General features: G+C 70.0%; 67 protein-coding genes and 4 tRNA genes (2 of these 71 cut by a window edge). 6 read left to right on the forward strand and 65 right to left on the reverse strand.

Annotation, left to right across the window (positions count from 1 at the left end; translation table 11 throughout):
- On the forward strand, positions 1-841 hold the 3' portion of the coding sequence (locus tag TPA0908_RS14190) for a DUF559 domain-containing protein (protein ID WP_281938074.1). 56 nt of this gene lie to the left of the window's left edge; the window shows 841 of its 897 coding nt (coding positions 57-897); its start codon lies beyond the left edge, outside the window; its stop codon occupies positions 839-841.
- 89 nt (positions 842-930) lie between these two features.
- Here the strand turns inward: TPA0908_RS14190 and TPA0908_RS14195 are convergent, their stop codons facing one another.
- The 4 genes from TPA0908_RS14195 to TPA0908_RS14210 all read right to left on the reverse strand — a co-directional run bounded on the left by TPA0908_RS14195 (position 931) and on the right by TPA0908_RS14210 (position 5,091).
- Complete coding sequence (locus TPA0908_RS14195; RefSeq protein WP_281938076.1) at positions 931-1,893, reverse strand: aldo/keto reductase; 963 nt, start codon at positions 1,891-1,893, stop codon at positions 931-933.
- Positions 1,894-1,970: 77 nt separating this feature from the next.
- Positions 1,971-2,768 carry a nucleotidyltransferase family protein gene (locus tag TPA0908_RS14200; RefSeq protein ID WP_281938078.1) on the reverse strand — a complete coding sequence of 266 codons (798 nt, stop codon included), beginning with the start codon at positions 2,766-2,768 and terminating at the stop codon, positions 1,971-1,973.
- Positions 2,765-4,444 carry an ABC-F family ATP-binding cassette domain-containing protein gene (locus TPA0908_RS14205; protein WP_281938080.1) on the reverse strand — a complete coding sequence of 560 codons (1,680 nt, stop codon included), beginning with the start codon at positions 4,442-4,444 and terminating at the stop codon, positions 2,765-2,767. Before TPA0908_RS14205 ends, TPA0908_RS14200 begins: the two co-directional genes overlap by 4 nt.
- A gap of 41 nt (positions 4,445-4,485) precedes the next feature.
- Positions 4,486-5,091 carry a class I SAM-dependent methyltransferase gene (locus TPA0908_RS14210; protein WP_281938082.1) on the reverse strand — a complete coding sequence of 202 codons (606 nt, stop codon included), beginning with the start codon at positions 5,089-5,091 and terminating at the stop codon, positions 4,486-4,488.
- A 125-nt stretch (positions 5,092-5,216) separates the two neighbouring features.
- On the opposite strand from TPA0908_RS14210, the gene TPA0908_RS14215 reads away from it, so the two are divergent.
- The gene (locus TPA0908_RS14215) at positions 5,217-6,365 is read left to right on the forward strand and encodes a hypothetical protein (protein WP_281938084.1); all 1,149 of its coding nucleotides are present in this window, start codon (positions 5,217-5,219) and stop codon (positions 6,363-6,365) included.
- A gap of 94 nt (positions 6,366-6,459) precedes the next feature.
- Here TPA0908_RS14215 and truA read toward each other — a convergent pair whose 3' ends face one another.
- The 60 genes from truA to TPA0908_RS14515 form a co-directional block, all read right to left on the reverse strand.
- On the reverse strand, positions 6,460-7,293 hold the full coding sequence (truA, locus tag TPA0908_RS14220) for a tRNA pseudouridine(38-40) synthase TruA (protein WP_281938086.1): 834 nt from the start codon (positions 7,291-7,293) through the stop codon (positions 6,460-6,462).
- Between the two features lie 70 nt (positions 7,294-7,363).
- The gene (gene rplQ / locus TPA0908_RS14225) at positions 7,364-7,924 is read right to left on the reverse strand and encodes a 50S ribosomal protein L17 (protein WP_281938087.1); all 561 of its coding nucleotides are present in this window, start codon (positions 7,922-7,924) and stop codon (positions 7,364-7,366) included.
- A gap of 34 nt (positions 7,925-7,958) precedes the next feature.
- Positions 7,959-8,981: a DNA-directed RNA polymerase subunit alpha gene (locus tag TPA0908_RS14230; RefSeq protein ID WP_007073009.1), complete on the reverse strand. Its 1,023-nt coding sequence runs from the start codon at positions 8,979-8,981 to the stop codon at positions 7,959-7,961.
- Positions 8,982-9,076: 95 nt separating this feature from the next.
- The gene (gene rpsD / locus TPA0908_RS14235) at positions 9,077-9,703 is read right to left on the reverse strand and encodes a 30S ribosomal protein S4 (protein WP_089155247.1); all 627 of its coding nucleotides are present in this window, start codon (positions 9,701-9,703) and stop codon (positions 9,077-9,079) included.
- Positions 9,704-9,717: 14 nt separating this feature from the next.
- Entirely contained in the window at positions 9,718-10,125 is a 408-nt protein-coding gene (gene rpsK, locus TPA0908_RS14240; RefSeq protein WP_014440747.1) for a 30S ribosomal protein S11, read from the reverse strand.
- Between the two features lie 18 nt (positions 10,126-10,143).
- Complete coding sequence (gene rpsM / locus TPA0908_RS14245; RefSeq protein WP_013288614.1) at positions 10,144-10,524, reverse strand: 30S ribosomal protein S13; 381 nt, start codon at positions 10,522-10,524, stop codon at positions 10,144-10,146.
- A gap of 154 nt (positions 10,525-10,678) precedes the next feature.
- Positions 10,679-10,792, reverse strand: coding sequence for a 50S ribosomal protein L36 (rpmJ, locus tag TPA0908_RS14250; RefSeq protein ID WP_043965539.1), 114 nt, complete (start codon positions 10,790-10,792; stop codon positions 10,679-10,681).
- Positions 10,793-10,883: 91 nt separating this feature from the next.
- A complete protein-coding gene (infA, locus tag TPA0908_RS14255; RefSeq protein WP_007073013.1) occupies positions 10,884-11,105 on the reverse strand; it encodes a translation initiation factor IF-1 in 222 nt (73 codons plus the stop codon).
- Between the two features lie 249 nt (positions 11,106-11,354).
- Positions 11,355-11,852, reverse strand: a complete 498-nt coding sequence (locus tag TPA0908_RS14260; protein WP_281938094.1) for a DUF1707 SHOCT-like domain-containing protein — start codon at positions 11,850-11,852, stop codon at positions 11,355-11,357.
- A 119-nt stretch (positions 11,853-11,971) separates the two neighbouring features.
- Positions 11,972-12,823 carry a type I methionyl aminopeptidase gene (gene map / locus TPA0908_RS14265; RefSeq protein ID WP_281938095.1) on the reverse strand — a complete coding sequence of 284 codons (852 nt, stop codon included), beginning with the start codon at positions 12,821-12,823 and terminating at the stop codon, positions 11,972-11,974.
- A 90-nt stretch (positions 12,824-12,913) separates the two neighbouring features.
- Positions 12,914-13,567: an adenylate kinase gene (locus TPA0908_RS14270; RefSeq protein WP_281938097.1), complete on the reverse strand. Its 654-nt coding sequence runs from the start codon at positions 13,565-13,567 to the stop codon at positions 12,914-12,916.
- Positions 13,568-14,893: a preprotein translocase subunit SecY gene (gene secY / locus TPA0908_RS14275; RefSeq protein ID WP_281938099.1), complete on the reverse strand. Its 1,326-nt coding sequence runs from the start codon at positions 14,891-14,893 to the stop codon at positions 13,568-13,570. It abuts the gene before it with no gap.
- Positions 14,894-15,129: 236 nt separating this feature from the next.
- Positions 15,130-15,573, reverse strand: coding sequence for a 50S ribosomal protein L15 (rplO, locus tag TPA0908_RS14280; protein WP_018784561.1), 444 nt, complete (start codon positions 15,571-15,573; stop codon positions 15,130-15,132).
- Positions 15,573-15,755, reverse strand: a complete 183-nt coding sequence (gene rpmD / locus TPA0908_RS14285) for a 50S ribosomal protein L30 (RefSeq protein WP_091065818.1) — start codon at positions 15,753-15,755, stop codon at positions 15,573-15,575. The genes rplO and rpmD overlap by 1 nt, the downstream gene beginning before the upstream one ends.
- Entirely contained in the window at positions 15,755-16,369 is a 615-nt protein-coding gene (gene rpsE / locus TPA0908_RS14290) for a 30S ribosomal protein S5 (RefSeq protein WP_013288621.1), read from the reverse strand. Before rpsE ends, rpmD begins: the two co-directional genes overlap by 1 nt.
- Positions 16,370-16,402: 33 nt before the next feature.
- On the reverse strand, positions 16,403-16,792 hold the full coding sequence (gene rplR / locus TPA0908_RS14295) for a 50S ribosomal protein L18 (RefSeq protein ID WP_107157446.1): 390 nt from the start codon (positions 16,790-16,792) through the stop codon (positions 16,403-16,405).
- Positions 16,789-17,331, reverse strand: coding sequence for a 50S ribosomal protein L6 (gene rplF, locus TPA0908_RS14300; protein ID WP_281938103.1), 543 nt, complete (start codon positions 17,329-17,331; stop codon positions 16,789-16,791). The genes rplR and rplF overlap by 4 nt, the downstream gene beginning before the upstream one ends.
- Positions 17,332-17,347: 16 nt before the next feature.
- Positions 17,348-17,755, reverse strand: a complete 408-nt coding sequence (rpsH, locus tag TPA0908_RS14305; RefSeq protein WP_107157444.1) for a 30S ribosomal protein S8 — start codon at positions 17,753-17,755, stop codon at positions 17,348-17,350.
- 98 nt (positions 17,756-17,853) lie between these two features.
- On the reverse strand, positions 17,854-18,039 hold the full coding sequence (locus tag TPA0908_RS14310; RefSeq protein ID WP_007073023.1) for a type Z 30S ribosomal protein S14: 186 nt from the start codon (positions 18,037-18,039) through the stop codon (positions 17,854-17,856).
- Position 18,040: 1 nt separating this feature from the next.
- On the reverse strand, positions 18,041-18,610 hold the full coding sequence (rplE, locus tag TPA0908_RS14315) for a 50S ribosomal protein L5 (protein WP_107157443.1): 570 nt from the start codon (positions 18,608-18,610) through the stop codon (positions 18,041-18,043).
- Positions 18,610-18,930 carry a 50S ribosomal protein L24 gene (gene rplX / locus TPA0908_RS14320; protein ID WP_018217055.1) on the reverse strand — a complete coding sequence of 107 codons (321 nt, stop codon included), beginning with the start codon at positions 18,928-18,930 and terminating at the stop codon, positions 18,610-18,612. The genes rplE and rplX overlap by 1 nt, the downstream gene beginning before the upstream one ends.
- Positions 18,927-19,295: a 50S ribosomal protein L14 gene (gene rplN, locus TPA0908_RS14325; protein ID WP_007465279.1), complete on the reverse strand. Its 369-nt coding sequence runs from the start codon at positions 19,293-19,295 to the stop codon at positions 18,927-18,929. The genes rplX and rplN overlap by 4 nt, the downstream gene beginning before the upstream one ends.
- A 97-nt stretch (positions 19,296-19,392) precedes the next feature.
- Positions 19,393-19,674, reverse strand: coding sequence for a 30S ribosomal protein S17 (gene rpsQ / locus TPA0908_RS14330; protein ID WP_091570077.1), 282 nt, complete (start codon positions 19,672-19,674; stop codon positions 19,393-19,395).
- Entirely contained in the window at positions 19,671-19,907 is a 237-nt protein-coding gene (gene rpmC, locus TPA0908_RS14335; protein WP_107157442.1) for a 50S ribosomal protein L29, read from the reverse strand. Before rpmC ends, rpsQ begins: the two co-directional genes overlap by 4 nt.
- Positions 19,907-20,332, reverse strand: coding sequence for a 50S ribosomal protein L16 (gene rplP, locus TPA0908_RS14340; RefSeq protein WP_007465292.1), 426 nt, complete (start codon positions 20,330-20,332; stop codon positions 19,907-19,909). The genes rpmC and rplP overlap by 1 nt, the downstream gene beginning before the upstream one ends.
- 3 nt (positions 20,333-20,335) lie before the next feature.
- Positions 20,336-21,217 (reverse strand): 30S ribosomal protein S3, encoded by an 882-nt coding sequence (rpsC, locus tag TPA0908_RS14345; RefSeq protein ID WP_107157441.1) that lies wholly within the window; start codon positions 21,215-21,217, stop codon positions 20,336-20,338.
- Entirely contained in the window at positions 21,217-21,672 is a 456-nt protein-coding gene (rplV, locus tag TPA0908_RS14350) for a 50S ribosomal protein L22 (protein ID WP_107157440.1), read from the reverse strand. The genes rpsC and rplV overlap by 1 nt, the downstream gene beginning before the upstream one ends.
- Before the next feature lie 40 nt (positions 21,673-21,712).
- Positions 21,713-21,994 (reverse strand): 30S ribosomal protein S19, encoded by a 282-nt coding sequence (gene rpsS / locus TPA0908_RS14355; protein WP_007073032.1) that lies wholly within the window; start codon positions 21,992-21,994, stop codon positions 21,713-21,715.
- Positions 21,995-22,006: 12 nt separating this feature from the next.
- Entirely contained in the window at positions 22,007-22,846 is an 840-nt protein-coding gene (gene rplB, locus TPA0908_RS14360) for a 50S ribosomal protein L2 (protein ID WP_091065788.1), read from the reverse strand.
- Positions 22,847-22,858: 12 nt separating this feature from the next.
- Positions 22,859-23,161: a 50S ribosomal protein L23 gene (gene rplW, locus TPA0908_RS14365; protein WP_107157439.1), complete on the reverse strand. Its 303-nt coding sequence runs from the start codon at positions 23,159-23,161 to the stop codon at positions 22,859-22,861.
- Positions 23,158-23,823 carry a 50S ribosomal protein L4 gene (gene rplD, locus TPA0908_RS14370; RefSeq protein ID WP_107157438.1) on the reverse strand — a complete coding sequence of 222 codons (666 nt, stop codon included), beginning with the start codon at positions 23,821-23,823 and terminating at the stop codon, positions 23,158-23,160. The genes rplW and rplD overlap by 4 nt, the downstream gene beginning before the upstream one ends.
- Positions 23,820-24,485: a 50S ribosomal protein L3 gene (gene rplC, locus TPA0908_RS14375; RefSeq protein ID WP_281938111.1), complete on the reverse strand. Its 666-nt coding sequence runs from the start codon at positions 24,483-24,485 to the stop codon at positions 23,820-23,822. Before rplC ends, rplD begins: the two co-directional genes overlap by 4 nt.
- A gap of 11 nt (positions 24,486-24,496) precedes the next feature.
- Positions 24,497-24,805, reverse strand: coding sequence for a 30S ribosomal protein S10 (rpsJ, locus tag TPA0908_RS14380; protein WP_007073037.1), 309 nt, complete (start codon positions 24,803-24,805; stop codon positions 24,497-24,499).
- Between the two features lie 355 nt (positions 24,806-25,160).
- Positions 25,161-26,354: an elongation factor Tu gene (gene tuf, locus TPA0908_RS14385; RefSeq protein ID WP_089155259.1), complete on the reverse strand. Its 1,194-nt coding sequence runs from the start codon at positions 26,352-26,354 to the stop codon at positions 25,161-25,163.
- A gap of 224 nt (positions 26,355-26,578) precedes the next feature.
- The gene (gene fusA, locus TPA0908_RS14390) at positions 26,579-28,675 is read right to left on the reverse strand and encodes an elongation factor G (protein ID WP_107157436.1); all 2,097 of its coding nucleotides are present in this window, start codon (positions 28,673-28,675) and stop codon (positions 26,579-26,581) included.
- A gap of 78 nt (positions 28,676-28,753) precedes the next feature.
- Positions 28,754-29,224, reverse strand: coding sequence for a 30S ribosomal protein S7 (gene rpsG / locus TPA0908_RS14395; protein ID WP_091065767.1), 471 nt, complete (start codon positions 29,222-29,224; stop codon positions 28,754-28,756).
- 1 nt (position 29,225) lies between these two features.
- Positions 29,226-29,600 carry a 30S ribosomal protein S12 gene (gene rpsL / locus TPA0908_RS14400; protein WP_007465318.1) on the reverse strand — a complete coding sequence of 125 codons (375 nt, stop codon included), beginning with the start codon at positions 29,598-29,600 and terminating at the stop codon, positions 29,226-29,228.
- A 488-nt stretch (positions 29,601-30,088) separates the two neighbouring features.
- Positions 30,089-30,460, reverse strand: coding sequence for a hypothetical protein (locus tag TPA0908_RS14405; protein WP_107157495.1), 372 nt, complete (start codon positions 30,458-30,460; stop codon positions 30,089-30,091).
- Positions 30,461-31,098: 638 nt separating this feature from the next.
- Positions 31,099-31,467 carry a hypothetical protein gene (locus tag TPA0908_RS14410; protein WP_281938117.1) on the reverse strand — a complete coding sequence of 123 codons (369 nt, stop codon included), beginning with the start codon at positions 31,465-31,467 and terminating at the stop codon, positions 31,099-31,101.
- Between the two features lie 90 nt (positions 31,468-31,557).
- Positions 31,558-35,445 (reverse strand): DNA-directed RNA polymerase subunit beta', encoded by a 3,888-nt coding sequence (locus TPA0908_RS14415; protein WP_281938119.1) that lies wholly within the window; start codon positions 35,443-35,445, stop codon positions 31,558-31,560.
- Between the two features lie 80 nt (positions 35,446-35,525).
- Complete coding sequence (gene rpoB / locus TPA0908_RS14420; protein ID WP_281938121.1) at positions 35,526-38,957, reverse strand: DNA-directed RNA polymerase subunit beta; 3,432 nt, start codon at positions 38,955-38,957, stop codon at positions 35,526-35,528.
- A gap of 574 nt (positions 38,958-39,531) precedes the next feature.
- A complete protein-coding gene (rplL, locus tag TPA0908_RS14425) occupies positions 39,532-39,921 on the reverse strand; it encodes a 50S ribosomal protein L7/L12 (RefSeq protein ID WP_281938122.1) in 390 nt (129 codons plus the stop codon).
- A gap of 53 nt (positions 39,922-39,974) precedes the next feature.
- Positions 39,975-40,523, reverse strand: coding sequence for a 50S ribosomal protein L10 (gene rplJ, locus TPA0908_RS14430; protein WP_281938123.1), 549 nt, complete (start codon positions 40,521-40,523; stop codon positions 39,975-39,977).
- Between the two features lie 314 nt (positions 40,524-40,837).
- Entirely contained in the window at positions 40,838-41,530 is a 693-nt protein-coding gene (locus tag TPA0908_RS14435; RefSeq protein WP_281938124.1) for a hypothetical protein, read from the reverse strand.
- Positions 41,527-42,642: an ATP-binding cassette domain-containing protein gene (locus TPA0908_RS14440; protein WP_281938125.1), complete on the reverse strand. Its 1,116-nt coding sequence runs from the start codon at positions 42,640-42,642 to the stop codon at positions 41,527-41,529. The genes TPA0908_RS14435 and TPA0908_RS14440 overlap by 4 nt, the downstream gene beginning before the upstream one ends.
- A 79-nt stretch (positions 42,643-42,721) precedes the next feature.
- On the reverse strand, positions 42,722-43,438 hold the full coding sequence (rplA, locus tag TPA0908_RS14445) for a 50S ribosomal protein L1 (protein ID WP_281938127.1): 717 nt from the start codon (positions 43,436-43,438) through the stop codon (positions 42,722-42,724).
- An 85-nt stretch (positions 43,439-43,523) separates the two neighbouring features.
- Positions 43,524-43,955, reverse strand: coding sequence for a 50S ribosomal protein L11 (rplK, locus tag TPA0908_RS14450; RefSeq protein WP_107157429.1), 432 nt, complete (start codon positions 43,953-43,955; stop codon positions 43,524-43,526).
- Positions 43,956-44,141: 186 nt separating this feature from the next.
- The gene (nusG, locus tag TPA0908_RS14455) at positions 44,142-44,864 is read right to left on the reverse strand and encodes a transcription termination/antitermination protein NusG (RefSeq protein ID WP_281938128.1); all 723 of its coding nucleotides are present in this window, start codon (positions 44,862-44,864) and stop codon (positions 44,142-44,144) included.
- A 35-nt stretch (positions 44,865-44,899) separates the two neighbouring features.
- Positions 44,900-45,304 carry a preprotein translocase subunit SecE gene (secE, locus tag TPA0908_RS14460; RefSeq protein WP_107157494.1) on the reverse strand — a complete coding sequence of 135 codons (405 nt, stop codon included), beginning with the start codon at positions 45,302-45,304 and terminating at the stop codon, positions 44,900-44,902.
- 215 nt (positions 45,305-45,519) lie between these two features.
- A tRNA-Trp gene (locus TPA0908_RS14465) sits at positions 45,520-45,592 on the reverse strand.
- Positions 45,593-45,719: 127 nt separating this feature from the next.
- Positions 45,720-46,112, reverse strand: coding sequence for a MaoC family dehydratase (locus TPA0908_RS14470; RefSeq protein ID WP_281938131.1), 393 nt, complete (start codon positions 46,110-46,112; stop codon positions 45,720-45,722).
- A gap of 2 nt (positions 46,113-46,114) precedes the next feature.
- Entirely contained in the window at positions 46,115-46,564 is a 450-nt protein-coding gene (locus TPA0908_RS14475; protein WP_281938133.1) for a MaoC family dehydratase N-terminal domain-containing protein, read from the reverse strand.
- A gap of 123 nt (positions 46,565-46,687) precedes the next feature.
- Complete coding sequence (gene rpmG, locus TPA0908_RS14480) at positions 46,688-46,855, reverse strand: 50S ribosomal protein L33 (protein ID WP_013288652.1); 168 nt, start codon at positions 46,853-46,855, stop codon at positions 46,688-46,690.
- Between the two features lie 132 nt (positions 46,856-46,987).
- Positions 46,988-47,060 (reverse strand) — tRNA-Met (locus TPA0908_RS14485).
- Positions 47,061-47,085: 25 nt separating this feature from the next.
- Positions 47,086-47,158, reverse strand: a tRNA-Thr gene (locus tag TPA0908_RS14490).
- Between the two features lie 95 nt (positions 47,159-47,253).
- Positions 47,254-49,782 carry a putative bifunctional diguanylate cyclase/phosphodiesterase gene (locus TPA0908_RS14495; RefSeq protein WP_281938135.1) on the reverse strand — a complete coding sequence of 843 codons (2,529 nt, stop codon included), beginning with the start codon at positions 49,780-49,782 and terminating at the stop codon, positions 47,254-47,256.
- 591 nt (positions 49,783-50,373) lie between these two features.
- The gene (locus tag TPA0908_RS14500) at positions 50,374-50,610 is read right to left on the reverse strand and encodes a hypothetical protein (protein ID WP_281938137.1); all 237 of its coding nucleotides are present in this window, start codon (positions 50,608-50,610) and stop codon (positions 50,374-50,376) included.
- A gap of 306 nt (positions 50,611-50,916) precedes the next feature.
- Complete coding sequence (locus TPA0908_RS14505) at positions 50,917-51,090, reverse strand: hypothetical protein (protein WP_281938139.1); 174 nt, start codon at positions 51,088-51,090, stop codon at positions 50,917-50,919.
- A 242-nt stretch (positions 51,091-51,332) separates the two neighbouring features.
- Positions 51,333-51,659 (reverse strand): hypothetical protein, encoded by a 327-nt coding sequence (locus TPA0908_RS14510; RefSeq protein WP_281938607.1) that lies wholly within the window; start codon positions 51,657-51,659, stop codon positions 51,333-51,335.
- Between the two features lie 5 nt (positions 51,660-51,664).
- Entirely contained in the window at positions 51,665-51,793 is a 129-nt protein-coding gene (locus tag TPA0908_RS14515) for a hypothetical protein (RefSeq protein WP_281938141.1), read from the reverse strand.
- Positions 51,794-52,207: 414 nt separating this feature from the next.
- Here TPA0908_RS14515 and TPA0908_RS14520 point away from each other — a divergent pair, with 414 nt between their 5' ends.
- Positions 52,208-53,086, forward strand: a complete 879-nt coding sequence (locus TPA0908_RS14520) for a helix-turn-helix domain-containing protein (RefSeq protein WP_281938143.1) — start codon at positions 52,208-52,210, stop codon at positions 53,084-53,086.
- A complete protein-coding gene (locus TPA0908_RS14525) occupies positions 53,079-53,276 on the forward strand; it encodes a DUF397 domain-containing protein (protein WP_281938145.1) in 198 nt (65 codons plus the stop codon). Before TPA0908_RS14520 ends, TPA0908_RS14525 begins: the two co-directional genes overlap by 8 nt.
- Positions 53,277-53,359: 83 nt before the next feature.
- Here TPA0908_RS14525 and TPA0908_RS14530 read toward each other — a convergent pair.
- Positions 53,360-53,443: transfer RNA gene (locus TPA0908_RS14530), tRNA-Tyr, on the reverse strand.
- 146 nt (positions 53,444-53,589) lie between these two features.
- Here TPA0908_RS14530 and TPA0908_RS14535 point away from each other — a divergent pair.
- A complete protein-coding gene (locus TPA0908_RS14535) occupies positions 53,590-54,084 on the forward strand; it encodes a YajQ family cyclic di-GMP-binding protein (protein ID WP_281938146.1) in 495 nt (164 codons plus the stop codon).
- A gap of 49 nt (positions 54,085-54,133) precedes the next feature.
- Positions 54,134-54,199 carry the beginning of a hypothetical protein gene (locus TPA0908_RS14540; RefSeq protein WP_281938148.1) on the forward strand. 321 nt of this gene lie beyond the right edge of the window, so only the first 66 of its 387 coding nucleotides appear in the window; its start codon is at positions 54,134-54,136; its stop codon lies off the right edge, out of view.

Below are 54,199 nucleotides of genomic sequence, written 5' to 3' on the forward strand. Positions count from 1 at the left end.
CCGAGCGGTTGCCGACGGACGTTTCACCCGGCCGATGCTGCGCGGGCCGACGTGGGTCCGCCTGCTGCCCGACGTGTACGTGCACCGCGACGCATACCGCGCCGACGACCACCGGATGTGGTGCGACGCGGTCGGGTTGCGGCTGCCGCCGGACGCCGCGCTGGCCGGCCGCAGCGCCGCCCACCTGTTCGGCGCGGACCTGCTCGCCCGGAACGCCCCGGTGACCGCGCTGCTGCCGACGGCCGTTCGGCTGCGCCCGCATCCGCGGTTACGCGTGATCCGGTCGCCGTTACCGGAGCGGGACCGCATCCGGTTCGCCGGACTGCCGGTCACCACACCGCTGCGTACCGCATTCGACCTGGGCCGCGCCGGTCCCCGGGCGGAGGCGCTGGTCGCCGTGGACGCGCTGCTGCATCGGCGGGTGGTGGAACTGACCGCGTTGCGCGCCTACGCCGCGGAACACCCGGGCTGGCCGGGTGCACCGCTGCTACGCGAGGTGTTGGCGCTGGCCGAGCCGTTGAGCGAGTCCCCGATGGAGACGCGGCTGCGGCTGCTCCTCCTCGACGCCGGCCTCGGCCCGCTGACCGCCCAGCATGAGGTGCGCGCCGGCGGGCACTTCCTGGCCCGGGTGGACCTGGCCTGGCCGGCGCTGCGCCTCGCGGTCGAGTACGACGGCGACCACCACCGGCAACGGGCCCAGTTCCGGCGGGACGTGGCACGCCTCAACGCGCTCCGCGCGGCCGGCTGGATCGTGCTGAGGTTCACCGCCGACGACGTGCTGCGCCGCCCAACCGCCACCGTCGCCCTAGTCCGCCAGGCCCTCGCGGAACGCCGCCCGTGAGTGGAACGCCATGAACGTCAAATCCCCCCGGAGACAGCCATAGCGTTCCACTCACCGAGTTGCCCACCCAACGGGCGACGCGGGAGCCGTCAGAGGAGGGCGTCCAGGGCGTCGAGGTCCTCGTCGGTGGGCTGCCAGGTGCCCGCGTCGGCGTTGGCGCGTACCTGGTCCGGAGTGGTCGCGCCGGCGATCACCGAGGTCACCGCCGGCCGGGCGGCCAGCCCGCCGATGGCCACCTGGAGCATGCTGATCCCACGCTCGGCGGCGTACGCCTCGATGGCCTCGATGGTGTCCCAGCGCGCCGCCGCCAGCCGCTCGGCGTACCGGCCGCCGCCGGCCAGCCGGCTGCCCGTCGGGGGCGCCTCGCCCCGCTTGTACTTGCCGGTGAGCAGCCCGTTGGCGAGCGGGAAGAACGGCAGCATGCCGAGGCCGAACCGCTCGCAGGCCGGGATCACCTCGTCCTCCACCCCCCGCTCCAGCAGCGAGTAGTGGTTCTGCGCGGAGATGAACCGGGTACGCCCCGCCGACGACGCGGTCCAGTCGGCGTCGGCGATCTGCCAGCCGGCGAAGTTGGAGTTGCCGAGGTAACGCACCTTGCCGGCGGTCACCAGGTCGTCCAGCGCGGCGAGCGTCTCGTCGATCGGCGTGCCCGGGTCGGGCTCGTGCATCTGGTAGAGGTCGATGTGGTCGGTGCCGAGCCGGCGCAGCGACGCCTCGACCGCGCGGGCGATGTAGCGGCGGGCGCCCCGGGCGCCGTGGTCCGGCCCGTTCGCGCCGTGCATGTCCATGCCGAACTTGGTGGCGACCACCACGTCGTCGCGGCGCCCCTTGAGCGCCTGACCGAGCAGCTCCTCGGAGCCGCCCTGCGGTTCGCCGTAGATGTCGGCGGTGTCGAAGAAGGTGATCCCGGCGTCGAGCGCGGCGTCGACCACCGCCCGGGTGCCGTCGCTGTCGAGTTTGCGGCCGAAGTTGTTGCAGCCGATGCCGACCACGGACACCACGAGTCCGGAGTCGCCCAGCCGACGGTAGGTCATCTCACTCACGAGTCCCACCCTATGCCCGCCGCCGCCCGAGCACCGGGACGAGCCCGACCGGCTGCCACCGGGCCGGGCCCGCCGGCCCGGGCGTCTCAGCCCAGCGCGTCGGCGACGAGCGCCCGGGCGGCACCGACCGTCGCCGCCAGCTCGACCGGGGTACGCCCGAGCGCGCCGAGCAGCGCCTGCGCCCGGGCGGTGAAGTCCGGTGGCGTGCCCGGCAGCCGCCCGGCCGAGGCGAGCATGCCCTTCTCGTTGACCAGCCATCGCCCGGCCCGGCCGTGCAGCGCCTGCGCGAGCACGCCGACCACCCGGAACAGGCACCCGGCCACGTACCCGGCATCGCCGCCGGCCGCGCCCTTGGCCGCGCCGTCGAGCAGCAGGCCGGCCTCCCAGCCGCCGGCCACGAGTGCCGCGCCGAGCGCGGGCGGGTAGTGGACGGTCTCGGCCCGCAGCGCGGTCAGCTCGCCGGTCGGGTCGCCCAGCACCCGGCCGAGCGCGACCTCCCCGGCGTACGCGGGCGAGTAGAACCCGAGCGGGTGCCCGGCCTGCACCTCGACCGTGTAGCGGCCGGCGCGGCAGTCCGCCCAGACCCGGTGCACCCGGTCCAGGTCCCGGTAGATCCAGTCCACCGCCACCCCGCCGACGCGCAGCCAGCCGCCGCCGTCGACCCAGGGGCCCCAGCCGCCGGGTGCGGTGAGGTCCACCGGGCTGTCGGCGACCGAGTCGGCGACCGCGCGCAGCCCGGCCACGTCCGGCGTACCCCGGTAGTAGAGGCCGACGTCCCAGTCGGAGTCGGGCCGGTGTTCGCCGCGGGCCCGGCTGCCGCCGAGCGCCACCGCGACCACGCCGTCGACCGCGCAGAGCCGGTCGACCAGCTCCTGGTCGATCATCCGACGTCCCAGACCGGCTCCGGCGTCTCCACCACGTCCCCGTCGCCGCGGAACAGCACGAACCGGTCGAAGGTCCGGGTGAACCACCTGTCGTGCGTCACCGCGACCACCGTGCCGTCGAACGCGGTCAGCCCGGCCTCCAGCGCCTCGGCGGAGGCCAGGTCGAGGTTGTCGGTCGGCTCGTCGAGCAGCAGCAGCGTGGCCCCGGACAGCTCCAGCAGCAGCACCAGGAAGCGGGCCTGCTGGCCGCCGGAGAGCGTGCCGAAGCGCTGGTCGCCCTGGCCGGCCAGCTCGTAGCGGGACAGCGCCGCCATGGCCGCGTGCCGGTCCATGCCGGCCCGGTGCTCGTCACCCCGCCACAGCACCTCGACAAGCGTCTTCGCCATCAGCTCCGGGCGGTCGTGGGTCTGCGAGAAGTGCCCCGGCCGGACCCGGGCACCGAGCCGCACCACACCGCCGTGCGCGACCGGCGCGAGCGCGGCGGCGCCGTCGACAGGCGTGTTGCCCGGCTCGGGGTCGGTGCCACCGCGGGCCAGCAGGCGCAGGAAGTGGGACTTGCCGGTCCCGTTCGCGCCGAGCACCGCGACCCGGTCGCCGTACCAGAGTTCCAGGTCGAACGGGTAGGTCAGGCCGTCCAGCTCAAGTTGCTCGGCGATCACCGCGCGCTTGCCGGTCCGCCCGCCGGTCAGCCGCATCCGGATGTCCTGGTCCTTCGGGGGTACGGGCGGCGGCCCGGCCTCCTCGAACTTGCGCAGCCGGGTCTGCGCGGCCTGGTAGCGGGAGGCGAGCCCGTCGTTGTACGCGGCCTTCTGCTTGTACATCAGCATCAGTTCGCGCAGCTTCTGGTGTTCCTCGTCCCAGCGCCGACGCAGCTCGTCGAGGCGGGCGTGCCGGGCCACCCGCGCGTCGTGCCAGCTCGCGAAGCCGCCCGGGTGCACCCAGGCGCTGCCGCCCTCCACGGCGACCACCCGGTCGGCGGTCTGCGCCAGCAGCTCCCGGTCGTGCGAGACGTAGAGCACGGACTTGGCGGACTCCCGCAGCCGCGCCTCCAGCCACCGCTTGCCGGGCACGTCGAGGAAGTTGTCCGGCTCGTCGAGCAGCAGCACCTCGTCCGGGCCGCGCAGCAGCAGCTCCAGCGCGAAGCGTTTCTGCTGGCCACCGGAGAGCGTCCGGACCGGTCGGTCCCGGGCGGCGTCCCACGGCAGGTCCAGCACGATGGTGGTGACGGTGTCGAAGAGCACCTCGGCGTCGTACCCGCCGGCTTCGCCCCAGGCGGCCAGCGCGTCGGCGTACGCGAGCTGGGCCTTGCCGGCGGCGGAGCTGAACTTGCCCCGGACCTCGGCCGTCCGCATGGCCGCCTCGGTCTCGACCAGCCGGCGCCCGGCGTCGCGCAGCGCCGGCGGCGCGAGTGACAGGGCCAGGTCGGCGAGCGTCGACTCGTCACCGATCATGCCGATGAACTGCCGCATCACGCCCAGCCCGCCGGCGCGGGCGATCGCGCCGGTGGGCACCGGCAGGTCACCGGCGACCATCCGGAGCAACGTCGTCTTGCCGGCGCCGTTGGGGCCGACGAGCGCCACCTTGGCGCCCTCACCGACCCGGAACGACACGTCGCGGAACAGCTCCCGCCCGTCCGGGAGGATGTGCCCGACCCCTGCCACGTCCACGTATCCCACGCGGGCATCCTGCCCGAGCCGGCGGCCCGGCCGACACCGGATTACCGGGTGACGCGGAGCACCCGGTAGCCCTTCTGGCTGGCGTGCCGCTGCACCTGCCAGCCCTGCTCGACAAGCCAGCGGTGCAGCGAGTCGCCGCCGAGGTGCCGGGCGACGACCAGCCAGGCCACGCCGTCCGGGGTGAGCCGGGGCAGCCAGCGCAGCAGCAGGTCGTGCAGTTCGGCCTTGCCGACGTGGATCGGTGGGTTCGACCAGATCTGCGCGAACGTGACGTCCGGCGGCAGGTCGTCCGGGGCGACGGCGTGGACCCGGTCGGCCGCGTCGAGGCGGGCGGCGTTGGCGGTGGTGAGCGCGCGGGCCCGTTCGTTGACGTCCACCGCCCAGACCGTGGCGGCCGGCGCGAGCGTGGCCAGGACGCAGGTGATCGGGCCGAATCCGCAGCCGATGTCGAGCAGCGGGCCGGCGGCGTCGGCGGCCGGCAGGTCGGCCTTGCGCAGCAGCACGGCGGTGCCGGGGTCGAGCCGGTCGGCGGAGAAGACGCCGCCGGCCGAGGTGAGCGTGTAGTCGCGCCCGGCGACGGAGAACTCGACCTCGCGCGGGCGGGCCGGGGTCGTGGGCTCAGCGGTGAAGTAGTGGTCGCCGGTCACGCGGGCATTCTCGCACCGGCAGGTGGCGGCCCGGGCGACGGTACGGCAGGCAGGGAGCGACGCCACCCCGCCGGAATTTCCCGATATTCCCCCTGAAAGGGATAATCGGCCCTACTCTATCCCACATGGTGTACCGGTACGAGTCCGATGAGGACGCCTTCCTCGAATATCCGGAGCCCGGGCCGGCCCCGGTCGGGCCCGTGGTCGCGACGCCGCCACCGGCCGGCCCGTCGCCGTCCCGCTTCCCCACGCCGTCGCTGCCACCGGCCCGGGCCACCCGCCCGGCCCCCGACGACGCCCGGGCGCCCGCCCCCGCGCCACCCGCGCCGGCGCCCACACCGCCCCGGGAGCCCGCCCCGGTGCCCCAGCCCGCGCCACCGGTGCCACAGCCGGTGCCCGCCGCGACCGCGGGCCCGACCGTGCCGGTCCCGGCCGGCCCGGCGTTCCGCGCCACGAGCCTGCCCGACCAGGCACGGAACCGGCGGGCGGGCCGCCGCGACGGCGGCCGGTTCTGGCAGGCGCTGGTCGGCGGCGCCGCCGTGCTGCTCCTGCTCTCCCTCACCGGCCTGGCCGTCGCGGCGCTGCTCGACGAGCGGGCCGACACGCCGCCGACGAGTGAGCAGACCCCCCGGCCGACGGTGTCCGAGTCGAGCGTGCCCGGCCGGTCCGACCTGGACTCGCGGGACACCGACCAGGCGACGCTCACCGCCAAGGAGCTGTTCCCGGGCAAGCAACTCGTGGTCACCGACGGCAAGCCGGCGTACCGGGTGCTCAAGACGCAGGCCAGCACCGACTGCGCCGTCTCGGCCACCGGCGAGATCGCCGACCTGCTGGTCCGGCTCGGGTGCAACCAGGTCGTCCGGGGCACGCTCCGCTCCCCCGACGGCGACCACCTGCTCACCGCCGGGCTGTTCAACCTGACCGACCTGGCCAGCGCCCAGCGGGTACGGGACCGGATCCGGCCGTTGCTGGACGACCGCCAGGGACGGTTCCGGGGCCTGCCGGCGGGGGCGGGCACCGAGGCGGTGGAGAAGGCCGCCGCCCGGGTCGGCTGGCAGGTACGCGGCCACTATCTCGCCTTCTGCCTGGTCACCCGCGCGGACGGGGAACGGATCCCGACCGACGACGCGGTCGCCCGCGAGATCATGTTCGACCTGATCGAGCTGCACCTGAACCGGAACGTGCTGGACCACCGGGCCGCGGGCGGCACGGCCGGCCAGCCCACCGACGGTCCGACCGAGGACAGCGCCGGCCAGCGCGGCACCGGCGACTGAAGCGGCGCTCCCCCGGCCCGCCATCCAACTCCGGTGGCGGGCCGTTCGCCGTCTCCGGGCCGCTTGGCCGCGCCTGCGTCGTCCTCCGCCCGGCTCAGCCCTCGGCGACCGGGACCCGCAGCCGGCGGGTGAGGTCGGCGCGGCGGGCGTACTGCGCCGGGTCGGCCGGGTAGCCGACCTCGACCAGCGCGAGGCCGTGCGCGGGCGCCACGGTGACCTCGCTGGACCGTTCCCGGCGGGTCAGCAGCCCGGCCGGCCACTCGACCGGCCGCCGGCCGTCACCGGCGACCAGCATGGCGCCGACCAGACTGCGCACCATGTTCTGGCAGAACGCGTCGGCCCGCACGGTGGCGACCAGGATCCCGTCCGGGTCGCGCCGCCAGTCCAGCCGGGTCACCTCGCGCAGCGTGGTGGCGTTCTCCTTGCGCCGGCAGTACGCGGCGAAGTCGTGCTCGCCCACCAGACCGGCCGCGGCCTCGTTCAACGCGGCCAGGTCCAGCGGCTTCGACCAGGCCAGCGTGTCCCGCCGACGCAGCGGCTCGGCGCCCCACGGCGCGTCGGTGACCCGGTACTCGTAGCGCCGGAAGGTGGCCGAGAACCGGGCGTCGAAGTCGGCCGGCACCTCGGTCATCGCGCGTACCCGGGCGTCCGGCGGGAGCAGCCGGGCCAGCCGGCGCAGCAGCCGCCCCTCGTGCGCCCGCCACACCTCGGTCGGCAGGTCCAGGTGGCAGACCTGTCCGGTGGCGTGCACCCCGGCGTCGGTCCGCCCGGCCACGGTGAGCCCGGTGACCGTGCCGGCGCCGAGCACCAGGTCCAGCGTCGCCATGAGCACGCCGGCCACCGTGCGCCGGGTGGGCTGCGGGGCCCATCCGGAGAAGTCGGTGCCGTCGTACGAGACGTCCAGCCGCAGCCGGGTCCGCTCGTCCACCTCGTACCTCCCGTTGACGGCGACGGGCCCGGCACCCCCGTGGGGATGCCGGGCCCGGTCGAGCCTGAACTCAGGCCTTGTCGTTCTCGGTGGCCTCGTCGCTGTCCTCGCGGGCGGCGGCGGTGTCACCGGAGGCGGAGACCGGAGCCTCGGCGTCCTGGTCGCCGGTGCTGGCCTTGGGGGTCTCCTCGGCCGGGGCCAGGGCCTCGACCTTGTCCTGCTGGGCGGCCTTGCGGGCGGCGGTCTTCTTGTTCGCCTTCGGCTCGGCGACCTGAAGCTCCTCGACCAGCTCGATGATCGCCATCGGAGCGGCGTCACCCTTGCGCGGACCGGTCTTCACGATCCGGGTGTAGCCACCGTTGCGGTTGGCGTACCGGGGCGCGATCTGGTCGAACAGGGAGTAGACCACGTCCTTGTCCTTGACGACGCCCGCCACCCGCCGACGCGAGGCGAGGTCGCCGCGCTTGGCCTTGGTGATGAGCTGCTCGGCCAGCGGACGGAGCCGCCGGGCCTTCGTCTCGGTGGTCTGGATCTTGCCGTGCTGGAACAGCGCGGTGGCCAGGTTGGCCAGCATCAGCCGCTCGTGCGCGGGGCTGCCGCCGAGGCGGGGGCCCTTGGTGGGCGTGGGCATGCTTGGTGCTCCTCAGGTGTGGCGGCAGCGCGGACTAGAGCTGCTCGGTCTCGCGGTAGTCGTCGGTGTCGTAGTCGGCCTCGCCGAAGGCGTCCACGACGTGCGCCGGGTCGAAGTTCGGAGCCGAGTCCTTCAGCCCCAGGCCCATCCCGGCGAGCTTCATCTTGACCTCGTCGATCGACTTCTGACCGAAGTTGCGGATGTCGAGGAGGTCGGCCTCGGTACGCCCGATCAGCTCACCAACGGAGTTGATGCCCTCGCGCTTGAGGCAGTTGTAGGAACGGACGGTGAGGTCCAGCTCCTCGATCGGCAGAGCCAGGTCCGCCGCCAGCTGGGCGTCCTGCGGGGACGGCCCGATGTCGATGCCCTCGGCGGTCTCGTCCAGCTCGCGGGCGAGCCCGAACAGCTCCACCAGCGTCGAGCCGGCCGAGGCCAGCGCGGTACGCGGGCCCATCGACGGCTTGGTCTCGACGTCGATGATCAGCCGGTCGAAGTCGGTCCGCTGCTCGACGCGGGTCGCCTCGACGCGGTACGTCACCTTCAGCACCGGCGAGTAGATCGAGTCGACCGGGATCCGGCCGATCTCGGCGCCCGCCTGCTTGTTCTGCGCGGCGGTGACGTAGCCCCGGCCCCGCTCGACGGTCAGCTCCATGTCGAGCCGGCCCTTGCCGTTGAGGGTGGCGAGCTTCAGGTCCGGGTTGTGCACGGAGACACCGGCCGGGGGCTGGATGTCACCGGCGGTCACGTCGCCCGGGCCCTGCTTGCGCAGGTACATGCTGACCGGCTCGTCGTGCTCGGAGCTGACGCACAGCTCCTTGATGTTCATGACGAGCTCGACCACGTCCTCCTTGACACCGGGGATGGTGGTGAACTCGTGCAGGACACCGTCGATCTTGATCGAGGTGACCGCCGCGCCCGGGATGGACGACAGCAGCGTACGGCGCAGCGAGTTGCCGAGCGTGTAGCCGAAGCCGGGCTCCAGCGGCTCGATGGTGAACCGGGACCGGGTCTCGTTGATCGACTCTTCGGAGAGAGACGGTCGCTGGCTGATGAGCATCTTTTCTCTTCTCTTCCGGGGCGCCCGCTATTTGACGCCCACGACACAACTGTTCCGGTGGCCCGCCCCGCAGGACGGGCCACCGCAACGAGCCCTTACTTGGAGTAGAGCTCGACGATCAGCTGCTCCTGGACCTGGGTGTCGATCACCTGACGGGCCGGGAGCGAGTGCACGAGGACCTTCATCTGGCTGGGGATGGCCTCGAGCCACGCCGGAACGGTCTTGGAGCCGGCCTCGGCCTGCGCGACGATGAACGGGGTGAGCTCCTTGCTCTTGCCCCGAACCTCGATGATGTCGTGCTCCTTGACGCGGAACGACGGGATGTCGACCTTCTTGCCGTTCACCGTGAAGTGACCGTGCTTGACCAGCTGACGGGCCATGTCCCGGGACTTGGCGTAGCCGGCCCGGTAGACCACGTTGTCCAGCCGCGACTCGAGGATCTGGAGCAGAACCTCACCGGTCTTGGCCTTCTTGCCCACGGCCTCTTCGTAGTAGCCGCGGAACTGCTTCTCCAGCACGCCGTAGACACGACGGGCCTTCTGCTTCTCACGGAGCTGGAGCAGGTACTCCGTCTCCTTCGTGCGGCCGCGGCCGTGCTGCCCGGGCGGGAACGGCCGGGACTCGAACGGGCACTTCGGACCATCGCACTTGCTGCCCTTGAGGAACAGCTTCATCTTCTCCCGCCGGCAACGGCGGCAGTCAGCACCGGTGTAACGAGCCATCTCTCTCTAACCTCTCAGACCCGGCGACGCTTCGGCGGACGGCACCCGTTGTGCGGCTGCGGCGTGACGTCGGAAATCTGCCCGACCTCGAGACCGGCGGCCTGCAGCGAACGGATGGCGGTCTCCCGGCCGGAGCCGGGGCCCTTGACGAACACGTCGACCTTGCGCATGCCGTGCTCCATGGCCCGACGCGCGGCGGCCTCGGCGGCCAGCTGCGCGGCGAACGGGGTCGACTTGCGGGAGCCCTTGAAGCCCACCTGGCCGGAGGAGGCCCAGGAGATGACCGCACCGGTCGGGTCCGTGATGGACACGATGGTGTTGTTGAAGGTGCTCTTGATGTGCGCCTGCCCGTGGGCGACGTTCTTGCGTTCCTTGCGCCGGACCTTCTTGACGGCGGCTCCGGCACGAGCCTTCGGTGGCATAAGTCTGTGCGCTCCTAGTTACTTCTTGCCGGGCTTCTTCTTGCCGGCCACGGTCCGCTTCGGGCCCTTCCGGGTCCGCGCGTTGGTCTTGGTGCGCTGACCGCGCACGGGCAGACCGCGACGGTGCCGGATGCCGGCGTAGCAGCCGATCTCGACCTTGCGGCGGATGTCAGCGGCGACCTCGCGGCGCAGGTCGCCTTCAACTTTGTAGTTGCCCTCGATGTGGTTCCGGAGCTCGACGAGCTCCTCGTCCGTGAGGTCCCGAACGCGCTTGTCCGGCGAAATGCCGGTCGCGGCGAGCGTCTCCAGGGCGCGGGTACGGCCGACCCCGAAGATGTAGGTGAGCGCGATCTCCATCCGCTTCTCGCGGGGGAGATCCACGCCGACTAGACGTGCCATGTGCGGGCGTACTCCTCATGGTTTGTGGCGGAGGTCTGGACCCGTCCCACCCCGCTGCCCGAGCGGGCCCCGGCCTCCGACCGGGGGTCAACCACGAGGGGTACGCGCGAGGCGCACCGTCCGCGGCTGGGACGAGCTGGTGATGTGTGGGGCGTCAGCCCTGGCGCTGCTTGTGACGCGGGTCGCTGCAGATGACCATGACCCGGCCGTGCCGACGGATCACCCGGCACTTGTTGCAGATCCTCTTGACGCTCGGCTTGACCTTCACGGTTGCCTTACTTCCCATCTGGCCCGGAGCGCGACGGATCGCGACCCGGACGTCGAAGACGGATACGGGGACGTCCCGGCCGTCGTCAGGCTTACTTGTAGCGGTAGACGATGCGCCCGCGGGTCAGGTCGTACGGCGACAGTTCGACGACGACCCGGTCCTCCGGCAGGATGCGGATGTAGTGCTGCCGCATCTTGCCGCTGATGTGAGCCAGCACCTTGTGGCCGTTCGCGAGCTCCACCCGGAACATGGCGTTCGGCAGGGGCTCGATGACCCGACCCTCGATCTCGATGGCTCCGTCTTTTTTCGGCATGTACTCCGCTGTCCTGACGTCGGTTGCTCCGGACGGCCCACAACGTCTTACACGGGTGAACTGACCAAGATCAGTGAACCCGCGCCAGCCGCGGCTCCGACTCCCACCGAAGCGCAGGGTGGGCATGGCGGAGTGGACGCTGTGCGCCGATCTGAAAGTGTACGCCCGCCCGCGCGCCGTCGCCAAACCGGCCGGCCGGCAGATCCCTCGAACGGCGGATTTCCGGCCCGGTTGTGACAAGCGGCACAGCTATCGGCGGCGGTCGCGCCGCTTCCGGCCGTGATCCGCGCCGATCAGCCCGACCGACTGCATCAGCACCAGGCCGCCCCACGGCCCCAGCACCCAGAGCGGCCAGACGCCGGCGGCATGCCCGGACGCCACGGCGCCGATCAGCCAGATCGGCACCAGGATCGCGGCCACCCGCAGCCAGGGCAGCCAGAGCCCGAGCAGCCGGGACCGGTTCTCCGGCACCTCGTGGGCACCGGCCACCGGGTCGGACGGCGCGACCGGCGCAGGAGGTGGATTCGGCGCGGCGGGCGCCAGCGCGGACCGCTCGACGGGCGCCGGGCCGGGCAGGTCGGCCACCACCTCGTCCAGCTCGCCGTAGGTCCGGGCGCCGTACGCGCGGGCCAGCCGCTCGTCGTACTCGTGCAGGCCGAGCCGCCCCTCCTCCAGCGCCACCCGGAGCCGCTCCGCGACGGCCTCCCGGTCGCGGTCGGCCGCCCGCATCTCCCGGTGCCCGTCCATGTCGGCAAGGATGCCACCGGACCGCCACCCCGCCACCCCGCCCCGCGCCCGGTTTCACGGAATGAGTTGCCGTCCGGGCCCGAATACCCCCTCTTTCCGTGAAACAGGGGGCGGGTGGGTCAGCGGGCCGGGGAGTTCGCCGGCTGGCGGGAGGTCACCAGATCGCCGAGGCGGGCCCGGCCGCCATCCTCGGCGGTGAGCACCCACACCCCGTCCGCCAGCAGCGCCATCGAGTGCTCCACGTGCACCGCCATCGAGCGGTCCCGCGTCACCACCGTCCAGCCGTCGGCCAACTCGACGGTACGCGGGGAGCCCGCCGTGATCATCGGCTCGATGGCGAGCGCCAGACCGGGCACCAGCCGGGGGCCCTTGCCGGGGCGACCGTGGTTGAGCACGTGCGGGTCCTGGTGCATCTCCGTGCCGATGCCGTGGCCGCCGTAGCCGTCGACGATGCCGTACCGGCCGCCCTTGCGGACCGCGGTCTCCACCGCGTGCGAGATGTCGGTCAGCCGGCCCTTGCCGGAGGCCGCGCCCCGGGCCGCGGCGGCGATCCCGGCCCACATGGCGTCCTCGGCCACCTCGGCCATCCGCAGCAGCGCCGGGTCGACCTCCCCCACCGCCACCGTGATCGCCGCGTCGCCGTGCCAACCGTCGAGCACCGCCCCGCAGTCGATCGAGATCAGGTCGCCCTCGCGCAGCACCTGCTCGGGCGACGGGATGGCGTGCACCACCTGCTCGTTGACCGAGGAACAGATCGAGGCCGGGAAGCCGTGGTAGCCCTTGAACGACGGGACCGCGCCGGCCTCCCGGATGGTCGTCTCGGCGATCGCGTCGAGGTCGGCGGTCGACACACCGGGCGCGACCGCCTCCCGCATCCGGGCCAGAGCGCGGGCGACCACCAGACCGGCGGCCCGCATCAGCTCGATCTGCTCGGGGGTCTTCAGCTGGATGTCCAGCTGGGGACGGCGCATGACGGCGTTCACCTTTCGTTACACGGAACAGCGGGGCACGTCGCGCGTACCCCGCTGTTCACAGTCTATCCGCCGGGCGGCGGTGGGAGGTCAGCCGCCGTACGACCGCAGGGCGTCGATGGCGCGGACCGTGACGTCCTCCACCGGCCCGGTCGCGTCGATGCCCACCAGCTTGCCCTGGGCGCCGTAGTAGTCGACAAGCGGCGCGGTCTTCTCGGAGTATTCCCGCAGCCGCGCGGCGATCGTCTCCGGCTTGTCGTCGTCGCGCTGGAACAGCTCCGCGCCGCACCGGTCGCAGATGCCGTCCCGGGTGGTCGCGTCGAACTCGACGTGCCAGATCTTGCCGCAGCCCCGGCAGGTGCGCCGGCCGGAGAGCCGCCGGATCACCTCGTCGTCGTCGACCACCAGCTCGAGCACCAGGTCCAGCATGGTGCCCAGGTCGGCGAGGAGCTTGTCCAGCTCGGCCGCCTGCGGCGTGGTGCGCGGGAAGCCGTCGAGCAGGAAACCCTCGCCGGCGTCCGGCTCGGCGAGCCGGTCCCGGACCATGTTGATGGTGACGTCGTCCGGGACCAGCTTGCCGGCGTCCATGTACCGCTTCGCCTCGACGCCCAGCGGGGTGCCCTGGGTGACGTTGGCCCGGAAGATGTCACCGGTCGAGATCTTCGGCACCGAGAGGTGCGCGGCGATGAACTCCGCCTGTGTGCCCTTGCCCGCGCCCGGCGGGCCAACCAGAACGAGTCGCATCTACCGCAGGAACCCTTCGTAGTTCCGCTGCATGAGTTGGCTCTCGATCTGCTTCACGGTCTCCAGACCGACGCCGACCATGATGAGCACAGCGGTGCCGCCGAACGGGAAGTTCTGGAACTGCTGGTTGTCCAGCCAGATGAAGAAGAAGTTCGGCAGGATCGCGATGATGCCGAGGTAGAGCGCACCCGGCAGGGTGATCCGGCTGAGGATGAAGTCGAGGTACTCGGCGGTCGGCTTGCCGGGGCGGATGCCCGGCACGAAGCCGCCGTACTTCTTCATGTTGTCCGCGACCTCGGTCGGGTTGAACGTGATCGACACGTAGAAGTACGTGAAGAAGATGATCAGCAGGAAGTAGATCGCGATGTGCTCCGGCGCGCTCGCCTTCACGATGTGGTTCTGGATCCAGGCCTGGACCTTGCCCGGGTCGTTCTGGTCGAAGAACTGGAGCGCGAGCGTCGGCAGGTAGAGCAGCGACGAGGCGAAGATGACCGGGATGACGCCGGCCTGGTTCACCTTGAGCGGGATGTAGGTGGAGGTGCCGCCGTACATCCGCCGGCCGATCATGCGCTTCGCGTACTGCACCGGGATTCGGCGCTGCGCCTGCTCGATGAACGTGACCGCGGTGATGACCAGCAGCACCAGGGCGATGACGAGGAGGAACATCCCCCAGCCCTTGGTGGTCTTGATCTTCCAGCCCTCGCTGGGGAGCCGGGCCGCGATCGAGGTGAAGATCAGCACCGACATGCCGTTGCCGACGCCCCGGTCGGTGATCAGCTCGCCGAGCCACATCACCACGCCGGTGCCGGCGGTCATCGTCATCACCAGGACGGTGAGCGTCAGCCAGTCCGGGATGCCGGTGCCCTTGGGCACGATCGGGAACTGGTCGCACTGGTTGTTGAACAGCTGCCCGGAGCGGGCCAGCGCCACGAACGCGGAGGACTGGAGGATGCCCAGCCCCAGCGTCAGGTAGCGGGTGTACTGGGTGATCTTCGCCTGGCCGGCCTGGCCCTCCTTGCGGAGCTGCTCCAGGCGCGGGATCACCACCGTCAGCAGCTGCAGGATGATCGACGCGGTGATGTAGGGCATGATGCCCAGCGCGAAGACCGAGAGCTGGAGCAGCGCGCCGCCGGAGAACAGATCCAGCAGGTTGAGCACGCCGGTGCTGCCCTGGATGGTGTCGAGGCACTTCTGCACGTTGCCGTACGAGACGCCCGGGCTGGGCAGCGTGGCGCCCAGCCGGTAGACCGCGATGATGCCTACTGTGAACAGCAGCTTCTTGCGCAGGTCAGGCGTACGGAACGCACTGAGAAAGGCGGACAGCAACTTCTTCCTCCTGCGCGACGCGGGCCGCCGGTGACGATCCCTGGCGGGGCGGGGTGGGTGCCGGGCGGAGTGCCCGGTATCCATGGCTGGCAACGGACTCTAACAGCCCGATCCCGGTCCGGGCAGATGTGCCCGGCTACATAAAACGAATCCGATGTTACCCGGCGCACACGCGACCGGTAGACCATGACGCCCGCCCAGTCGCGAACAACTGAGCGGGCGCCACGAAAATGCCCTTAGAGCTCGGTGACCGAGCCGCCGGCCGCGGTGATCTTCTCCTTGGCCGACGCGCTGAACGCGTGCGCCGACACCTGGAGGGACACACCGCCGAGGTCGCCGGTGCCGAGCACCTTGACCGGGTGGCCCTTGCGGACCGCGCCGGCCTCGACCAGCTCGACCGGGCCGACCTGGCCGCCGTTCGGGAAGAGCTCCGCCAGCCGGTCCAGGTTGACCACCTGGAACACGACCTTGAACTTGTTCTTGAAGCCCTTCATCTTCGGCAGGCGCATGTGGATGGGCATCTGCCCACCCTCGAACGCCGGCGAGATGTTCTTCCGGGCCTTCGAACCCTTGGTACCGCGTCCAGCGGTCTTGCCCTTCGAACCCTCACCGCGACCCACCCGGGTCTTGTCGGTCTTGGCTCCCGGGGCGGGACGCAGGTGGTGCACCTTGATCGTCATTACTCGACCTCCTCGACCTTCACGAGGTGGTTGACCGTGAAGATCATGCCGCGGATCTCCGGCCGGTCCTCCTTGACCACCACGTCGTTGATCCGCTTGAGCCCGAGCGAACGCAGCGAGTCACGCTGGTTCTGCTTGCGCCCGATCCCGGACCGGACCTGGGTGACCTTCAGACGTGCCATCAGGACGCCACCCCCGCACGCGACGCCAGCATGGCGGCCGGCGCGACGTCCTCCACCGGCAGGCCACGACGCGCCGCGACCTGCTCGGGGGACTCAAGCCCCTTCAGGGCCGCCACGGTGGCGTGCACGATGTTGATCGGGTTGGACGAGCCGAGGCTCTTGGAGAGCACGTCGTGGATGCCCGCGCACTCCAGCACGGCACGCACCGGACCACCGGCGATGACACCCGTACCGGCGGAGGCCGGCTTGAGCAGCACCACACCGGCGGCGTCCTCGCCCGTGACCGGGTGCGGGATCGACTGACCGATCCGCGGCACCTTGAAGAAGTGCTTCTTGGCCTCCTCGACGCCCTTGGCGATCGCCGCGGGCACCTCCTTGGCCTTTCCGTAGCCCACGCCGACGGTGCCGTCGCCGTCGCCCACGATCACGAGGGCGGTGAAGCTGAAGCGACGACCGCCCTTCACGACCTTGGCGACGCGGTTGATCGCGACGACCCGCTCGAGGTGCGGGGTCTTCTCGACGGGCGCGTTTCCGCGGCCGCCCTCACGGCGGTTGTCGCGGCGACCACCCTCGTTGCCACCGGACCCGCCGCCACGGCGCTGTTGACCTGGCATCAGCAGCCTTCCTTCTCTCTCGTGACGGGGTTTCTAGAACTCGAGCCCGGCTTCGCGGGCGGCCTTGGCAAGCGCGGCGACCCGCCCCGCGTACCGGTTGCCACCGCGGTCGAAGACGACCTTCGAGACGCCGGCGGCCTTGGCCCGCTCGGCGAGCAGGGCGCCGACCTTGCCGGCCAGGGCGCTCTTGTCGCCCTCGGCGCCGCGCAGCGAGGCGTCCATGGTCGACGCGGACGCCAGGGTGTGACCCTTGGTGTCGTCGACGACCTGGGCGACCATGTGCCGCAGGGAACGGGTGACGACGAGGCGAGGACGCTCGGCGGTGCCGCTGACGTTCTTGCGGACCCGGAAGTGCCGACGCGCACGCCCGACGGCACGCTTGGCGGCAACGCCGCGGCGGCGCTTGAGCAGCGTGGCGCTCACTTCTTACCTGCCTTTCCAGCCTTACGGCGGATGACCTCGCCCTGGTACTTCACGCCCTTGCCCTTGTAGGGCTCCGGCGGGCGGATCTTCCGGATGTTGGCGGCGACCTCGCCGACCTGCTGCTTGTCGATGCCGGCCACGTGGAACAGCGTCGGCCGCTCGACCGTGAAGGTGATGCCGTCCGGTGCCGGCACCACGACCGGGTGCGAGAACCCGAGCGCGAACTCCAGGTCCTTGCCCTTGGCGGTCACGCGGTAACCGGTGCCGGCGATCTCCAGGCTCTTGCGGTAGCCCTCGGTCACCCCGACGATCATGTTGGCCACCAGCGTACGGCTCAGGCCGTGCAACTCCTTGGCCTTGCGCTCGTCGTTGGGCCGGTTGACGAGCAGCTCGCCGTTCTCGCTGCGCTCCGCCGTGATCGGCTCGGCCAGCACGTGGCTCAGCTCGCCCTTGGGGCCCTTGACCTTGACGGTCTGGCCGTCGATCGTGATGTCGACGCCGGATGGCACCGGGATCGACTTACGTCCAATACGCGACATTTCTACCTGTCTCCCGTTACCAGACGAAGGCGAGGACTTCCCCGCCAACGCTCCGCTTGCGGGCCTGCCGGTCGGTGAGCAGCCCCTGGGACGTCGAAATGATCGCCACACCAAGCCCGCCGAGCACCCGCGGGAGCCCCTCCGACTTGGCGTACACCCGGAGACCGGGCTTGGACACGCGCTTGATGCCGGCCAGGCTCCGCTCGCGGTTCTGGCCGTACTTCAGCTCGACGACCAGTCGCTTGCCGACGGCACCCTCCTCGGGGTCCTCGACCGACCAGGTGGCGATGTAACCCTCGGCCTTGAGGACCTCGGCGATGTTCGCCTTGATCTTCGAGTAGGGCATCGTCACCCGGTCGTGGTACGCCTGGTTGGCGTTACGCAGACGCGTGAGCATGTCTGCGATCGGGTCGGTCATCGTCATGAAAACTCGTCAACCTTTCTCGCCGGGGTTCCCCGGGCCGGGCCCGGGGCCTACGGCGAAGAGACAGTTCAGCTGACGCGCCGGAGCGCGCCGGGCTATTACCAGGAAGCCTTGGACACGCCGGGCAGCTCACCGCGGTGGGCCATCTCCCGGATGCACACCCGGCAGAGACCGAACTTGCGGTAGACCGCCTTCGGACGCCCGCACCGCTGGCAGCGGGTGTACGCGCGAACCGAGAACTTCGGCTTCGCGGCCGCCTTGAGGATCAGCGCCTTCTTGGCCATCTCAGTTCTCCTTGAACGGGAAGCCCAGGAGCTTGAGCAGCGCCCGGCCCTCGTCGTCGGTCGTGGCGGTCGTGACCACCGTGATGTCCATGCCCCGCTGGCGATCGATCTTGTCCTGGTCGATCTCGTGGAACACCGACTGCTCGGTCAGACCGAACGTGTAGTTGCCGTGCCCGTCGAGCTTGCGCCCGTCCAGACCGCGGAAGTCACGGATACGCGGCAGCGCGATGGAGAGCAGCCGGTCCAGGAACTCCCACATCCGGTCGCCCCGGAGGGTGACCTTCGCGCCGATCGGCATGCCCTCGCGAAGCTTGAACTGCGCGATGGACTTGGTGGCCCGCCGGACCAGCGGCTTCTGGCCGGTGATGGTGGCCAGGTCGCGGACGGCGCCGTCGATCAGCTTGGCGTCGCGAGCGGCCTCGCCGACACCCATGTTGACGACGATCTTGACCATCCGCGGCACCTGCATCGGGTTGCCGTAGCTGTACTGCTTCTGCAGCTCGGCCACGATCTCGTTGCGGTACCGCTCCTTGAGGCGCGGCTGGGTCTTGGTTTCGGTAGCCGTGGTCATCACAGGTCCTTACCGGTGCTACGCGCGATGCGGACCTTCTGGCCGTTGTCGTCGATCCGGTAGCCGACGCGGGTCGGCTTGCCGTCGGAGTCCACGACCATCACGTTCGAGACGTGGATCGGGGCTTCCTGGGTGACGATGCCGCCGGTCTTGGCGCCACGCTGGGTGGTGCTGATGCGAGTGTGCTTCTTGACCCGGTTCACGCCCTCGACCAGGACCTTGTCCTGCCGCGGGTAGGCCGCGATGACCTTGCCCTTGGCACCCTTGTCCTTGCCGGCGATGACGACGACCGTGTCGCCCTTCTTGACCTTCACGGTCACAACACCTCCGGCGCGAGAGAGATGATCTTCATGAACCGCTTGTCCCGCAGCTCACGACCCACCGGGCCGAAGATACGGGTACCGCGCGGGTCCCCACCGTCCTTGATGATGACGGCGGCGTTCTCGTCGAAGCGGATGTACGACCCGTCCGGCCGCCGCCTCTCCTTGGCGGTCCGAACGACGACGGCCTTGACGACGTCGCCCTTCTTCACACCGGCACCGGGGATCGCGTCCTTGACCGTGGCCACGATGACGTCGCCGATGCTCGCGTAGCGCCGACCGGAGCCACCGAGAACCCGGATGCACAGGATCTCCCGGGCACCCGTGTTGTCGGCGACGCGCAGTCGCGACTCCTGCTGAATCACGTCTATCTCCTATGTCTGCCGGTTCTCCGGCCGCCGGGGGCGGCCGGAGCCTGGCGGAACCTGCGCCCGACCGATCCCGGCCGAGCTCGAGCCTTCGCTACTTGGCCTTCTCGAGGATTTCCACGAGCCGCCACCGCTTGGTGGCGGAGAGCGGCCGGGTCTCCATGATCAGGACCCGGTCGCCGATACCGGCCGAGTTCTGCTCGTCGTGCACCTTCAGCTTGCTGGTACGACGCATGATCTTGCCGTACAGCGCGTGCTTGACCCGGTCCTCGACCTCGACCACGACGGTCTTGTCCATCTTGTCGCTGACCACGAGGCCCTCGCGCACCTTACGGCGGGACCGCGCGGCGGCGGTGGTAGTGGTGTTCTCACTCATGATGCAGTCACCTCAGTCGGCGCGGCCGAGAGACCCAGCTCACGCTCACGCATGATCGTGTAGATCCGGGCGATCTCCCGACGGATGACCTGCAGCCGCCGGTTGTTGTCCAGCTGCCCGGTCGCGCCCTGCACGCGGAGGTTGAACAGCTCCGCCTTAGCCTCGCGCAGCTTCGTGACCAGCTCCTCGTCGGAGAGCTCACGCAGCTCGGAGGGCTTGACGCCGGCTGCCATCAGGATTCACCCACTTCGCGCGTAACAATGCGGCACTTCATCGGGAGCTTGTGGATCGCGCGACGCATCGCCTCTCGCGCGATCTGCTCGTTGGGGAAGGACATCTCGAAGAGGACCCGCCCCGGCTTGACGTTGGCGACCCACCACTCGGGAGAACCCTTACCGGAACCCATCCGGGTCTCGGCCGGCTTCTTGGTGAGGGCCTGGTCCGGGAAGATCGTGATCCAGACCTTGCCACCACGCTTGATGTGGCGGGTCATCGCGATACGTGCCGACTCGATCTGACGGTTGGTCACGTACGCCGGCTCGAGAGCCTGGATCCCGAACTCGCCGAACACCACCCGGTTACCACCCTTGGACGCGCCACTGCGGTCCGGGTGGTGCGGCTTGCGGAAGCCCTTCGGGGGCTTGCGCGGCATCAGCATCTGTCAGCCCTCCTGCTGCTGTTCTGCCGGCTGGTTCGGAGCCGAGGCGGCGGCGGCGACAGCGCTGCTGTCGACCGGCTCGCCGGCCGGCGTCTCCGCCTGCTGCGCGATGGTGGTCGCGGCAGCACGCCCGGCCTCGGTACCGCCGGCGGTCGTACCCGACGAGCCCGACCGGCCACGACGCGGCCGGTCCGGCCGGTCGCCACGGTCACGGCGCGGGCCGCGCGACGGGGCGGCCTCGGCCGGGGCCTCACGGCCCGGCACGGCGTCGCCCTTGTAGATCCAGACCTTCACGCCGATCCGGCCGAAGGTGGTACGGGCCTCGAAGAAGCCGTACTCGATGTTGGCCCGCAGCGTGTGCAGCGGGACACGACCCTCGCGGTAGAACTCGGTCCGGCTCATCTCGGCGCCGCCGAGACGGCCCGAGACCTGAACCCGGATGCCCTTGCAGGCCGGGTTCTTCATCGCGGACTGCATCGCCTTGCGCATGGCCCGACGGAAGCTGACCCGGCTGGACAGCTGCTCGGCGACGCCCTGGGCGACCAGCTGCGCGTCCGACTCGGGGTTCTTCACCTCGATGATGTTCAGCTGGACCTGCTTGCCGGTGAGCTTCTCCAGCTCGCCGCGGATCCGGTCGGCCTCCGCACCCTTACGGCCGATGACGATGCCCGGCCGGGCGGTGTGGATGTCCACGCGGACCCGGTCGCGGGTGCGCTCGATGTCGACCTTGGAGATGCCGGCACGCTCGAGGCCCTTGGACATCATCCGGCGGATCTTGACATCCTCGCCGATGTAGTCCTTGTAGAGCTTGTCCGCGAACCAGCGGGACTTCCAGTCGGTCGAGATGCCGAGCCGGAACCCAGTGGGGTGAACCTTCTGACCCATTACTCGGCACCCTCCGTCGTGCTCTGCGCCTGCGCCGGCTCGGCCTGCTTGGCCGGAGCGGCCTTCTTCGCCGACTTCTTCGGCGCGGCCGGCGCCACGGCCTCGACCGCCACCGTGATGTGGCAGGTCCGCTTGCGGATCCGGTACGCCCGGCCCTGCGCCCGCGGCCGGAACCGCTTCATCGTCGGGCCCTCGTCGACGAACGCCTCGCTGACGAGCAGCGCGTCGGGGTCCAGCCGCTCGTTGTTCTCCGCGTTGGCGATCGCGCTCGCGAGCACCTTGTACACCTGCTCGCTCGCAGCCTGCGGCGCGAACTGCAGCACCGTGAGAGCCTCCTTCGCGGGCAGGCCGCGGACGAGGTTGACCACCCGGCGCGCCTTCATCGGCGAGATGCGCACGTGCCGCGCAACCGCCCGCGCGCCCGGAAGCACCGGAGCGTCGCCCTTTCCTGGCATCGCTGTAACCCCTTGTTCCTCTATCCGTATGCCCGCGGCGTCAGCGCCGGCGGCTCTTCCGGTCGTCCTTCTCGTGACCCTTGAACGTGCGGGTCAGCGCGAACTCGCCGAGCTTGTGCCCGACCATGGCCTCGGTCACGAAGACCGGGACGTGCTTGCGTCCGTCGTGCACGGCGATCGTGTGTCCCAGCATCTCCGGGATGATCGTCGAGCGGCGCGACCAGGTCTTGATCACGTTCTTCGAGCCCTTGTCGTTCTGCGTCTCCACCTTCTTGAGCAGGTGGTCGTCGACGAACGGGCCCTTCTTCAGGCTGCGAGGCATGTCTTATCTCCCTCAGCCGCGCTTACGCGTGGCGTAGCGGCGGCGGACGATCAGCCGGTCGCTCGGCTGGCCCTTACGACGGGTACGGCCCTCGGGCTTACCCTGCGGGTTGACCGGGTGGCGACCACCGGAGGTCTTACCCTCACCACCACCGTGCGGGTGGTCGACCGGGTTCATGGCGACACCACGGACGGTCGGGCGCTTGCCCTTCCACCGCATCCGGCCGGCCTTGCCCCAGTTGATGTTCGACTGGTCGGCGTTGCCGATCTCGCCGACGCTGGCGCGGCAGCGCACGTCGACCCGCCGGATCTCGCCGGACGGCATACGCAGGGTCGCGTACGCGCCCTCGCGGCCGAGCAGCTGGATGCCGACGCCGGCCGAGCGGGCCAGCTTGGCGCCGCCGCCCGGACGCAGCTCCACGTTGTGGATGGTGGTACCCACCGGGATGTTGCGCAGCGGCAGGTTGTTGCCCGGCTTGATGTCGGCGCCCGGGCCGGACTCGACGCGGTCGCCCTGCTTCAGGTCCTTCGGCGCGAGGATGTAGCGCTTCTCGCCGTCGGCGTAGTGCAGCAGCGCGATGCGCGCGGTGCGGTTCGGGTCGTACTCGATGTGGGCGACCTTCGCCGGCACGCCGTCCTTGTCGACCCGCTTGAAGTCGATCAGACGGTACTGGCGCTTGTGGCCGCCACCGTGGTGCCGCGTGGTGATCCGGCCGTGGGCGTTACGCCCGCCCTTCTTCGGCAGCGGAGCCAGCAGCGACTTCTCCGGCGTGGACCGGGTGATCTCGGCGAAGTCGGCGACGCTGGAGCCTCGCCGGCCCGGCGTCGTCGGCTTGTACTTACGGATAGCCATTGTCTACACCCCTCAGCTGACCGGGCCGCCGAAGGCCTCGATACGGTCACCGTCAGCCAGCTTCACGATCGCCCGCTTGGTGTCCTTGCGCTTGCCGAAACCGGTCTTGGTCCGCTTGCGCTTGCCCTGGCGGTTGAGCGTGTTGACCGTCAGGACGCGGACGTTGAAGATCTGCTGGATAGCAATCTTGATCTCGGTCTTGTTCGCGTCCGGGTGCACCAGGAAGGTGTACCAGTTCCGGTTCAGCTCGCTGTAGCTCTTCTCCGAGACGACCGGCGCGACGATGACGTCACGCGGATCGGCGATCGTGCTCACTTGCCATCCTCCTCGGTGGTCTCGGCGGGCACGCCCAGGAACTCGTCCAGGGCCTCCTTGGTGAAGACCACGTCGTCGGCCACCAGCACGTCGTACGTGTTGAGCTGGCCGGCCTCGATCAGGTGCACCCGGCTGTCCCGCGTGTTGCGCAGGTTCCGCAGCGACACCCAGTTCAGCTCGTCGGTGCTGCTCAGCACGACCAGGACCCGGCGGGCGGCGGTCAGCTTGGTCAGCGTGGCCAGGGCCGCCTTGGTCGACGGCTTCTCGCCCGAGACGAACGCCTCGACGACGTGCACCTGGCCGGCGCGGGCCCGGTCGGAGAGGGCGCCACGCAGGGCGGCGGCCTTCATCTTCTTCGGGGTGCGCTGGCTGTAGTCGCGCGGCGTCGGGCCGTGGACCACGCCACCGCCGGCGAACTGCGGCGCGCGGGTCGAACCCTGACGGGCCCGACCGGTGCCCTTCTGCTTGTAAGGCTTCCGGCCACCGCCGGAGACCTCACCGCGGGTCTTGGTCTTGTGCGTGCCCTGCCGGGCCGCGGCGAGCTGAGCCACCACGACCTGGTGCATCAGCGCGACGTTCGCCTGGACGTCGAAGATGTCGGCCGGCAGCTCGACGGAGCCGCTCTTGCCGCCTTCGACGTTGAGGACGTCAACGGTGGTCACTTGGCCACACCGCCCTTCTTCACCTTCGCCTTGGCCGCGGTGCGGACCAGGACGAGCGCGCCCTTCGGGCCCGGGATGGCGCCACGGACGAGCAGGAGGTTGTTCTCGGTGTCGACCGCCTGGACGGTCAGGTTCTGGACGGTGTAGCGCACGCCACCCATCCGGCCCGCCATCCGGGTGCCCTTGAAGACGCGACCCGGGGTGGCGCAGGCGCCGATCGAGCCGGGCGAGCGGTGCTTGCGCTCGACACCGTGGCTGGCGCGCAGACCGTGGAAGCCGTGCCGCTTCATCGGGCCGGCGTAGCCCTTGCCCTTGGTCTTGCCGGTCACGTCGATCACGGCGCCGACCGGGAACGCGTCGACCGTGACCTCCTGGCCCGGCGCGTAGTCCGCGGCGTCGGCGGTGCGCAGCTCGACGATGTGCCGACGCGGCGCGACGTCCGCCTTGGCGTAGTGCCCGGCGACCGGCTTCTTGACCTTGCGCGGGTCGATGGCCCCGTAGGCGAGCTGAACGGCGGCGTAGCCGTCCTTGTCGGCGCTACGAACCTGGCTCACGACGCACGGGCCGGCCTCGACCACGGTCACGGGGACGACCTTGTTGTTGTCCCAGACCTGGGTCATGCCGAGCTTGGCGCCCAGGATCCCCTTGACTTGCCTGTCCATTTGATCGATCCCTACAGCTTGATCTCGATGTCGACGCCAGCCGGCAGGTCGAGGCGCATGAGCGAGTCGACCGTCTTCGGGGTCGGGTCGATGATGTCGATCAGACGCTTGTGCGTGCGCATCTCGAAGTGCTCGCGCGAGTCCTTGTACTTGTGCGGCGAGCGGATGACGCAGAAACGGTTGATCTCCGTGGGCAGCGGCACCGGGCCAGCGACCTGCGCCCCGGTACGCGTCACCGTCTCGACGATCTTCCGAGCCGAGGAGTCGACGACCTCATGGTCATAGGCCTTGAGCCGGATGCGGATCTTCTGTCCCGCCATGGTGGCTTCTGTTCCTTCTCTCGATGCCGCTGTGTCGCGGGCACCTGTACCGGCTGGTACAGGCCCACTTCCGCCGACCCCCGCGGTCGGGCGTGTCGCGCCCGTGGACCAGGCTCCGCCCCGAGGCTCCGGAGCGATTCTCTGACCGCGCGGTGGGTCATGGCGCCGATCGCGGTGACCGCGACCTGGACGCCGCGCGAGGGTGGTTGACCGCCGATGGCGATCAACCACCCCACGCGAAACGATCTGACTCCCGGAGGTCCAGCCTCAACCGGACGCAGGTGACCGACCGTCGTTACGCAACCTGACTAGTATGCCGCACGACCGGCGGCGACGCTAATCGGGGTTACCCAGCTCACTTGACGATCTTGGTGACGCGACCCGCGCCGACCGTACGACCACCCTCGCGGATCGCGAACTTCAGGTTGTCCTCCATGGCGATGGGCTGGATCAGCTTCACCGACATGGTGGTGTTGTCGCCCGGCATGACCATCTCGGTGCCCTCGGGCAGCGTGACGACGCCGGTGACGTCCGTGGTCCGGAAGTAGAACTGCGGGCGGTAGTTCTGGAAGAACGGGGTGTGGCGGCCACCCTCCTCCTTGGAGAGGATGTAGACCGTCGCCTCGAACTCCGTGTGCGGGGTGTTGCTGCCCGGCTTGATGACGACCATGCCGCGCTCGACGTCCTCGCGCTTGGTGCCACGCAGCAGCAGGCCGACGTTCTCGCCTGCGCGGGCGTCGTCCAGGGTCTTCCGGAACATCTCGATCGCGGTGACCTTGGTCTTGAAGCCCTTCTCGCGGATGCCGACGACCTCGACGTCCTCGTTCGGGAGCAGCACGCCACGCTCGACACGACCGGTGACGACGGTGCCACGACCGGTGATCGTGAACACGTCCTCGACGGGCATGAGGAACGGCTTCTCGGTCTCGCGCTCCGGCTGCGGGATCGCGGTGTCGACCGCGCTCATCAGCTCGAGCAGCTTCTCGGTCCAGACCGGGTCGCCCTCGAGCGCCTTCAGCGCGGAGACCTGGACGACCGGCAGGTCGTCACCCGGGTACTCCTGCGCCGACAGCAGCTCGCGGACCTCGAGCTCGACGAGCTCCAGGAGCTCCTCGTCGTCGACCATGTCGCTCTTGTTGAGCGCCACGACGATGTACGGCACACCGACCTGACGGGCCAGCAGCACGTGCTCGCGGGTCTGCGGCATCGGGCCGTCGGTCGCCGCCACCACCAGGATCGCGCCGTCCATCTGCGCGGCACCGGTGATCATGTTCTTGATGTAGTCGGCGTGACCGGGGCAGTCGACGTGCGCGTAGTGACGCGCCTCGGTCTGGTACTCGACGTGTGCGATCGAGATCGTGATGCCGCGGGCCTTCTCCTCCGGCGCCTTGTCGATCTCGTCGAACGGCGTGTACGGGTTCAGGTCCGGGTACTGGTCGTGCAGGACCTTCGTGATGGCCGCCGTCAGCGTCGTCTTACCGTGGTCGATGTGACCAATGGTGCCGATGTTGACGTGCGGCTTAGTCCGCTCGAACTTCGCCTTCGCCACTGGTGTCCTCCTGGTGGACTTTCTTGGTTCGTTCGCCCCGGTGCGCCGGTCGGCGCGTAGGACTCTGTCGACAGCCTTTCCGGCCTGACGGCCGGATAGCCTTTGTGGGTTCTGCGGCGATGAAGCCTACAGGCCCGGATTCACACAACCCGACCGAGGTGGCCGCGGGTGGGAGATCCCTCCCGCGACCGCCCTCGGATCATCGGGTCAGCTCGGGGTGAGCGTCACTCACCCGTCGCCTTGGCGATGATCTCCTTCGCCACGCTCTGCGGCACTTCGGCGTAGGAGTCGAACTGCATGCTGTAGCTAGCCCGGCCCTGGGTCTTCGACCGCAGGTCGCCGACGTAGCCGAACATCTCCGACAGCGGCACCAGTGCCCGGACGACGCGAGCGCCGCTGCGCTCCTCCATCGCCTGGATGATGCCCCGCCGGGAGTTGAGGTCGCCGATGACGTCACCCATGTTCTCCTCCGGAGTGGTGACTTCAACGGCCATCATCGGCTCGAGCAGTGCGGGGTCGGCCTTGCGGGCCGCCTCCTTCATCACCATCGAACCGGCGATCTTGAACGCCATCTCGGACGAGTCGACCTCGTGGTACTGGCCGTCCAGCAGCGTCAGCTTGAGACCCACCAGCGGGAAGCCGGCGAGAATGCCGTACTGCATGGCGTCCTGGGCACCGGCGTCCACCGACGGGATGAACTCCCGCGGGATGCGGCCACCGGTGACGGCGTTCGCGAACTCGTAGGTCGGCGAGTCGTTGCCCATGGGCAGCGGCTCGAGGCTCACGATCACGCGGGCGTACTGGCCGGAACCACCGGTCTGCTTCTTGTGGGTGTACTCGACCTTGTCCACCTTGCGGCGGATGGTCTCGCGGTACGCCACCTGCGGCTTACCGATGTTCGCCTCGACGTTGAACTCGCGGCGCATCCGGTCGACCAGGATGTCCAGGTGCAGCTCGCCCATGCCGGAGATGACCGTCTGACCGGTCTGGTCGTCCAGCTTGACGCGGAAGGTCGGGTCCTCCTCGGCCAGCCGCTGGATGGCGGTGCTGAGCTTCTCCTGGTCGGCCTTGGTCTTCGGCTCGATGGCCACCTCGATGACCGGCTCCGGGAACGTCATCGACTCGAGGATGACCGGGTTCGCCGGGTCGCACAGGGTGTCACCGGTGGTGGTCTGCTTCAGGCCCTGGACCGCGATGATGTCGCCGGCCTTGGCGGAGCCGCGCTCCTCACGCTTGTTGGCGTGCATCTGGTAGATCTTGCCGATGCGCTCCTTGCGGTCCTTGGTGGAGTTGACCACCTGGGACCCGGACTCGACCACGCCGGAGTAGACCCGGACGTAGGTGAGCTTACCGAGGTGCTTGTCGGTCTGGATCTTGAACGCCAGGCCGGAGAACGGCTCGGAGGGGGACGGCTTCCGCAGCATCGGCGTCTCGCCGTCGGTGGCCGTACCCTCGATCGCCGGAACGTCCAGCGGCGACGGCAGGAAGTCGATGACGGCGTCGAGCATGGGCTGCACGCCCTTGTTCTTGAACGCCGAACCACAGAGCACGGGGTTGGCCTTGCCGGCGATGGTGGCCCGGCGGATGGCGGCCTTGGTCTCCTCGGCGGAGATCTCCTCGCCCTCCAGGTACTTCTCCATCACCGAGTCGTCGACGTCGGCGAGGGTCTCCATCAGCTTCTCGCGCCACTCGGCCGCGGAGTCGGCCAGCTCGGCCGGGATCTCCTCGATCGCGTAGTCCTCACCCTTCTGGGTCTCCCCGCGCCAGGTGAGGGCGCGCATGCCGATCAGGTCGACGACGCCGATGTGGTCGCCCTCGAGGCCGATCGGGATCTGAAGCACCAGCGGGGTGGCGTTGAGCCGGTCGATCATCATCTGCACGCAGCGGAAGAAGTCGGCACCGGTCCGGTCGAGCTTGTTGACGAAGCACATGCGGGGGACGTTGTACTTGTCCGCCTGCCGCCAGACGTTCTCCGTCTGCGGCTCCACACCGGCCACGCCGTCGTACACCGCGACCGCACCGTCCAGAACCCGCAGCGACCGCTCCACCTCGACCGTGAAGTCGACGTGGCCGGGCGTGTCGATGATCTGGATCGTGTGGCCCTTCCACTCGCACTTCGTGGCGGCGGAAGTGATGGTGATACCGCGCTCCTGCTCCTGCTCCATCCAGTCCATGACGGCGGCGCCCTCGTGGACCTCACCGATCTTGTACGTGATGCCGGTGTAGAACAGGATTCGCTCGGTGGTAGTGGTCTTACCGGCATCGATGTGCGCCATGATGCCGATATTGCGTACGTTGGCGAGCGCGTCTGCGGCGGCCACTTCAATCCCTACTTATCGTCGTCTCGACACAACTGGTGGTTGGTTCCGGCGCCCATCCGGGCGCCGGAACCACAGGTGTTACCAGCGGTAGTGCGCGAAGGCCTTGTTGGACTCCGCCATCTTGTGCGTGTCCTCACGCCGCTTGACGGCGGCGCCGAGGCCGTTGCTCGCGTCGAGCAGCTCGTTCATCAGCCGCTCGATCATGGTCTTCTCACGCCGGGCCCGGGAGTAGGTCACCAGCCAGCGCAGACCGAGCGTGGTCGCGCGGGCCGGCCGGACCTCGACCGGAACCTGGTAGGTGGCGCCACCGACACGGCGGCTGCGCACCTCGAGGGTCGGCTTCACGTTGTCCATCGCCCGCTTGAGCGTGACGACGGGGTCGGTGCCGGACTTCTCGCGGCAGCCCTCCAGGGCGGCGTACACGATGCGCTCGGCGAGCTGACGCTTGCCACGCAGCAGGATCTTGTTCACCAGCTGGGTGACCAGCGGCGAGTTGTACACCGGGTCAGCGACCAGCGGATTCCGCGGAGCGGGTCCCTTACGCGGCATGTCAGCTCTTCTCCTTCTTCGCGCCGTAACGGCTGCGAGCCTGCTTGCGGTTGCGGACACCCTGGGTGTCCAGCGAGCCGCGCACGATCTTGTACCGCACGCCGGGGAGGTCCTTCACACGGCCGCCACGCACGAGCACGATCGAGTGCTCCTGCAGGTTGTGGCCGACGCCCGGGATGTAGGCGGTCACCTCGATCTGGCTGCTGAGCTTGACACGAGCGACCTTGCGCAGCGCCGAGTTCGGCTTCTTCGGGGTGGTGGTGTACACGCGGGTGCACACACCGCGCCGCTGGGGAGACCCCTTGAGCGCAGGGGTCTTGGTCTTGGTCGTCTTGGCCTGTCGGCCCTTTCGGACCAGCTGCTGAATGGTGGGCACCGGGTTTCTCCGCTCCCTTCGGCCGCTGCGAGGCGACCGCGCCGTCTGCTCTAGCCGGCCTGATGGACGGCTCTCCTACATTCCAGCCGGGGTCACCTGAGGCGGCCCCAGCACCCGCGGTCGGGCGTGTCGCCCGAGTCACGGTCCCGGTGCCGACCGCTGACGCGTCGTACCGGAATTTGGTCTTTGGTGGTGCGACCACACGATCACCGACTGAGCGGCTCCAGCGCACGCACGCATTGCCCGGGCGAGCCCGGGCGCAAGGGGAAAGAGTACCTACCACAGCCGCGCCGGTCAAAACGGATCGACTCGGGAGGGCTGCATCGCAGCCCCGAACGGTCGGTTCCGGATCACCGGTGCGCCCCCGACAGGCACCTACGACCACAAGTGTACCGGCTCGTCCGGCGCACGGCCCGGCGGCCCCGACACCGGATGAGCGCCGAAGACCCGGACATACATCCCTCAACCGGTCAGCGGCGCGCCGGCGGTCACGTGATCTGCACCACCAGGGCGATCCCGAGCCCGACCACGCTCAGCAGCAGCCCCACCGCGCCGCAGCTCAGCCCCGCCACGGCCAGGCCGCCACCGGTGAACCGGACCGCCGGCGGCGGCGCCGGTCGCCGGATCTGCCGGCGGGCGAGCAGCCAGGCCACGATCGCCCCGACCCCGGCCAGCGCGCCGAGCACCGTGAACGCGCCGGCCGCCCACGCGCCGCCGTAGTCCGGCCCGGCGATGCCGAAGCAGAGAACCAGCAGCGACACCAGGATCGAGGCGACGCCGGTGATCAGCGAGCCGATCGCCAGCCCGGAGGTGACCGGCGGCACGTCCAGGTGCACCACCCCGAACGGGGTGCCCGGCACCGCGTCGACCCGTTTCGGCGGCCGGGGCGCCTCGCGCGGGGGCGGCGGGAGCGCCGGCGCCCCCCACCCGCCGCCGTGGCCGGGCTCGCTTCCCGGGTACGCCCCGAACCCCGCCCCCGGAGCGCCGTACCCGTGCTGTCCCGGCGGGTACGCCGACCCGGGCCCGGCCGGTCCGGGCGGGTACGCCGGCCCGAACGGCCCGGGCTGGTGTGCCGCCCCCGGCCCGCGCGAACCCGGATGGTGGGCCGGCGCGGACGCCGGACCGTGCCCGCCCGGCGGATACGGTCCCGCCGGCGGCCAGGGACCGGGCGGCGCGGAGTGCGGCGGGGCCGGGTCCGGCGTCGGGGCCGAGTAGAACGGCGGTGCGGACGGGTCCGACGGCGGGGCGGAGTGCGGCGGCGGGCCCGGGTTCGACGGCGGGGGGTCGGACGGCGCGGCCCACGGGCTGACCGGGTCGGGGCCGGGCGACGCGGCGGCGTCCGGCTCGGCACCGGGGCGGATCGGGTCGCCTCCCGGCGCGGCCGGTTCCGTCACGGGGTCCTCCTGTCACCTGGCTCACCCGCCACGCGGCGGACACCGGCCAGGCTACCGCCGCGGGTCACCACCGGTGGGCCGGCGCGGGCCGCTCCCCCGCCCGGTCAGTCGAAGTTCGGGGCGAAGTCGTGCCCGAACGACGCGTCGGCGTGCCGGACCACCCCGACCACCACCGCGGCCACCACCGCCACGGCGGTCAGCAGCAGACCGATCCGGGCCAGCCGCTCACCGCGCCGCAGCCAGTCGGCGCCGGTCAGGTAACCGCCCGACGCGTACGCCTCCCGGCGCGCCTGCCGGGCCAGCGTGAGCGCGATGGCCGACGGCACCACCCCGCCGACGAAGAAGCCGGTCAGCGCCCCGATCAGGCCGAGGGCGAAGACCGCGCGGGCCTTCGTGGAGCGGACCGGATCCGGGTCGTGCGGATGGCGGTGTGCCTGCGGCACGTGGGGCGCCTGCCCGGGCACGGTCGTCATGTCTCCATCATGCCTCCGCTCCCGGCGCGACCGGGCCCCGGACGCGACGAGGCCCCCGGCGGGTGCCGGGGGCCTCGTCGTTCGTGCGGGTTAGCGGTACGACCCGAAGTCGAAGTCGTCCAGCGGCACCGCCTGGCCGCTGGCCGGCCCGAAGCCGTAGTCGGTCTCCGGGTAGCCGGTCATCGAGTAGACCTTGGCCTTCGCCTCCTCGGTCGGCTCGACCCGGACGTTGCGGTACTTGCTGATGCCGGTACCGGCCGGGATGAGCTTACCGATGATCACGTTCTCCTTGAGGCCGATCAGCGAGTCGCTGCGGGCGTGGATCGCCGCGTCCGTCAGCACCCGGGTGGTCTCCTGGAAGGAGGCCGCCGACAGCCAGGAATCCGTGGCCAGCGAGGCCTTGGTGATACCCATCAGCACCGGGCGACCGGCGGCGGGCTCGCCACCCTCGCCGACGAGCCGGCGGTTCTCCGACTCGAACAGCGCCCGGTCGACGAGCACGCCCGGCAGGAACTCGGTCGAGCCGGAGTCGATGACCGTCACCCGCTTGAGCATCTGGCGGATGATGATCTCGATGTGCTTGTCGTGGATGAGCACACCCTGCGAGCGGTAGACCTCCTGGACCTCCTGGGTCAGGTGGACCTGGACCGCGCGCGGGCCGAGGATGCGCAGCAGCTCGTGCGGGTCGATGGTGCCCTCGGTGAGCTTCTCGCCGACCTCGACGTGGTCGCCGTCGTGCGCCCGGAGCCGGACCCGCTTCGAGATCTTGTCGTAGACGATCTCGTCGCTGCCGTCGTCCGGGATGACCACGATCTTGCGGGACCGCTCGCCGTCCTCGATCCGGATGCGGCCGGGGGTGTCGGCGATGGGCGCCTTACCCTTCGGCACCCGGGCCTCGAAGATCTCCTGGACACGGGGCAGACCCTGGGTGATGTCCTCACCCGCGACGCCACCGGTGTGGAAGGTACGCATCGTCAGCTGCGTACCCGGCTCACCGATCGACTGGGCGGCGATGATGCCGACCGCCTCGCCGACGTCCACGGTCTTGCCGGTCGGCAGCGAGCGGCCGTAGCACGCACCGCAGACGCCCAGCTTCGACTCGCAGGTGAGCACGCTGCGCACCCGCACCGTCTCCACGCCGGCGGCGACGATCGCGTCGACGCCGATCGAGTTGATGTCCTGGCCGCGGTGGGCCACCACGGTGCCGTCCGGCCCCTTGATGTCGTCGGCCAGCGTCCGGGCGTGCACGCTGGTCTCGGCGTGCTCGTGCACGACCAGCTTGCCGTCGACCCGCTCGCCGATCTGCATCGGGATGGCCCGGTCGGTGCCGCAGTCCTCCTCGCGGATGATGACGTCCTGCGAGACGTCCACCAGACGCCGGGTCAGGTAACCCGAGTCGGCGGTACGCAGGGCGGTGTCCGCGAGGCCCTTACGGGCACCGTGCGTGGAGATGAAGTACTCCAGCACGGACAGACCCTCCCGGTACGAGGCCTTGATCGGCCGCGGGATGATCTCACCCTTCGGGTTGGCCACCAGACCACGGATCGCCGCGATCTGCCGGAGCTGGAGCAGGTTACCGCGGGCACCCGAGTTGATCATCTTCCACAGCGGGTTCTCCTGCGGCAGCGCGGTGTCCATCTCCTTGGCGACCTCGTTGGTCGCCTTGGTCCAGATCTCGATCAGCTCGCCGCGGCGCTCCTCGGCGGTCATCAGACCACGCTGGTACTGCTTGTCGATCCGGTCGGCTTCCTTCTCGTACCGCTCCAGGATCTCCCGCTTGCGCGGCGGAGCGATGACGTCCTCCATGCCGATGGTGACGCCGGACCAGGTGGCCCAGTGGAAACCGGCCTCCTTGAGCCCGTCCAGGGTGGCCGCCAGGGCCACCTTCGGGAAGCGCTCGGCGAGGTCGTTGACGATCGCGGAGAGCTGGCCCTTGCGGATCTCGTAGTTCACGAAGCGGTAGCCCGGGGGCAGCGTCTCGTTGAACAGGACCCGGCCCAGCGTGGTCTCCACCGTCACCGGCTCGCCCTCGACCCAGCCCTCGGGCGCGGTCCACGGCTCGGCGCCGGCGCCGTTGTCGACGCCGACCACGTCGTGCAGTCGGATCTTGACCGGGGTCTGCAGGTGCAGCTCGCCGTTGTCGTACGCCATCCGCGCCTCGGCGTCCGAGCTGAACGCCCGGCCCTCGCCCGTGCCACCCGGGGTGAGGTGGGTGAGGTGGTAGAGGCCGATCACCATGTCCTGGGTGGGCATGGTGACGGGCTTGCCGTCGGCCGGCTTGAGGATGTTGTTCGACGACAGCATCAGGATCCGCGCCTCGGCCTGGGCCTCGGCGGACAGCGGCACGTGGACCGCCATCTGGTCACCGTCGAAGTCGGCGTTGAACGCGGTGCAGACCAGCGGGTGGATCTGGATGGCCTTGCCCTCGACCAGCTGCGGCTCGAAGGCCTGGATGCCCAGGCGGTGCAGGGTCGGCGCGCGGTTCAGCAGCACCGGGTGCTCGCCGATGACCTCTTCCAGCACGTCCCACACGACCGGCCGCTGCCGCTCGACCATCCGCTTGGCGGACTTGATGTTCTGCGCGTGGTTGAGGTCGACCAGCCGCTTCATCACGAACGGCTTGAACAGCTCCAGCGCCATCTGCTTGGGCAGGCCGCACTGGTGCAGCTTGAGCTTCGGGCCGACCACGATGACCGAACGGCCGGAGTAGTCGACGCGCTTGCCCAGCAGGTTCTGGCGGAACCGGCCCTGCTTGCCCTTGAGCATGTCGGAGAGCGACTTCAGCGGCCGGTTACCCGGGCCGGTGACCGGGCGACCACGACGGCCGTTGTCGAACAGCGCGTCGACGGCCTCCTGGAGCATCCGCTTCTCGTTGTTGACGATGATCTCGGGCGCGCCGAGGTCGATCAGTCGCTTGAGGCGGTTGTTCCGGTTGATCACCCGGCGGTAGAGGTCGTTCAGGTCGGAGGTCGCGAAGCGGCCACCGTCGAGCTGCACCATCGGGCGCAGGTCCGGCGGGATGACCGGGACGCAGTCCAGCACCATGCCGAGCGGGGAGTTCCGGGTGTTCTGGAACGCCGCGACGACCTTCAGCCGCTTGAGCGCCCGGATCTTCCGCTGGCCCTTGCCGGAGCGGATGGTCTCGCGCAGGTTCTCCGCCTCGGCGGTGAGGTCCATGTTCTGGACCAGCGCCTTGATGGCCTCGGCGCCCATGCTGCCGGTGAAGTACTCACCGAAGCGGTCGCGCAGCTCGCGGTAGAGCAGCTCGTCGGTGACGAGCTGCTTCGGCTCCAGCTTGCGGAAGGTGTCGAGGACCTCGTCGAGGCGGTCGATCTCGCGCTGGGCCCGGTCGCGGATCTGGCGCATCTCGCGCTCTCCGCCCTCCTTGACCTTGCGCCGGACGTCCGCCTTCGCGCCCTCGGCCTCCAGCTCGGCCAGGTCGGCCTCCAGCTTGGCGGCCCGCTTCTCGATCTCCGAGTCGCGGCTGTTCTCCGACTGCCGCTTCTCGGCCAGGATCTCGTTCTCGATGGTCGAGAGGTCACGGTGACGCGACTCGGCGTCCACGCTCGTCACGACGTACGAGGCGAAGTAGATGATCTTTTCGAGGTCCTTCGGGGCGAGGTCCAGCAGGTAGCCCAGCCGGCTCGGCACGCCCTTGAAGTACCAGATGTGGGTCACCGGAGCGGCCAGCTCGATGTGACCCATCCGCTCCCGGCGAACCTTGGAGCGGGTCACCTCGACGCCGCAGCGCTCGCAGATGATGCCCTTGAAGCGGACCCGCTTGTACTTACCGCAGTAGCACTCCCAGTCCCGCTGCGGACCGAAGATCTTCTCGCAGAAGAGCCCGTCCTTCTCCGGCTTGAGGGTGCGGTAGTTGATGGTCTCGGGCTTCTTGACCTCGCCGTGGGACCACTGACGGATGTCGTCGGCGGTGGCGAGACCGATGCGCAGCTCGTCGAAGAAGTTGACGTCGAGCACTGTGTCCCCTATGTCGTCGTCTGTACTGCTAGCTAACGGGCGGGATCGGGGGCCGGCGAGCCGGCCCCCGAATCACCGCCTCAGACCTCTTCGACCGAGCTCGGCTCGCGCCGGGACAGGTCGATGCCCAGCTCCTCCGCGGCCCGGAACACCTCGTCGTCGGTCTCGCGCATCTCCAGGGCCACACCGTCGCTGGAGAGCACCTCGACGTTGAGGCACAGCGACTGCAGCTCCTTGAGCAGCACCTTGAACGACTCCGGGATGCCCGGCTCGGGAATGTTCTCGCCCTTGACGATCGCCTCGTAGACCTTGACCCGGCCGAGGACGTCGTCGGACTTGATGGTCAGCAGCTCCTGCAGGGCGTAGGCGGCGCCGTACGCCTGCATGGCCCAGCACTCCATCTCACCGAAGCGCTGGCCACCGAACTGCGCCTTACCACCCAGCGGCTGCTGCGTGATCATCGAGTACGGGCCGGTCGACCGGGCGTGGATCTTGTCGTCGACCAGGTGGTTGAGCTTCAGGATGTAGACGTAGCCGACCGCGATCGGGTCGGGCAGCGGCTCGCCGGAACGACCGTCGAACAGCTGCGCCTTGCCGGTGCGCCCGATGAGCTGCTTGCCGTCCCGGTTGGGCAGGGTCGACGCCAGCAGGCCGGAGATCTCCTCCTCGCGGGCACCGTCGAAGACCGGGGTGGCCACGTTGGTGTCCGGCTCGGACTCGTGCGCGTTGATCGACTTGAGCTGGCGCTTCCACTCCGCGTCGTCGCCGTCCACACTCCAGCCGGTCTTGGCCACCCACCCGAGGTGGGTCTCCAGGACCTGGCCGATGTTCATCCGGGACGGCACACCGAGCGGGTTCAGCACGATGTCGACCGGGGTGCCGTCCTCCAGGAACGGCATGTCCTCGACCGGCAGGATCTTGGAGATGACGCCCTTGTTGCCGTGGCGGCCCGCGAGCTTGTCACCGTCCTGGATCTTGCGCTTCTGGGCCACGTAGACCCGCACCAGCTCGTTCACGCCCGGGGGCAGCTCGTCGCCGTCCTCGCGGGAGAAGGTACGCACACCGATGACCGTGCCGGTCTCGCCGTGCGGCACCTTCAGCGAGGTGTCCCGGACCTCGCGCGCCTTCTCACCGAAGATCGCGCGGAGCAGCCGCTCCTCCGGGGTCAGCTCGGTCTCGCCCTTCGGCGTGACCTTGCCGACCAGGATGTCGCCGGGGACGACCTCGGCGCCGATCCGGATGATGCCGCGCTCGTCGAGGTCGGCGAGCATCTCCTCGCTGACGTTCGGGATGTCGCGGGTGATCTCCTCCGGGCCGAGCTTGGTGTCCCGGGCGTCGACCTCGTGCTCCTCGATGTGGATCGAGGTGAGCACGTCCTGCTGCACGAGGCGCTGCGACAGGATGATCGCGTCCTCGTAGTTGTGGCCCTCCCAGCACATGAACGCCACGAGCAGGTTGCGCCCGAGCGCCATCTCGCCCTCGTCGGTGCACGGACCGTCGGCGACGACCTGACCGGCCTCGACGCGGTCGCCCTCGAAGACGACCGGCTTCTGGTTGACGCAGGAGCCGGCGTTGGAGCGGCGGAACTTGTGCAGCAGGTACGTCCGGCGGTGGCCGTCGTCCTGGTGCACGGTGATGTAGTCCGCGCACAGGTCCTCGACCACACCGCCGACCTCGGCGACGACCACGTCGCCGGCGTCCACGGCCGCGCGGTACTCCATGCCGGTGCCGACCAGCGGGGCCTCAGCCTTGACCAGCGGCACCGCCTGACGCTGCATGTTCGCGCCCATGAGCGCGCGGTTGGCGTCGTCGTGCTCCAGGAACGGGATCATCGCGGTGGCGACCGAGGTCATCTGCCGCGGCGAGACGTCCATGTAGTCGACGGCGCTGGGGACCACGTCCTCGGTCTCGCCACCCTTACGACGACACAGCACCCGGTCCTCGGCGAACGTGCCGTCCGACTTCAGCGGGGCGTTGGCCTGCGCCTTGACGAACCGGTCCTCCTCGTCCGCGGTCAGGTAGTCGATCTGGTCGGTGACCCGACCGTCGATGACCTTCCGGTACGGCGTCTCGATGAAGCCGAACGGGTTGACCCGGGCGAACGTGGAGAGCGCGCCGATCAGGCCGATGTTCGGGCCTTCCGGCGTCTCGATCGGGCACATCCGGCCGTAGTGGGACGGGTGCACGTCCCGGACCTCGAAGCCGGCCCGCTCCCGGGACAGACCACCCGGGCCGAGCGCGCTCAGCCGGCGCCGGTGGGTCAGACCCGCCAGCGGGTTGGTCTGGTCCATGAACTGGGACAGCTGCGACGTGCCGAAGAACTCCTTGATCGCCGCCACCACCGGGCGGATGTTGATCAGGGTCTGCGGCGTGATCGCCTCGACGTCCTGGGTGGTCATCCGCTCGCGGACGACCCGCTCCATCCGGGAGAGACCCACCCGGACCTGGTTCTGGATCAGCTCGCCCACGGTACGCAGGCGACGGTTGCCGAAGTGGTCGATGTCGTCGGCCTCGTAGCCCTCCTCACCGGCGTGCAGCCGGCAGAGGTACTCCACGGTGGCGACGATGTCGTCCTCGGTCAGCGTGCCGGTGTTCATCGGCACGTCGACTTCGAGCTTCTTGTTGAACTTGTAGCGCCCGACCTTGGCGACGTCGTACCGCTTCGGGTTGAAGAAGAGGTTGTCGAGCAGGGTCTGGGCGTTCTCACGGGTCGGCGGCTCGCCAGGGCGGAGCTTCCGGTAGATGTCGAGCAGCGCCTCGTCCTGGCCGGCGATGTGGTCCTTCTCGAGCGTGGTCATCATCAGCTCGGACCAGCCGAACTTCTCGCGGATGCGCTCCGCGGACCACCCGATGGCCTTGAGCAGGACGGTGACGGCCTGCCGACGCTTGCGGTCGATGCGTACGCCGACCGTGTCGCGCTTGTCGATGTCGAACTCCAGCCAGGCACCCCGGCTCGGGATGACCTTGACGCTGGAGAGGTCGCGGTCGGAGGTCTTGTCCGGCTGCTTGTCGAAGTAGACGCCCGGCGAGCGGACGAGCTGGCTGACCACGACGCGCTCGGTGCCGTTGATGATGAAGGTGCCCTTCGGCGTCATCATCGGGAAGTCACCCATGAACACCGTCTGGCTCTTGATCTCGCCGGTGGTGTTGTTGGTGAACTCCGCGGTCACGAACAGTGGCGCGCAGTAGGTCAGGTCCTTCTCCTTGCACTCCTCGATCGAGGCCTTGACCTCGTCGAAGCGCGGAGCGGAGAAGGAGAGCGACATGGTGCCGGAGAAGTCCTCAATGGGACTGATCTCGTCGAGGATCTCCGCGAGACCCGAGCGTGCGTGCGGGTCGTCCGCCGACCGGCCCTGCCAAGCCTCGTTGCCGACGAGCCAGTCGAAGGACTCGTTCTGAATGGCAAGGAGGTTGGGGACCTCGAGGTGTTCGGTGATCCGGCCGAATGAAACTCGGCGGGGTGCGAAAGCGCTCGACGTACGACTGGTCTTCGCAGGGCGGGAAGCTGCCAAGATGCGTCCTTCCGAGGACCGGTGCTGCAGAACGGCTGGTACGCGTGCACTCCAATGACCCCACCAGAAATATCCGCAATCGGACATTTCCGAGCAGGGGTCAAGTCGGAAGGCAGCGCAAACTAGCAGTGTAGCCGAGAGGCTAACCGCTGTCCAGCCCACCCCGCAGGTCGTCGCGGAACAAGCCCTGGGACCTCGAAAAACCGGGTCCACCGGGCCGCTCGGAACGCGACGCTCCTGCCGGTCCGCTCGGGAGCCGCGGCGTTGGTGCTGCCGTTGCCCTTACCCGAGTGGCGGCCGTTGCAAGCGCGGAAGGTCTTGCTGATGCCAGCGTGCCTGCCGGCCGGTGCCGCGTCAAGGGCCGGTTACCGCTCAGAGTGTCTTTCCCACCGACGGGCTACCGGCTCCACATCCCTGAGAGGCCGGTACGAGGAACCTGTACGCCCTGCTCACGGCGCTTCCAGCGGGTGACACCACGACAGCGGGCGGTGACCCGGTCTCCCGGATCACCGCCCGCTGCGACACGGTGTGCCCCGGCTCACGTGAGCCGGACGCGCGTCAGGTCAAACCACTGTCACTTGAGGGTGACCTTGGCGCCCTCGCCCTCGAGCTTGGCCTTGGCCTTCTCGGCGGTCTCCTTGTTGGCCTTCTCCAGGACGGCCTTCGGAGCGGCCTCGACCAGGTCCTTGGCCTCCTTGAGGCCCAGGCCGGTCAGCTCACGCACGACCTTGATGACCTGGATCTTCTTGCCACCGTCGGCGTCGAGGATGACGTCGAACTCGTCCTTCTCCTCCTCGGCCGGGGCGGCGGCAGCGCCACCGCCGCCGCCACCCTGGGCGATCGCGACCGGAGCGGCGGCGGTGACCTCGAAGGTCTCCTCGAACTGCTTCACGAACTCGGAGAGCTCGATCAGCGTCATCTCCTTGAACGCGTCGAGCAGCTCGTCGGTGCTGAGCTTCGCCATGTCTGGCGTCCTTTCTACAAGTGAAAACTAAGAATGTGGTGCGCCGTGCGGCCTCAGGCCGCCTCGGCGCCCTCCTGCTCGCGCTTCTTGTCCGCCAGGGCGGCCGCCGCGCGGGCGGCCTTGGAGAGCGGCGCCTGGAACAGGGCCGCGGCCTTGCTCAGGTTGCCCTTCATGGCGCCGGCCAGCTTGGCCAGCAGCACCTCGCGGGACTCCAGGTCGGCGAGCTTCGTGACCTCGGCCGCGGAAATGGCCCTGCCCTCGAAGACACCGCCCTTGATGACGAGCTTCGGGTTGGCCTTCGCGAAGTCGCGAAGCCCCTTCGCCGCCTCGACGACGTCGCCCGAAACGAAAGTCAGCGCGGTAGGACCGGTGAACAGCTCGTCGAGGCCGGAGATGCCCGCATCGGTCGCGGCACGCTTGGCCAGCGTGTTCTTCGCGACCGTGTAGCTGGTCTCCTTGCCGAGCGCGCGCCGCAGCTGGGTGAGCTGCGAGACCGTGAGCCCGCGGTACTCGGTGAGCACGGTGGCTCCCGAGGTGCGGAAGTTCTCGGTCAGCTCGGCGACGGCCGTGGCCTTGTCGGCCCGGATCGGCTTGTCCGCCATGTCCCTCCTCTCTCGTTACTCGGAGCTGGCACGCCGGCGACGGGACGTCGCGACGGCGGCGGAGGCACCACGACAACGAAAAAGCCCCGGCGCGGGGCGCACGGGGCGAGGGCCGGGATCATGGAACACAGTCGGCGGACCGTGCCTGACACCGAGTTTCGCTTGCCGCCCTGCGCGGGTCGCCCGTCGTCGCGGGACCTTCGACCGTGCCGGGGCACGGTGACCAGCGGTCTTTGGGTGGAACTACCGGTTCAGGTTACGCGACGTGCGGCAGAGCGCCAAATCGCCCCGGAGTGCTCCGGGTCACCCGGCGGTCAGGCCCGGGTGCGCCGCCCCCAGGCGTAGCCGGCCAGCGTCACCGCCACCCACAGCGCCGCCCAGCCGGTGAGCAGCAGCCCCGCGCCGGGCGTCACCGGCGCGGTGACCGCCCGTGCGGTCGCCATCACCGGCGGGACCAGCCACGGCACCACCGAGTCGGACAACCCGCACACCACCACCCCGACCACGCCGACCGCCAGCACCGCGGCACCGTAGCCGGCGCTGCGGGTGATCGGCCGGCTGGCCAGCGCGCCGAGCGCCACCGCCGCCGGCAGCGCGAGCAGGTGCGCCCAGACGCCGAGCGCCACCCCGACGAGCGCCGGCCGGCCCGCCGGCCCGCCCGCCAGCGACACCGCGCCGAGCGGCCACGGCATCGCCAGCGCGACCAGCACCACGGCGAGCCCGGCCACGAGCGCCGCGAGCAGCCCGGCCGCCCGTTCCCGGGCCGGCCCGACCACGACCCGGGCCAACCGGCGCTGCACGTCGGGTTCGACGTCCAGCAGGATCTTGGTCTGCCAGGCCAGCACCGGGAAGATCACCACCGCGGAGACGCCGTAGACCTCCGCCGGCCGGCCCGCGCCACCGCCGCCGTAGAGGACGCCCAGGGCGAGCAGACCGGCCAGCACCGGCGCGAGCGCCCGTCCGGTACGCACGAAGCCGACCAGCCGCAGCCGGACCAGGGCGATCACCGGGTCACCTCCGACGTCACGCCGGAACGGACGGCACCGGCCTGCGGCGTCTCCGACCCGGCCCCGGCCTCGACGCCCGGCGCGCCGGGGACATCCGGTGACCCGCCATCGGACTCGACCGCCGACGCACCGGGAAGGGCCGGTGACCCGCCATCGGCCCCGACCGCCGACGCGCCGGAGCGGGCCGGTGACCCGCCATCGGCCCCGACCACCGATACGCCGGACCGGACCGGTGGTCCGGCATCGGCGTCGACCGTCGACGCGCCGGACCGGCCCGGTGCCGGTGACTCGTCGAGGGCCTCGACGCCCGACTCGCCGGGGGCCTCGACGCCCGGCCCGCCGGCGGGAGCCGGTGCCGGTGACCCGGCGGCGGGCGGGACGGCAGGTTCGCGTACCCGAAGGATCTGGTGGCCGTCGGCGCGCAGGCGGGCGACGGCGACGGCGAGCCCCGCGGCCGGCACCGCCAGCTCGACCACCGCGACGGCCGAGCCCCCGGACGACGCCTCCTCGGCCAGCGTGCCGTCGGTGACCGACCAGCGGCGGGCGCCGGGCAGTCGGACCGTCTCGCCCCGGTGGTCGCTGACCAGCACCGCGCCGCCGCCGGCCAACACCTCGCCGATCATCTCGGGGACCAGCTCGCGGGCGGCGGCGTCGAGCCCCTCCCAGGGCTCGTCGAGCACCAGCAGGCCGGGCGGGCGCAGCAGCGCCTGGGCCAGGCCGACCTTCTGCGCGGTGCCCTTGGAGAGCTGCGGCAGGCGCACGTCGGAGAAGCGGGTCAGGCCCAGCCGCTCCACCCAGTGGCGCACCGCCCGGTCGGCGGCGGCCCCGGGCAGGCCGGCGACGCGGCCCATGGCGGCCAGGTAGTCCCCGACGGTGAACGGCTGGTCGGCGGGGAAGCGCTCCGGCACCCAGCCGACTGTCGCCGGCCGGTCGACGACCCGGCCCCGGCTCGGCCGCAGCACCCCGGCGGCGAGCTGGAGCAGGGTGGACTTGCCCGCGCCGTTGCGGCCGAGCACGACCGCGACCTCGCCCGGACCGATTGTCGCGTCGACCTGTCGCAGCACCCAGGGGCCGTGCCGGTGGTACCGGAGCCAGACGCCGTCGAGCCGCATGCGCCGAGCCTGCCACAACGGACAGACGGACGGGGCCCCGCCACGTGGTGGTGGCGGGGCCCGTCCGGGAGGTGCGTGCTCAGCCCTCGGCCGAGCCCTCCTGCAGGTTCTTGATCAGCTTCGGGTCGACCGGGACGCCCGGGCCCATGGTGGTGGTCAGCGTGACCTTCTTGAGGTACGTGCCCTTGGCCGCGGACGGCTTGGCCCGGAGGACCTCGTCCAGCACCGCGGCGTAGTTGTCGATCAGCTGGTTCTCCGAGAAGGAGGCCTTGCCGATGATCAGGTGCAGGTTCGAGTGCTTGTCCACCCGGAAGGTGATCTTGCCGCCCTTGATGTCCGCGACCGCCTTGGTGACGTCCATGGTCACGGTGCCGGTCTTCGGGTTCGGCATGAGACCGCGCGGGCCCAGGATCCGCGCGATCCGGCCGATCTTGGCCATCTGGTCCGGCGTGGCGATCGCCGCGTCGAAGTCCAGCCAACCGCCCTGGATGCGGGCGACCAGCTCGTCGGTGCCCACCTCGTCCGCACCCGCGGCGGCGGCCTCCTCGGCCTTCGCGCCGGCGGCGAAGACGATCACGCGGGCGGTCTTACCGGTGCCGTGCGGCAGGTTGACCGTGCCGCGGACCATCTGGTCCGCCTTGCGGGGGTCGACGCCGAGGCGCATCGCGACCTCGACCGTGGCGTCGAACTTGACGTTGGTGTTCTCCTTGGCCAGCTTCACGGCCTCGGCGGGGGCGTACAGCTTCGACCGGTCGATGACCTCGGCGGCCTTGCGGTAGCTCTTGCTGCGCTGCATTTCTGGTGACTCCTGTGGTCTCTGGCGGGCGCGCGGGACTCGCGGCCCTCCCACGAACGGATCGGGTGGAGCGGGTACGACGAGATCAGTCGGCGACGGTCAGGCCCATCGACCGGGCGGTGCCGGCGATGATCTTCTCGGCCTGCTCGATGTCGTTGGCGTTGAGGTCCGCCATCTTCTTCTCGGCGATCTCGCGCAGCTGGGCGCGGGTGACCGAGCCGACCTTCTCCTTGTGCGGGACGCCCGAGCCCTTCTGCACGCCGGCGGCCTTGATCAGCAGCCGGGCGGCGGGCGGGGTCTTCAGCACGAAGGTGAAGGTGCGGTCCTCGTAGACGCTGATCTCGGCGGGGACGACGTCGCCACGCTGGGACTCGGTCTGCGCGTTGTAGGACTTGCAGAACTCCATGATGTTCACGCCGTGCTGGCCGAGCGCGGGGCCGACCGGCGGCGCCGGGGTGGCCTGGCCCGCCGGCAGCTGAAGCGTGAACGTCTTGACGAGCTTCTTCTTCGGAGGCATGTCTCTTCCTGGGGCTTGAAACTGGGATTCTCCGCCGCCCGCGGGCGCGCACGGTCAGCGCGGTGCGGACGGCCGACGTTCAAGGGTAGCGCAACCCGCTACCGGGTTCGCCGCCGAGGTCGGCGAGCGGTGGAACGGCACACCGGCGGCCGGCCCGGGAAGGCCGACCGCCGGTGCGGACGTCCGTCAGATCTTGGCGACCTGGTTGAAGTTCAGCTCGACCGGGGTCTCCCGGCCGAAGATCGACACCAGCACCTTGAGCTTCTGCTGGTCGGCGTTGATCTCGCTGATCGTCGCCGGCAGCGACGCGAACGCGCCGTCGGTGACGGTGACCGAGTCGCCGACCTCGAAGTCGAGGACCTTGATCTCGGGCTTGGCCTTCTTCTGCTCGGTCTCGACCGCCGGGGCGAGCCACTTGAGCACCTCGTCGAGACTCAGCGGCGCCGGCCGGTCGGCCCGGTCGGTGGCGCCGACGAAGCCGGTGACCCCCGGGGTGTTCCGGACGCAGGAGTAGGACTCCGCGGTCAGCTCCATCCGGACCAGGATGTAGCCCGGGAAGACCTTCGCCTGGACCTGCGACCGCTTGCCGTTCTTGACCTCGACCTCTTCCCGGGTCGGCACCTCGACCTGGTAGATGTAGTCCTCCATGTCGAGGGACGTGATCCGGGTCTCGAGGTTGGTCTTGACCTTGTTCTCGTAGCCGGCGTACGAGTGCACCACGTACCAGTCACCGGGCGCGTAGCGCAGCTTCTGGCGCAGCTCGGCGACCGGGTCGAAATCCTCGTCCGGGGCCGGCTCGGTGGTCGGGAACTCCGGCTCGCTGGCGGCCTCGACCGACTCGTTGTTGGCCGCCGTCGCCACCGCGGACTGCTCGTCCGGGGTCTCGGCGGTCTCGTCGTACTCAGGCACGCTCGCTCACTTCCGTCAGTATTACTGTGCGCAGGTCAGCTGGGGTTGCCGAAGACCCACAGCACCGCCTTGGCGAAGCCGTAGTCCAGGCCGGCCACGATCGCCAGCATCACCGCCACGAAGGTGACCACCACGGCCGTGTAGGTCAGCAGCTCCTTGCGGGTCGGCCAGATGACCTTACGCAGCTCGGCCACGACCTCGCGGAAGAACCGCGCGATGCGGGCGAACAGCCCGATCCGCTCGGTGTCCTTGCGGGTCTTCCGGCCCTCGGCCGGCTCGGCCTGGGCCCGCTTGCGGGTGGCGGTGCCGCCCCGGGAGACCGGCTCGTCCGCGTCGGCGGCATCGTCGGCCACGTCGTCGTCGGCCACGCCGTCGACGGTCGCGTCGTCGTTCAGACGCTCGTCGCCGTCGTCCTCGCCGCGCCGCTTCTTCTCGGCCACTTCGCCCTCCGTGCGGGTATGGGGTCGCACGCCGGGCGGCGTGCGCGGCGTGTTGGTCACGCCGGCCGGACCAACCGTCCCGCGACGGGCCGCGGCCGGCGGACCGGACGGGAGGGCCCCGAACGCCTCGGAACCACCCCACCGGTGCCACCACCACGGGCCGGACGCCGCCGCGAACGGCGGCACGACCCACGGGAACGGTCAGGCCTGAGGCGCAGGGGTGACAGGACTTGAACCTGCAGCCTGCGGTTTTGGAGACCGCTGCTCTGCCAATTGAGCTACACCCCTGTGCGGCAACTCACCTCCACCCGGACACGTTGTGCCGAGCGGGGGTCACTTGCCCCACGGCGGACCAGTGTACGGGTAGTCGTGCGACTTTCCCAACCGGTCTGCCCCTCGCGCGTCGGGTGGCCCCTCAGCGAGGAGTACGGATCAGTGCCCGGGCCTGCGACAGCACCTTCTCGCCCCGACAGGTGGCGGTGACGTCGAGCCTGGTCAGGCCCGCCTCGGTGACTTCCTTGACCACGGCGGCGACCTCGATCTCGGTGCCCTCGTCGGTGTCCGGCACGACCACCGGCCGGGTGAAGCGGACACCGAAATCGACCACCGCGTCCGGCGCGCCGGCCCAGCCGGCGACCGCGCGACCGACCAGGGCCATGGTGAACATGCCGTGGGCGATGACCCCGGGCAGGCCCACCCCGGTGGCGGTCCGGTCGCTCCAGTGGATCGGGTTGAAGTCCCCCGAGGCGCCGGCGTAGCGGACCAGGTCCGCCCGGGTCACCCGGAAAGTCTGGACGGGCAGTTCCATGCTCACGCCTCCTCCCGACGTACGACGATCTTGGACCAGACCGCGACCACCGGCTCACCGGCCACGGTGCTCACGTCGGTGCGGGTGGTCAGGAAACCGTGCCCGCCCCGGCTGCTGACGTCCTCGATGACGCTGACGCACACCAGCTCGTCACCGGCCACCACCGGCCGGGTGTACGCGAAGCGCTGGTCGCCGTGGACCACCCGGCTGTAGTCGACGCCCAGCGCCGGGTCGTCGACGATCTGCTGGTTGGCCGCCATGGTGATGATCACCGGGAAGGTCGGCGGCGCGACCACGTCGGGGTGGCCGAGCGTCCGGGCCGCCTCCGGGTCGTGGTGCGCCGGGTCGATCGCGCCGATGGCGGTGGCGAACTCGCGGATCTTTTCTCGGCCCACCAGGTAGGGGGCGGTCGGCGGATAGGTCCGGCCGACGAAGGACGGGTCCAGGGACATGCCGCGAACCTACACGGAACACACGAACGCCGACCCGCGCGGTCGAGCGACCTTCTCAGGCCGTCGACCGGTGCGAATCGGCGTACGGGATGCTGCTGCGGGGCCGGCGGTGCCGGCCGGGCGTCAGCGGGTCTCGCGGTGGACGGTGTGCTTGCCGTCCCGGGGGCAGAACTTCTTCAGCTCGATGCGGTCCGGGTCGTTACGGCGGTTCTTGCGCGTGATGTAGTTGCGCTCCTTGCACTCCACACACGCCAAAGTGATCTTCGGCCGGACATCGGTCGCCTTCGCCACGGCGGAGTGCCTTCCTCGCTCACGGATATCAACTACGGCGTGTCAGCCTACGCGCTGACCACGCGGACATGCAAAGTGGGCGCCCTGTGGCGCCCATCCCACCGACCACCGGGCGGACCCGGGGGACGAGAGTAGCGGTGGCCGGACTTGAACCGGCGACACAGCGATTATGAGCCGCTTGCTCTACCATCTGAGCTACACCGCCGTGGCGGGTCCAGCCGGACCCTTTGAGCCCCCTTACGGAATCGAACCGTAGACCTTCTCCTTACCATGGAGACGCTCTGCCGACTGAGCTAAGGGGGCCTGCTCGATCACCCTTCGGGTGTCGCGCAGAGGAAACAGTACACGACCGCGTCGCGGAGGTGAAATCGGATCCCCCCGACAGGTGCCATCCCTGCTCAGGGCACCACACGCAGCCGCGGCAGCTCCCCCGCGGCGACCGTCTCGGGGTCGACCTGGGCGCCGAACCACGCCTCCAGTCGCTCGTACGGCAGCGGCCGGCTGAACAGGAAGCCCTGGCCGATCTCGCAGCCGATGTCCTGGAGCAGCTCCAGGGTCAGCTCGCTCTCCACCCCCTCGGCCACCACCGTCAGGCCGAACTGCTGGGAGAGCGTCACCACCGCGTTGACGATGGCCAGATCGCCCGGATCGGTCGCCATGCCCTGCACGAACGACCGGTCCACCTTCACCTCGTGCACCGGCAGCCGGCGTAGCTGGGCCAGCGACGAGTTGCCGGTGCCGAAGTCGTCCACCGAGAGCCGGACCCCGATGTCGCGCAGACAGCGCAGGATCGGCACCGGCCGTTCGGTGCCGTCCAGCACGCCCGCCTCGGTGATCTCCAGCGTGAGTCGCTGCGGCGGCACGCCGTACTCCGTCAGCAGTTCCCGCACCAGCCCCGGGAAGCGCGGGTCGTTCACCGTCCGGGCGGCCAGGTTGACCGAGACGCAGAGCGGCTGCTCGCCGTGGCTCCAGTCGCGGCTGCGCCGCAGGCTCTCCCGCAGCACGAACTCGGTGAGCCGGCCGAGCTGGCCGGTGTGCTCGGCCACCGCCACGAAGTCGTCAGGCGAGACCGTGCCGTGCGCCGGGTGTTCCCAACGCGCCAGGCACTCCACGCCCACCAGGCGGCGGTCCCGCAGCGTGACCTTGGGCTGGAAGTAGACCTCCAGCTCGCCGTCCTCCAGCGCCCGCTTCAGGTCGCCGGCGAGACCGAGCCGGCGCAGCGACCGCGACTCCAGCGCCGGGCTGTAGAGCTGCACGCTGCCCGGGACCGACTTCGCCGCGTTGGCCGCCAGGTCGACGCGTTGGAGCAACGCCACCGCGTCCCCACCGTGGTCGGGGTGGACGGCCACGCCGACGGCGGTGTCCACGTCCAGGGTGAGCGCGTCGAAGACCATCTCGTCCCGGATCTGCTCCCGGAGCTGGGTCGCCAGGTCCAGCGCGGCCTCGACGCCCTCCAGCCGGAGCGTCACCAGGAACTCGTCCCCGCCGGCGCGACCCACAAGCGCCGAGGAGGGCGCGCAGGCCCGCAGCCGCTCGGCCACCTCGACCAGCACCTTGTCGCCGGCCGCGTGGCCCAACGACTCGTTGACCTGGCGCAGCCGGTCCACGTCGAAGAGCAGCAGCGCCACCACCTCGCCGGGGGCACGGATCTTGACCGCCTCCCCCACCGCCGCGATGAGTCGCCGCCGGTTCGGCAGCTTGGTCAACGTGTCGTGCTCGGCGTCGTGCCGCAGCCGGTCGACCAGGCGGGAGTTCTCCAGCGCGACCGCGGCGTGCGCGGCGACGGTCTCCAGCAGCGGCACGTCGGTGCGGCTGAACGAGTTGCTGGCGCCGAGCCGGTTGGCCACCTCAAGCGTGCCGACGACCGCCTGCCCGGAGCGCAGCGGCACCACGATGACGTCCTTGACCCGCTGCTCGGTGAGCGCGGTCCGCAGTTTCCCGTCGGCGCCCGCGCCGCGGGTGAGCACCAGCGTCTGCCCGTCCCGGCGGACCTGCTCGCGCAGGGCGGCGGGCGTGGGCGCCACGTCCAGCAGCCCCGGGTCGGCGATCCGGGAGGTCAGCAGCACCTCCGGGTGGCGGCGTTGCGCGGGCAGCCAGAGCGTCGCGTACTCCGCCTGGAGCATCGACCGGACGCGGCCCAGCAGGGCGTCGGCGAGCGTGCCGTCCTGGCCGCTGCCGCTGACCGCGCGGCTCAGCTCGTACATGTCGGAGAGCGTCCGGTGCTGCCGGAAGAACTGCGCGTACGCGCGGTAGACAAGCGCCAGCGCGGAGACCAGTGCGGACAGCAGGACCAGCGACCACCAGTTGGAGGTGATCAGGATCAGGACGATCAGACCGGCGACGATGTTGATGCCGGCGGAGAACAGCGCGGAGGGCGACTTGCGGAACGCGTCGCGGCCGGTCTGCCAGCCCTGGACCAGCGTGTAGACGCCGGCCACCGACGTGATGCTGACCAGGTTGACCATGATGGCGGCGGTGAACAGCGTCAGCCAGGTGCGCGGGCCCACGCCCTCGACCGGGGGCAGCACCTGCAACACCAGCACGGCGAGCGAGGAGCCGGCCGCCGCACGGGCGACGTTGAACCAGAGCTTCGTCGCGCCCATCCGGTGCCAGAGATGGGTGAGGATCGCGGCCCCGGTGCAGATCGCGACCACCGTCAGCGGACGGGTCAGATAGAACGCGAGCACCAACGGGATCTCGGTGATCGTCACACCGAGCGACTGGCGTCGTACGGTGAAGTTGAGCACCGGAAGCCCGGCGGCGACCATCGCCACCAGCAGCACCACCGCCAGCGGCCAACCGCCGAACGGATGGTCGCTGATCAGACCGGTCACCGTCGCACAGACGACAGCGAAAAGGACGAGCGGCCCGGTGATCAGCCAAGCGTGATCATTGGACCGCGAGCCCTTGACGGGCTGTGCGGACATGCCGCCCCTTCCGTCGATCGACGTTCGCCTGGCTCGGAGGGGACGGTGAACGTCAGCGAGTCGCAGGCATGTTCCAGATGACGTCCGCGGTCTGCATGTCGCCGAGCTCCGGCCCTGCGCCGACCAGGACGCCACTCATGACAGCGGCAAAAACCAGCATTGAGCCAAGCAGCCGGCCCAGTCTTCGACCAGACATGTTCGCTCTCCTGTCGGGGATGGGACACCGGGGATGGTGGAGGTTCCACGATCGTGCCACAGGGCCCGCACGCAGGAAAGCGGTGGGAACAGGCCCGATCCGACCGTCGAAAAGGTTTCGCCGATCGGCCCGGTGCCAGAGGGACGCGAAGCCAGATCAGCGGGCTCAGGGGCCCCGCGGCCGTCCGTCCATTGCGTATTCCGACCTTCAGCGCGAACTGATCTAGGCGGCCTCGAAGCGATCGGGCCGCTGCGCCCGGCCGCACTCCCCATCCCCGTGGCTCGGACGACCCTGGGCATAGACCACCATACCTATAACTCGCCTCAGCACCAGAGGGCGATACGGGTCAATCGCTGGCGAATCACCGACACATCCCCTCACCTGCCGGTTCGGCCTCAGTCGTCCACCGGCATCGGCCACACGTCCCGGGCGTCGTTGAACGCCGCCCCCGGCGGCGGCTCGACCGTGAGCGCCCGGAGCCGGCCGGGCAGCGCCCGAAACCGGCCCGGCAGCGCCGCCACGCCGCGTCGCGTCGACCGCCACAACCACCGCGCGAGGCAGACGACGGCGACGACCGCGGCGAGGGCCAGCACGTGGATCAGCACCCAGCCGAGCAGGCCGACATAGAGCATGACCGCACGGTACGACCTTTTCTTGTACGGCGGCGCGCAGGCGCTCGGACCAGGCGTCCGTTCCTCGGGTGGTCCTTCTCGTGCTGACGCACCTGCTCATCCCAGACCTCCCGGTCGTAGTCCGGTCCGGCGAGCCCTCGCCGCAGTGCAACTTCTCGTCAGACACCCATGGCGTTCCAGTCGCGCTCCCCGACGTCCGCGAGTGGAACGCCATGGGTGTATCAGGGCACCGGAGACACCCATGGCGTTCCACCCGAGGGCCACCCGGCCGGTGGGTGGAACGCCATGGGTGCGTGGGTGCCGGCCTCAGGTCAGGCGTCGGATGCGGACCTTCGGGCGTTCGTTCCGCAGGTGGCCCTGCTTGTGTTGGCGTACCTGCTCGTCCCAGACCTCTTGGTCGTAGTCCGGGTCCGGCGGGATCCACCGGTGGGAGCCGTCGCTGTAGTGGAACTTCTCGTCGCCGGCCCGAAGAATGCTCACCGCGCCCCACCCAGGAACCGGCGGTGCAGACAAGCGGCGGGCACGTCGACCAACCGGGCTTCCGACGCGGGGTCAGTGGTCATCGCCGGTCCTCGGAGACGGCCCTTGGGGGCGGTCGACCGGAGCGGGTGGTAGCTCCGCACGCGATGCCCTGACCTCGGCGAGCATGCGCTTCCGATGCGCGGCAACCTGGGCCTCGTCGAGGTTCATCCGCGAGCGGGTGTCCTGCCAACTGCGCACCATCAGCCTGTCCGTTCCCGTGCCGGGCAGTGAGGACGGCTGGCGGGAACCCGCACTCCGTCGCTCCGGCGTCCGCCGTCCGGAGCCGGCCTCATCCCCAGCATTCTGGTTGCTTGTGGAGAAGCAGCGCCCGCTCTCAGCCCGCACTGCTTGACGAAGATCGACCGACGCGCCACGGCGTCGCCCTGCTCGTCGAGCTGGTAGCCGTCCAGCCACGTCCACCCGTCGTAGGTGCTCCAGTCGAGGACGCGGATCAGCCGGAAGTGGAACGGCCGCACGAACTGCACGCCGGCCGCCCTGTCGACGAGAAGCAGCACGCCGGGCTTCAGCTCCGTCACTGCTCGCAGACCTTGCGCCAGGCGCGGATGCGGGCGCGGGCGACGACCACGCGGGGACACCATCCGTACGGCCGGCAGCGCGGGCAGGTGTACGCCACGTGGTAGTCGATGACGGCCCAGGACACCGCCACCAGGAGAGGCGTGTCGGGTCTCCGTTCCGGCCTCACGGCGCCCCGCCGTTACGCCGCTTCTCGCGGTGTTCTGTCCGAGCCTGTGCGGCTCGGTCCGCGGGAGGTCCGACCAGCGGCAGGACATTGGCCGTGTCGTTCCGCTTCCTGATTACGCGAGGGCGCTGGTTGCCGGTCGGCCGCTGCACCACGTCGACCGGCTCGTTGCTGCGTAGGAACCACTTCCAGCGGGGCATCGCGCACCTCCGGCGATCGTCGGTCGACCCTTTCCGCAGTCAACGTGGCGTAGTGACACCGTGACTGCAATGTCTCATCGCGGGATTCGGACATAGAGATTGACGCCGTGCCATCCGGGCGGGCAGGGTGGCTGGAATGAGACACAGGAGCATCTGACGGGAGATTGGGGACCAGATGGCCGAGACGGGATCTTCCGTCCCGCGTCGGCAACTCGGCCGGCTGCTGCGGCAGTCGCGCGAGGAAGCCGGCATCAACCTGGAAGCCGCCGCGAAAACGCTGGAGTGGTCACGGGCGAAGATGTATCGGCTGGAAGCCGGCCACACCTCGCTACGCACCCACGACGTGAACCTCATGTGCCAGCTCTACGGCACCTCGACCGACCTGACCGAAGTCCTCGTCTCACTCGCCCGGGAGAGCAAGAGCCGGGGTTGGTGGCACGCCTACGGCGATGCGATCCCCGCCTGGTTCGAGCTGTACGTCGGGTTGGAAGCCGCCGCCTGCCACATCCGGCAGTACGAGCCGAACCTGATCCCTGGACTCCTTCAGACACCCGAGTACATGTCGGCGGTCTTCGAGACCAAGCCGGGCCGCACACCGCAGGAGGTGGCCCAGAAGGTCGCCCTCCGGATGGAGCGGCAGAAGCTTCTCGCCCGGAGGAGTCCGGCAGCACCTCTCTTCGAAACGATCGTCGACGAGGCTGTCCTGCATCGGCCGATCGGTGACGTGGAAGCTTGGCGTGCGCAGTTGGCCTACCTGGTCAACGCGGCCCAGGCAACGAACATCAGGGTCCGCGTGCTGCCAAGGGACATCGGCCCACACCGAGCATCCGTCGCCGGCAACTTCGTGCTGCTCGACTTTCCCGCGAAGGGCACCCGGCCTGCCGAGCCGACCACGGTTTACAGCGAGTCGATGACCGGCAGCATCTACCTCGATCGGAGGAGTGAGGTAGAGACTTACTCGTCGACTTGGGAGACTCTGTGGAACCTCGCCCTGGACGAACGCGCCTCCGAGGATCTGGTGGGTGCCGTGATCAAGGAGACTTTCGATGACTGAGATGACCACGGCCCGCTGGCGCAAGAGCAGCTACAGCGGCAACGAGGGCAACTGTGTCGAGGTTGCCGACAATCTTCCGGGGGTCGTGGGCGTGCGGGACAGCAAGGACGTCGCCGGTCCGTCGCTGACGTTCAGCGCGGCCCACTGGGGTTCCTTCGTCGAGTTCGTTAAGGACAGCTCCCCTAGCTGAGCTTCGGCATCCGAAAGGGGCCTGCGAATCACGAAAGCGGCCCCCGATCAGCATTCCTGCTGGTCAGGGGCCGCATCTGCACCTGGTGGCGGGTAGAGGATTCGAACCTCTGAAGCTTTCGCGACGGATTTACAGTCCGCTCCCATTGGCCGCTCGGGCAACCCGCCAGGGCACCCACCGCGTCGTGACGCGGCAGCGGAAGCAAGGATAGCGGTTGTCCCCGGCCCCTGCGCAACGGGGTACCGTCAGGGGGTCCCACGCTGGTCAGTGCGGGACGGATCAGGACACACCGCCGGACAGCAGGAGCATGATCATGGCAGCGAGCCCGTCGTTCGACATCGTGAGCAAGGTTGACCGCCAGGAGGTCGACAACGCGCTCCGCCAGGCGGAGAAGGAGCTCGCGACGCGGTTCGACTTCCGTGGGACCGGCGCCGAGATCTCCTGGTCGGGCGAGGAGGCGATCAGCCTCCAGGCGGAGACCGAGGAGCGGGTGCGCGCCGCGCTTGACGTCTTCAAGGAGAAGCTGATCAAGCGGAACATCTCCATGAAGTCGCTGGACGCGGGCGACCCCCGGTCGTCCGGCAAGATCTTCAAGATCGACGCCAAGGTGATCCAGGGCATCGACACGGAGAAGGCCAAGGCGATCAGCAAGAAGATCCGCGACGAGGGTCCGAAGGGCGTGCAGGCGCAGATCCAGGGTGACCAGCTCCGCGTCACCGGCAAGAAGAAGGACGACCTTCAGGCCGTCATCTCGCTGCTCAAGGGCGAGGACTTCGGGGTGGCGCTCCAGTTCACCAACTACCGGTAGGCGCGGTAACCGCCGCGACCTTCGTCCGCCGCGCCGCTACGCTGCCGGCATGTGCCGGTACGCCATGACCTTCTACCGGGTCCACTACGTGTGCGTGCCGTGCCGTCGCAGCCAC

This window comes from Micromonospora sp. AKA38 (assembly GCF_027925725.1).
Taxonomy (GTDB): domain Bacteria; phylum Actinomycetota; class Actinomycetes; order Mycobacteriales; family Micromonosporaceae; genus Micromonospora.

Bases quoted from the DNA above. Each gene is read 5' to 3' on its own strand.
- TPA0908_RS14200 (WP_281938078.1), bottom strand. From the start codon at position 2,768: ATGATCGACCAGGAGCTGGTCGACCGGCTCTGCGCGGTCGACGGCGTG.
- TPA0908_RS14215 (WP_281938084.1), top strand. From the start codon at position 5,217: ATGGTGTACCGGTACGAGTCCGATGAGGACGCCTTCCTCGAATATCCG.
- rplQ (WP_281938087.1), bottom strand. From the start codon at position 7,924: ATGCCCACGCCCACCAAGGGCCCCCGCCTCGGCGGCAGCCCCGCGCAC.
- TPA0908_RS14230 (WP_007073009.1), bottom strand. From the start codon at position 8,981: ATGCTCATCAGCCAGCGACCGTCTCTCTCCGAAGAGTCGATCAACGAG.
- rpsD (WP_089155247.1), bottom strand. From the start codon at position 9,703: ATGGCTCGTTACACCGGTGCTGACTGCCGCCGTTGCCGGCGGGAGAAG.
- rpsK (WP_014440747.1), bottom strand. From the start codon at position 10,125: ATGCCACCGAAGGCTCGTGCCGGAGCCGCCGTCAAGAAGGTCCGGCGC.
- rpsM (WP_013288614.1), bottom strand. From the start codon at position 10,524: ATGGCACGTCTAGTCGGCGTGGATCTCCCCCGCGAGAAGCGGATGGAG.
- infA (WP_007073013.1), bottom strand. From the start codon at position 11,105: ATGCCGAAAAAAGACGGAGCCATCGAGATCGAGGGTCGGGTCATCGAG.
- TPA0908_RS14260 (WP_281938094.1), bottom strand. From the start codon at position 11,852: ATGGACGGGCACCGGGAGATGCGGGCGGCCGACCGCGACCGGGAGGCC.
- map (WP_281938095.1), bottom strand. From the start codon at position 12,823: ATGCGCCGTCCCCAGCTGGACATCCAGCTGAAGACCCCCGAGCAGATC.
- TPA0908_RS14270 (WP_281938097.1), bottom strand. From the start codon at position 13,567: ATGCGACTCGTTCTGGTTGGCCCGCCGGGCGCGGGCAAGGGCACACAG.
- rplO (WP_018784561.1), bottom strand. From the start codon at position 15,573: ATGACGATCAAGGTGCACCACCTGCGTCCCGCCCCGGGAGCCAAGACC.
- rpmD (WP_091065818.1), bottom strand. From the start codon at position 15,755: ATGGCACGTCTGAAGGTCACCCAGGTCCGGTCCGGGATCGGGCGCAAG.
- rpsE (WP_013288621.1), bottom strand. From the start codon at position 16,369: ATGCCAGGTCAACAGCGCCGTGGCGGCGGGTCCGGTGGCAACGAGGGT.
- rplF (WP_281938103.1), bottom strand. From the start codon at position 17,331: ATGTCGCGTATTGGACGTAAGTCGATCCCGGTGCCATCCGGCGTCGAC.
- rpsH (WP_107157444.1), bottom strand. From the start codon at position 17,755: ATGACGATGACCGACCCGATCGCAGACATGCTCACGCGTCTGCGTAAC.
- TPA0908_RS14310 (WP_007073023.1), bottom strand. From the start codon at position 18,039: ATGGCCAAGAAGGCGCTGATCCTCAAGGCGGCCGCGAAGCCGAAGTTC.
- rplE (WP_107157443.1), bottom strand. From the start codon at position 18,610: ATGACCACGGCTACCGAAACCAAGACCCAGCCGCGCCTCAAGGAGCGG.
- rpsQ (WP_091570077.1), bottom strand. From the start codon at position 19,674: ATGAGTGAGAACACCACTACCACCGCCGCCGCGCGGTCCCGCCGTAAG.
- rpmC (WP_107157442.1), bottom strand. From the start codon at position 19,907: ATGGCAGCCGGCGTCAAGCCCTCCGAGCTGCGTGAGCTCTCCGACGAG.
- rplP (WP_007465292.1), bottom strand. From the start codon at position 20,332: ATGCTGATGCCGCGCAAGCCCCCGAAGGGCTTCCGCAAGCCGCACCAC.
- rpsC (WP_107157441.1), bottom strand. From the start codon at position 21,217: ATGGGTCAGAAGGTTCACCCCACTGGGTTCCGGCTCGGCATCTCGACC.
- rplV (WP_107157440.1), bottom strand. From the start codon at position 21,672: ATGCCAGGAAAGGGCGACGCTCCGGTGCTTCCGGGCGCGCGGGCGGTT.
- rpsS (WP_007073032.1), bottom strand. From the start codon at position 21,994: ATGCCTCGCAGCCTGAAGAAGGGCCCGTTCGTCGACGACCACCTGCTC.
- rplB (WP_091065788.1), bottom strand. From the start codon at position 22,846: ATGGCTATCCGTAAGTACAAGCCGACGACGCCGGGCCGGCGAGGCTCC.
- rplC (WP_281938111.1), bottom strand. From the start codon at position 24,485: ATGGACAGGCAAGTCAAGGGGATCCTGGGCGCCAAGCTCGGCATGACC.
- rpsJ (WP_007073037.1), bottom strand. From the start codon at position 24,805: ATGGCGGGACAGAAGATCCGCATCCGGCTCAAGGCCTATGACCATGAG.
- rpsG (WP_091065767.1), bottom strand. From the start codon at position 29,224: ATGCCGCGTAAGGGACCCGCTCCGCGGAATCCGCTGGTCGCTGACCCG.
- TPA0908_RS14410 (WP_281938117.1), bottom strand. From the start codon at position 31,467: ATGACGACCGTGCCCGGGCAGGCGCCCCACGTGCCGCAGGCACACCGC.
- rplL (WP_281938122.1), bottom strand. From the start codon at position 39,921: ATGGCGAAGCTCAGCACCGACGAGCTGCTCGACGCGTTCAAGGAGATG.
- rplJ (WP_281938123.1), bottom strand. From the start codon at position 40,523: ATGGCGGACAAGCCGATCCGGGCCGACAAGGCCACGGCCGTCGCCGAG.
- TPA0908_RS14440 (WP_281938125.1), bottom strand. From the start codon at position 42,642: ATGCGGCTCGACGGCGTCTGGCTCCGGTACCACCGGCACGGCCCCTGG.
- rplA (WP_281938127.1), bottom strand. From the start codon at position 43,438: ATGCAGCGCAGCAAGAGCTACCGCAAGGCCGCCGAGGTCATCGACCGG.
- rplK (WP_107157429.1), bottom strand. From the start codon at position 43,955: ATGCCTCCGAAGAAGAAGCTCGTCAAGACGTTCACGCTTCAGCTGCCG.
- TPA0908_RS14470 (WP_281938131.1), bottom strand. From the start codon at position 46,112: ATGGAACTGCCCGTCCAGACTTTCCGGGTGACCCGGGCGGACCTGGTC.
- TPA0908_RS14475 (WP_281938133.1), bottom strand. From the start codon at position 46,564: ATGTCCCTGGACCCGTCCTTCGTCGGCCGGACCTATCCGCCGACCGCC.
- TPA0908_RS14495 (WP_281938135.1), bottom strand. From the start codon at position 49,782: ATGTCCGCACAGCCCGTCAAGGGCTCGCGGTCCAATGATCACGCTTGG.
- TPA0908_RS14500 (WP_281938137.1), bottom strand. From the start codon at position 50,610: ATGCTCTATGTCGGCCTGCTCGGCTGGGTGCTGATCCACGTGCTGGCC.
- TPA0908_RS14520 (WP_281938143.1), top strand. From the start codon at position 52,208: ATGGCCGAGACGGGATCTTCCGTCCCGCGTCGGCAACTCGGCCGGCTG.
- TPA0908_RS14525 (WP_281938145.1), top strand. From the start codon at position 53,079: ATGACTGAGATGACCACGGCCCGCTGGCGCAAGAGCAGCTACAGCGGC.
- TPA0908_RS14535 (WP_281938146.1), top strand. From the start codon at position 53,590: ATGGCAGCGAGCCCGTCGTTCGACATCGTGAGCAAGGTTGACCGCCAG.